A 57,671-nucleotide genomic window follows, 5' to 3' on the forward strand; every position below is an offset into this window, starting at 1 on the left:
TTTTAAATGAGTAAGATCCCTCAGAGACGATGAGGTTGATAGGTCCGAGGTGGAAGCGTGGTGACACGTGCAGCTGACGGATACTAATCGATCGAGGACTTAACTTAAAACAAAAAGTGAAGGCGACCGGTCAACAGCGTATGGATAGATCAGCCAGATTGTAGTACGCCGCTTTAAGCGTACGAAAAGCTGGATGAACTATCCATACGCTGTTAGGAGCCGTAACTGGATTAAAGCACCATCACGTGTGAAGTTCGTTGATGTCTTCCTTCTTATCTAGTTTTGAAGGTGTAAGTGATTTTTTGAAATTTACCCTTGATTTTTTGTGAAAAACAGCTATAATAGTTGTTGTCACAAAAAAAGTACACTTGGATGTACGCCAAAATGAGTCTGGTGGCAATAGCGGAGAGGTCACACCTGTTCCCATGCCGAACACAGCAGTTAAGCTCTCCAGCGCCCATGGTAGTTGGGGCTTTGCCCCTGCGAGAGTAGGACGCCGCCAGGCATATCCGTTCCACCGTAGCTCAGTGGTAGAGCAATCGGCTGTTAACCGATCGGTCGTAGGTTCGAATCCTACCGGTGGAGCCATGGAGAGCTGTCCGAGTGGCCGAAGGAGCACGATTGGAAATCGTGTAGACCGCTACCGCGGTCTCGAGGGTTCGAATCCCTCGCTCTCCGCCATTTCTTAAATGGCCCGTTGGTCAAGTGGTTAAGACACCGCCCTTTCACGGCGGTAACACGGGTTCGAATCCCGTACGGGTCACCACTTAATTGGAGGATTAGCTCAGCTGGGAGAGCACCTGCCTTACAAGCAGGGGGTCGCAGGTTCGAGCCCTGCATCCTCCACCATTAGAGAATTTGATAGGAATAATCTCCTACATTATCGCGGGATGGAGCAGTCTGGTAGCTCGTCGGGCTCATAACCCGAAGGTCGCAGGTTCAAATCCTGCTCCCGCAACCAAATTATTTTCTTGCAACGTCGATTATCCTTCTTCGTTAGAAAATGATAATAGTGCTTGAAAGAGTGCAACCAATTCATTTCACTTACTACGCTGAGTTATCCCTTGGCTAGTGAGAGATACAGGTGCCCGACAGGGTACAATCCAATCATTCCTTAATATGGTCCGGTAGTTCAGTTGGTTAGAATGCCTGCCTGTCACGCAGGAGGTCGCGGGTTCGAGTCCCGTCCGGACCGCCACTTACATAGTTTCATATCATTTATTGGCTCGGTAGCTCAGTCGGTAGAGCAACGGACTGAAAATCCGTGTGTCGGCGGTTCGATTCCGTCCCGAGCCACCTTTTATTTTGGAGGGATAGCGAAGTTGGCCAAACGCGGCGGACTGTAAATCCGCTCCCATCGGGTTCGTAGGTTCGAGTCCTACTCCCTCCACCATTACATAGGGGTATAGTTTAACGGTAGAACAGAGGTCTCCAAAACCTCCGGTGTGGGTTCGATTCCTACTACCCCTGCCATTATTAATATGTTGGCGGTCGTGGCGAAGTGGTTAACGCACCGGATTGTGGCTCCGGCACTCGTGGGTTCGATTCCCACCGGTCGCCCCATTTTCCAGTGTGTGGTATAGTTGGGCTATAGCCAAGCGGTAAGGCATCGGGTTTTGATCCCGTGATTCGCTGGTTCGAATCCAGCTAGCCCAGCCAAAAATGCGGAAGTAGTTCAGTGGTAGAACACCACCTTGCCAAGGTGGGGGTCGCGGGTTCGAATCCCGTCTTCCGCTCCATTTTAAGGCGGCATAGCCAAGTGGTAAGGCAGAGGTCTGCAAAACCTTTATCACCGGTTCAAATCCGGTTGCCGCCTCCATATGAATAACGTGCCGGTGTGGCGGAATTGGCAGACGCGCACGACTCAAAATCGTGTTCCTTCGGGAGTGTCGGTTCGACCCCGACCACCGGTATCCTAAAAAGACTCCAACTTTAAAGTTGGAGTCTTTTTTTACGTTGAATCAAATTGGTTAAATGATAAAAGACATATGGTCTAACCACAAAGAATAGTGTATAGTATATTATATAAACATAATGTATGACGTACAGTATTAGAAAAGAGGACAAAAAATGGAGTTATCGATTCACTCATTCCTGACAGAGTTAAAAAGAGGGAACTTAACGCTGGCGGTTTTAAGCCAGTTGAGAACGCCTCAGTACGGGTACTCACTTGTTCAGCTGCTTGAGAACCTGGGGATAGGCATTGAACAAAGCACGCTATACCCCTTGCTAAGGAGGCTGGAAAAACAAGAGCTTCTTAACAGCTTTTGGGATACTTCTGAAAAAAGGCCTCGAAAATATTATGAATTGAGTGAGTATGGGGAAAAGGTTTTTCAGCAATTGAGGGAGGAATGGATGAAAAATACCAAAAGGCTGTTTGATGTCCTTAACGAGGAGGATAAGGAAAATGAATCTAATTGAGGTGTACGTTCAAGAAGTGACCCGATGGTTGCCAAAGAAGAAAAAGGAGGATATCGCTTTAGAGTTAGAATCGACCATCCATGACATGTTGCCCGATGATTATGATGAAAAGGATGTGTACCTGGCTCTTGAGGAGTTGGGAGATCCTAAAGTTTTGGCGAATAAGTACAGCGAAAAACAAACCCATTTAATCGGCCCCAAATATTACGATTTGCACCTTTCCATTCTAAAATGGATCATTCCTTTTGCGGTTATTTATTCACTTTTCACCCTACTGGGGGTAAAGCTTTTAAATCTGATCAATCTAGGAGAGAGATTCGACGTATCGATTTCCAATATTGAAGAGGTGCTGATAAATGCAATCACCTGGTCGATTACGGCATATGTTTTTGTGACAGTGATTTTTGCCATTATGGAACAAGTGGATGGAAAAAATGAAGATCTGCCTAAATGGATGGGGTTTACTTCGTGGGATCCAAAAAAATTATGGAAAGAATATAGTGTTCCAAAGAAAAAATCGATTCCATTATCTGAGATTAACGCAGGCTTAATATGGACAGTGGTTTGGGGAGTAGGTTATTTTTATGCCGACCGTTTCCTTGGAATATATGAAAGTGGGCAGGATGGGCTTAGAATGGTAACTCCGGCGTTTAATCAGGAAGTACTATTATCATTCTGGCCGATAGTCCTTTTGCTACTTGGAGCAGAAATTGCCTTAGCTATCTACAAATTAATCAAAAGGAAATGGTCAAGAAACATGGCTGCGTTTTTTATGATTTATAAAATAGTCTCGGTTGCTTCATTTGTGGTTATTTTAATGCAATCGAAGCTTTTCGCCGCAGAGTTCCTCATGACGTTAAGTGCCTGGTTTGACGCTGCTCCTGCTATTATGAAGGATTACATGGTGTGGGGAACGTTAACGTTAATGGTGGTTTTTGGAGCTATCGCAATTTACGAGGCTTTTAAGAAAGCTAATATGAATAACAAATCCGTGCTGTGAGAGAGCAGTTAGAAATGGCTGCGTTTTTCGGCTCATGCAGTAACAGGTATAGTAGAATCCCCAGATGCGCATGAATCTTCATCTTGTTTTTTCCGTGTTATACCCCATAGGTTAGTTTTTCTCGTATCTTAAAGCAATATCAGCTACTGTCCCAATAATTCCTCTAGTGGCGGATTTACCAATCCGCCACCTTTTGCCAACTAAAGATGCCAGGATCAGTCCATTAATTCATTCAAGAAATCCGGGTTTGCAGTGATATCGACGACTGCCTCGCTGGAAAGATCTACTGCATATCGTCCATTGGTAGAAGAATGCCCTGACACTAAGGTGGAATATCTTACGATAATGTATCCCTTTATCTCCCCATCATATAGAAGAAAGTCGTTTTCACTTTCTGTCCATTTATTTCTGTCCCGCAAAAAGTTGGTGACGAAAGAAATCGCCTTTTCTTGATCTTTTTCATCGGTGTCTGTTTGAATTTGGTTGTTGTCGGTCTCGTTTTGAGTGTCAGTGTCTTCTACTTCCATTTGTGCATCTCTTTCATCCAACTCGGTTTCTTTCCCTGAGTTTTCTTTTTCCCCCTCATTTTGCACACCACTTTGCTCGGAACTATTACTCTCGTTTTGGGTGTTTTCTGAAGAAGTATCTTCTGCATCTTCCTGAGTGGATGGCTTTGCATCATCGTTAGAGTCTTTACCAGAAACGGATTGATCATCTGATGTGTTTGTATCTACTTCTTTACTTTTATCCTCTGCACAGCCAACGAGCAAAAGAACGAGCGAAAGCAAGGCAACATTGTAAGAAAGTAGCTTGATTGGTTTCTTCATTTTATTCTCCCCTTCTTAATCCAACTCTATATATGATTTAAAAAACCCGCAATAACTTTATCATAATCCAAGTTATTCCCCTATAAAAGGTCGAAAATGGAAAACACAGAGTTTTGTTGTCGGTTTGAATGCGCTTATTAAATAGTATATCCAGGTCGCATCTTTTTCGTTTTATGTATTGATTATCTCAGCTGTAGCTCAACAATAAGCCTGTGACTTGAAGAAACAAAAATAAACATCAGCAATGGCCTATTCAGTCAATGGTAACACAAAATTACCTAAAATAACTTAAATAGTATGACACAATAAAATAAAAATGATATACTAATTTTAAATCTAAGCTGGAGGAGATGTAGATGGCAGAGAAGCGGTACATTCGCTGGTTCAATGAAATCCGTAAAGGAGATATTCCGCTGGTGGGCGGGAAAGGGGCTAACTTAGGTGAACTCACCAATGGAGGAATCAGGGTGCCTCCTGGTTTTTGTGTAACCGCGGAAGCATATAGCGATTTTGTTAAGGAACGTAACCTGGATAAACAAATACTCGAAGAGATAAAACAGCTGGATATGGAGAATAACGCCCAGCTTCAGAGTGCAAGTGCTCTGATCCGGGAATTGATTCTTCAAACCGATATCTTGAAAGCGATTGAAGAAGAAATTCGTGAAGCGTACGCAACCTTTCAGTCAAGCCTTCAAGTGGATGACTTGTTTGTAGCGGTTAGAAGTTCCGCAACAGCGGAGGACTTGCCTGAAGCATCCTTTGCAGGACAACAGGATACGTACTTAGAAATTAAAGGGATTTCGGAAGTGATCCGGCACGTTAAAAAGTGTTGGGCATCCCTTTGGACGGCACGTGCCATTTATTATCGCGAGAAACAGCATTTCGACCACTTCGATGTGTCTCTTTGCGCTGTGGTCCAGAAAATGGTGAACAGTAAAAAAGCCGGTGTGCTGTTTACATCCAATCCTGTGACAGAAAACCATAACCAGATGATGATCAATGCCAGCTGGGGGCTGGGTGAATCCGTCGTTTCCGGGATGGTCTCTCCTGACGAATATATCGTTGATAAAAAGAATAATAGGGTTGTGGAAAAGCATATTGCCACGAAAAACTTCCTTGTCGTCAAAAACGAGAAAGCAGTCGGAACGTCAAAAGTCGCCGTCAAAGAATTCTTGGGGGAAGACCTGGTAACGCAACAATGCCTGACAGCAACAGAAATCAGTCGACTCTCTGCTGATGCACTGCGAATCGAAAAAATGTATCACTCTCCACAGGATATCGAGTGGGCGATCGATGGTGACACCAATGAATTATATATTTTACAGGCTCGGCCGATTACCACGTTAAAAAAGGAGGAAACGGGTGTGAAGGAACAAGTGGAAATAAAACGAGTGGCGCTTTTGCGGGGGCTCGCTGCATCTCCAGGAAGGGGAAGTGGGAAGGTAAGGAAAATCAAAGATATCACCGAAATTTCGAAGGTGGAAGAAGGGGATATCCTGGTAACCATCATGACCAATCCGGACATGATGCCGGCCATGAAAAAAGCTGCAGCCGTTGTGACCAACGAAGGTGGCCGGACTTGTCACGCTGCCATTGTTTCCAGAGAGTTCGGCATTCCCTGCATTGTCGGGTCCAACAATGCAACCGAAGTATTGAAAGAAGGAATGGAAGTCACTGTGGATGCCACACGAGGTGTCGTTTATCAAGGCATATTAGAGGAAACGGAGGAAAAGGATAAAGAAAGAAACCAGACACCATCCGTTATCGACCAAATGAATCTTCATCAGCTGGCTCCGATTACCGGGACGAAGGTTTACATGAATCTTGGTGAGCCGGATTTGATCGGAAAATACAAAGACCTGCCGTTCGATGGAATAGGACTGATGCGTACAGAATTCATTTTCACCCACCTTGTCGGCGCCCATCCTATGTATCTATTGCGAAATGGGGAAGAAAAGCAATTTATCGATAAAATGGCTGAGGGCATCACAAAGGTGGCGCAAGACGTTTACCCTAAGCCTGTCGTCGTAAGGTTGAGCGACTTCCGTTCCAACGAATTCAGAGGATTAAAAGGCGGGGAAGAAGTAGAACCGATTGAAGCCAATCCGATGATCGGGTGGAGAGGGGTTTCCCGTTATATATCTCCGGAATACGAGGAAGGTTTCCGGCTGGAATGCCGCGCCATAAAAAAAGTAAGGGAAGACTATGGACTGATAAATGTGTGGACCATGCTTCCTTTCGTCAGGACTACTTGGGAAGTAAAGAGAGTCAAAGAAATCATGGCAGAGGAAGGTCTCATACAAGATCAACAATTCAAAATTTGGATTATGGCCGAAGTGCCATCCGTCATATTCGAAGCGGAAGAATTCGCGAAAATGGTTGACGGGTTTAGTATCGGGAGTAATGATCTGACCCAGTTGGTACTTGGCTCCGATCGGGATTCGGGAATTCTGAACACCATGGGTTACTTTGATGAACGCAATCCTGCTGTGAAGAAGGCAATCAAAATGTTGATACAAGGGGCACATAAGCATCATAAGAGCGTTTCTATCTGTGGGCAGGGACCCTCCTTGTATCCCGAATTTACAGAATTCCTTATCCAGGAAGGAATCGACAGTGTGAGCGTGAACCCGGATACGGTAGCCGGCACAAGGAGATTGGTTGCATCCGTCGAGCAGCGGATGATTATGAACAAAATTAGAGAATTATAAATCTCTTTAGCATAGTAACCAATGAGGTGCTTCATCCGAGCTTCATTGGTTTTTTATGGATTTCATTTAACGGTGATGTGTTACCTAGTATGGCATCTCGCGACACTTCACGCATTTAAAAAAGTGACTCAAATAAATAAACATCAGTCCCTTTTGTGACGCGGGAAATGGGAAACACATTCTATGTGACTGTCGTTTCTTGAATGAATAGAAGGTTATGCGATCAGTGGTAAGTGGTTTGTTGAATCCGAAAGAGCTTTTCCTGTATTTACACTTATATCCTAGTCTTGAAAAAAGAGCTATGTTATACTTAATGAAAATCACATATGTTTACACTGGGGGTGCCGTATAAGGCTGAGACAGATAGTATTTCTGGACCCTTTGAACCTGATCTGGGAAATACCAGCGTAGGGAAGTGGGATTGAAACTTTTATATTATGTCTGTTTATAATATATTGACTAAAAGGCCACCCCTATATCCGGGTGGCCTTTTTGCGTCCCGCGAATCGATGGAAAATATGACGAAGGAGTTGCAGTTCATTAAAGACAGTGCTAGCCAAGGGGGAAAGGGTTATGGGGAATGGAGAACTGCATATCGTTTCTACCGGAAATCAACGACCAGAAAAATTAGCCAAAATCGCAGGGGACATACATCCATACATAACCGCTATTCATATCCGTGAGAAGCATAAAACGGCTATGGAAATCTATCAACTGATTAAATTGTTACTAGACAGTCAAGTTCCCATTTCTAAAATCATCGTAAATGACCGGTTAGACGTTGCCCATGTGATGAAGGTCTGCGGTGTTCATTTAGCGTATCATTCTTTACCGATCGGCCCAGTGAAGGGAAATTTCCCTGAATTCCGCGTTGGTTGTTCGGTTCACTCCCTTGAAGAAGCAACGTTGGCTCAAAAGCAAGGTGCTGATTATGCATTCTTTGGCCATGTTTTTCCCACACAGTCCAAACCAGGATCAGCACCACGAGGAGTGGAACAATTACGGTTAGTTTCATCGTCTGTCTCTATGCCGGTGATGGCGATAGGAGGAATCAAACCTGGCAATGTAAACGAGGTGATGGAAGCTGGTGCGAAAGGGGTAGCTGTGATGTCGGGTGTTTTGGAGGCGAACCAGCCTCTTGGGAAAGTGAAAGAATATGTTTCCCGACTTTCTATCTCAAACAAGTTTAGATAGGAAGTGCTAAGCGGAAAGGAGGACTTTTAATGCCTGATAAGTACGATTGTATTGTGATTGGCGGAGGGGTCAATGGGGGTTCTGTCGCGTATAACCTGGCCAAAAGAGGGAAAAAAGTTCTTTTGCTGGAAAAGGACCGCCTGGCAAGTAAAGCTTCTGGAGCGGCTGCGGGGATGCTGGCGGCACAGGCTGAACTGGAGGAAGATGGTCCCTTGTTCCACTTGGCAAAGAAAAGCAGGTCGATGTTTCCTATGCTTGCAAAGGAAATAAAAGAATTAACCGGAATGGATATCGAATTAGTAAACAAAGGAATGTACAAAGTGGCTTTGACAGATGAGGAAGAAAACCGTTTTAAGCATGTTATTGAACTCCAAAACCGGACAGGTGAACAAGCAAAATGGATAAGTCGGGAAGAAGTACGAAGGAGAGAGCCTGCCCTATCCTCAGCCATCCGGGGCGCGATGTATATTGAAAAAGATGGGCAGGTAGCAGCGCCGCAAATAACGCTTGGTTTTTTGAAAGCAGCTGCAGTGCTGGGGGTGGAAATAAGGGAGTTTACGGAAGTTTTCGCTTTTCTTTTTGACAACGGAAAAATAGCAGGAGTAAGGACAAGTGGAGGGAGCTTCGAGAGTGACAAGGTGATTTTGACGGGAGGGGCATGGAGTGAATCCCTGTTGCCTGATTCGGAAATTCCCTTCAACACTTATCCCGTAAAAGGAGAGTGCTTTTCCGTGGTCGCCCATCGACCATTACTGACTGGAACGATTTTTTCTCATAGCTGTTATCTGGTACCCAAAAAAGGCGGTCGCCTTCTGGTAGGGGCCACGGTCCGACCAAATACCTTTGATCAAACCGTGACAGTGGGTGGGATTTCTTATCTGATGGAGCAGGCGAAAAAACTAGTTCCTGAAATCATACATGCAGAATGGGAAAAAGCCTGGGCTGGTATTCGGCCGCAAACTTCAGATGGTCTTCCTTATTTAGGGGAGCATCCAGCATACGAAGGGTTGTTTGTGGCAACAGGGCATTTCCGGAACGGCATTTTGCTTTCTCCTATTACTGGCGAACTGATCGCTGGATTAGTAGATCGAGAACTGCTGTCAGCGGACTTACGTGCCTTCCGGATAGATCGCCACCTTGAGAAAACGCTTTAACGAGGAGGAATATGGATGGAGTTAGTTATCAACGGCGATATGGTAGAAGTTCCGGATACCATTGCCACTGTTTCATCATTATTAGAGTACTTCGGAATTGGGGATAAGGTTGTGATTGTGGAACTGAATCAGAACATATTAGAAAAGCATGCACATGCAGATACGAGGCTCTCTGACCGGGACAAAATCGAAATTGTAAACTTTGTAGGAGGCGGATGATGATGCTCAAAATAGGTGATTACGAATTTTCTTCAAGACTTTTGCTAGGGACAGGTAAATACCCGGATTTTGATGTGCAAAAGAAAGCAATAGAAGTTTCAGACACAGATATCCTGACTTTTTCCGTCCGCAGAATGAATATTTTTGATGCTGGTCAGCCCGATTTTCTTGAAAAAATCGATGTGGAAAATTATACGCTGCTCCCGAATACCGCAGGGGCCAAGACAGCGGAGGAGGCCGTCCGTACGGCGAAACTGGCAAAGGTTTCTGGATTATGTGACATGATTAAAGTAGAAGTGATCGGTGATCAAAAAACACTCCTGCCGGATCCGATAGAAACGCTAAAAGCAGCGGAAATGTTGTTGGAAGAAGGTTTTGTTGTCCTTCCGTATACGTCGGATGATGTTCTGTTAGCGAAACGGTTAGAGGATTTAGGCTGTCATGCCATTATGCCCGGAGCATCCCCGATCGGGTCCGGGCAAGGTATTGTGAATCCATTGAATCTTCGGTTTATCATCGAACAATCCAATGTACCTGTCATCGTCGATGCTGGCATTGGGACACCTTCAGACGCAGCGATCGCAATGGAAATGGGGGCGGATGGAGTACTGTTGAATACTGCTGTTTCTGGTGCCGGAGATCCTGTGAAAATGGCAGAGGCAATGAAAATGGCGATTGAAGCCGGGAGATTGGGATATGAAGCAGGACGTATTCCGAAAAAACGATATGCAACAGCAAGCAGTCCAATGGAAGGATTGAGTGTACTTGAATGAGCGTTATTCTCGCCAGGAATTGTTCGGGCCCATCGGGAAAGAAGGACAGGATAACATTAGCAGCAAACATGTGTTGATAATTGGTGCAGGAGCCCTGGGTACTGGAGCCGCCGAAGCCCTTGTCCGAGCAGGAGTGGGAAAGCTGACGATTGCTGACCGGGATTACGTGGAATGGAGCAATCTCCAGAGACAGCAGTTGTATGCAGAAGAAGATGCTCAAAAACGCTTGCCAAAAGCCGTGGCAGCAGAAAAGCGTCTTCAATCGATTAACTCTTCGGTGACAATTGAAGCCATGGTGCTGGATGTGTCAGTCGAGGAAGTAGAGCAAATGATTGATAAGGTGGATTTAATCATCGATGCCACTGATAATTTTGATATTCGCCTGATTATAAACGACATAGCTCAAAAATATCGTATTCCGTGGATATATGGAGCATGTGTAGGAAGCTATGGAATTAGCTATACGATTTTGCCGGGAGAGACTCCTTGTTTGCATTGTCTGCTTGAAACTGTGCCGATGGGAGGGATAACCTGCGATACGGAAGGAATCATCAGTCCGGCTGTCCAAATGGTGGTCGCGTATCAAACGGCAGAAGCGTTAAAGATATTAGTTGAAGACAAGAAATCGTTGCGGAAAAAACTTGTGTCCTTTGATTTATGGAAAAATCAGCATACGGCCATTCAAGTCGATAAGCTGAGGAAGGAAGATTGTCCATCTTGCGGTCAAGCCCCTTCCTATCCTTTTCTGTCGTATTACAACCAGGCAAAAACAGCAGTTTTGTGCGGGCGGGATACAGTGCAAATTCGTCCCGCAAAGCAGAGGAGCAGAAACTTGCAAGAGCTGGCGGAGCGATTATCAAAACATGGCGGCAAGGTTTCGCAAAATCCTTATTTGCTTTCTTTTTCAATTGGAGATTTCCGCCTTGTCATTTTTCAGGATGGACGGGTGCTAGTCCATGGTACAAAGGATATATCAGAAGCAAAGACGTTGTATCACCGATACGTGGGATAGGATCATTTAGGAGCTCTATTTCTATAAAAATTTGTAATCGAAACAATAATCTCGCTATTTCTATTATAATAAAGGAAAAATAATATAGGATGGTGATACCTGATGAAGTTTATATTAATTTTGTTTATGGTGTTACCTTTCATGATGATAGTAGGATGCCAAGAGGGGAAGAATGATGCTAACAGGAATCTAAGAGAGCATATTGATAAGGAAAAATGATTTACAAAGCTGACTGATGGAAAGTGCCTGGCACTCTTGTATGTCGAATGTGACATATGCAAGGAGTGGCAGGCGCTTTTTTAATGGTTGGCTTATTTTTTTATATCCATTAATAGTTCTTCAAACCATTTAACATTCACGATATGATGGGAACGTGAATTCTCCAGTAACTTCTTGAAATGGTTCTTTTCATCAAAAGTGGTTAGCGATTGCTCTATCAAGGAGATTTTCTTTTTCGTTTGCTCGATTTGTATTTCAATAAGTTTTGCCAGTTCGTTGCTATCATACTCATCTGCAAACAACATGGCGGCATAAAATGATAAATTTATATAATCTGTCTTTGATCCATACTTGACCATCAATCTATCAAATTCTTTATCCCCTAGTTCCGTGATGATGTAATTGCGTTTCTCTCGCGTGTTGTCTAATTGATCGACTTTTTCAATATAATGTTTTTCTTCCAGCTGTTGAAGATTATAGTAGAAGGAACCCTTCGTGAAATTCACAACATATTGATAGTGTCTCTCTTTCATCAAGGCAAGCAATTCGTATCCGTATGAACCGGGATTTTGTTTCAATAAACCTAAAATCAGTAACGGTATCAAAAAAATACCTCCTTTAAATTCCTCAAGACAATCACCATGGAATCAACGATTGTTGATTTGCGCTAAGGAGGACTCGAATTCCTCATAGGATATTTTTCCTTGTGCCAAATCCATACTTTTTATATAGATCTTTTCCGTTTTTGTGTAGGCTCCAGGCATACGATTGATTAATCCGTTCTCATTATTTAATGGCTTTAAGACATGTTGTTTATTGCTAAAGGCTTCAAAATAACGCAGACCAAATTTTCTTTGTGAAGCTGCATCAAGATGAATACCATCGGGATTGGAAGTTAAACCGGAAGCTGTGACAAAGTAACAATTAGCTTGTTCAAAAGCAAATCGTTGCAGCTCTTCGTTGACGAGGTGATACTCCGTACAGTGCTTTCCGAATCCTTTTTTGCCTAAGAAATCTCCTAAGCCACCAATGATAAGGGGAATTTCCGGAGCATCCAGCTCTTTTCTAAGCGTCTCGACAATCAAAAGCAATTTATCGTAGTAGACCTTATAGTTGCCGTTTATACTATCACTTTCTCCTTGATGCCATAGAATGCCGGTTAATTCACTAGTCTCCATGGCAAATTTTGCTTCGCTTAGTGCGTGTCTGAAAAGAGTTTTATCCACAGCCCATTCATCCAGTGAGCTTCCTCCTTCAGCACAAGGTATTAAGCCGATGGCATCTTCTGGATTTTGCCGGCACCAGGCTTCTGCAAATGAACCAGCCAGACTTATGCCGGATACAGGCCGGTCATAATTTATTGGTTCGGTCATCATCTGCCACCTTCCATTACGCAGCATACTTATTCTTTCATTATAAATGGGAGTTGTATCATGAATGAATCCCCGACCAGCCATATTGGACTGGCCTAGCATTAAAAATGATTTCATTGTTTTCAACCTTTCTTAGGGTAATTAAGATGAAATGGTTTCACTTTTCGCTAACTGTCTACTTTTTAGCCCTTACATGCATGGATGTGGCAAAGAAAAAATTTGTGCGATATAAAGAGTCTAATTAGACTATTATTACTTCTTCATTATAGTCTAATTAGACTCTTTGTCAAATAGATCCGTTAAAAGGATACATTAGCTCCTTTGTAATCAAGAGTCGGTCTGTGGCTCTTTTATGCTGACTCGAGTTGTTCAAGGAGTGCTTTTTGTGTACAAAATGCCCCTTCTGAACTACTCCCGGAACATTCGCTCCTATTGACCACTCCGTTCCTCAACACATCCAAACATAATATACGACCAAACGTTCATACTACCAATAGTGACTTTGCAGGAGGAATGGCATGTGAACATTGCAAACATTTTTACGGTCATCGGATTTATCGCGTGTACGTTGTTTATTATTGTGCTTCTGGTACTTGGAATCTTTTTATACAGAGTGGATAAGAGGCAAAAACAACATCCTATTCTTCGTAACTATCCGTTAATCGGGAGAGTCCGATATTTTTTGGAAAGCATTGGCCCCGAGCTGCGGCAATATTTATTCAACAATAACCGGGAGGGGAAGCCATTTTCGCGAAACGATTATCAGAATATCGTGAAAAAGGCGAAGTACAAGCGGGATGTCATTGGATTTGGCTCGCAGCGCGATTTTGATGAGCCTGGATATTATATCAGGAATTCGATGTTCCCTCACTTAACGGAAGAATTAAAGATGGATAGGGAGACGAAAGTCACGACCGATCGCTATCTATTGATTAATGAACCTTTGTTTGCTCAGAGGGAAGAACGGTTGGAAAAGGACGAATCACCTGTTTATTTGCTGGAAGACGAAGATGCAATCGTGATCGGGGAAAACACGAGGCATCCATTCAAGGTGAAAGGCCAGATTGGTATGTCGGCGATGAGTTATGGTTCTTTAGGCGAGCGGGCCATTACCGCCCTGTCGGAAGGATTGGGAATCGCGAAAGGAACCTGGATGAACACAGGAGAAGGCGGAATCTCCGATTACCATTTGAAAGGCGGCGTGGATATCATCATGCAAATTGGTCCCGGACTATTCGGAGTCAGGGATAAGGAAGGGAACTTCAGCTGGGATGCATTGCTGGAAAAAAGCGAAATTCCGGAAGTGAAGGCGTTTGAGATGAAACTGGCTCAAGGCGCAAAAACAAGAGGCGGACACATTGACGGGGAGAAAGTGACAGAAGAAATTGCCAGGATAAGAATGGTAGAACCTTTCAAGTCGATCGACAGTCCGAATCGATTTCGGGAATTCAGTGATTTTCCTTCCTTGTTTGCATTTATGGAAAAGGTTCGCGAACATACCGGAAAGCCTATCGGCATGAAAGTCGTAATCGGCAGCCGGGAGGAGGCTGATGACCTTGCCAAAGCAATCAAGGAAACTGGTATGGGGCCGGACTTCATTACAGTGGATGGCGGGGAAGGCGGTACAGGAGCATCGTACCAGGAATTAGCGGACAGTGTGGGGTTGCCGATCCGATCGGCGCTGCCGTTGGTCGATCATGCGCTTCGAAAATACGGGGTCCGGGGCAAGGTGAAAATCATTGCATCGGGAAAAATGTTTTCGCCTGACAGAGTGGCCATCGCACTTGCAATGGGGGCGGATCTTGTCAATATTGCCAGAGCTTTCATGATCACTGTGGGATGTATTCAGGCGCTGCAATGTCAATCCAATTCCTGTCCGGTCGGGGTGGCGACGACGGATCCGGATTTGCAGCAAGGGCTCGTAATCGAAGAGAAAAAGTGGCGGACGGCAAACTATGTCATCACCATGCGCAAAGGTCTTTTCCGGGTGGCAGCGGCAGCTGGCTTGGATTCACCGACAAAGTTCATGAGAGAGCACATTGTATATCGGGATGAACAAGGCAGCACATGGTCGTTGGAGGACATTTATCAATCGGCGGTGCAACCGAAAAAGACGAATGATATTTCTTAGCGGAAGAAGGGGCGGTAAATGAAAGCTGCGGAACTTTTGATAAGGTGTTTGGAAAATGAAGGTGTCGAATATATTTTCGGTGTACCTGGAGAAGAAAACATCGATGTTATGGATGCACTCCATGATTCAACGATTCAATTTATCCTGACAAGGCATGAAACGAGTGCGGCTTTTATGGCAGGGGCCTACGGACGGCTTACAGGGAAACCGGGCGTATGTTTGGCAACACTTGGACCAGGGGCAACCAATTTGTTGACGGGTGTCGCCAATGCCAACATGGATTTATGCCCCATCGTGGCCATCACCGGGCAGGCAGGGCTTAGCCGCCAGCACAAGGTTTCCCACCAATACTACGACATGGTTTCGGTATATGAGAAAGTAACGAAATGGAATGCACAGATAAAAACACCTGAGATTGTTCCGGAGGTTGTGCGGAAGGCCTTTCACGTTGCTACAGAGGAAAAGACGGGTGCGACGCATATCGAACTTCCAGAGGATATTGCGGGAATGGAAGTGGACAGTTCCCCGCTGCATGTGGTTCCGCATCACCTAGCAGAAGCGGATGGCCCGGTGATCAACCAGGCGGCCGAAATGTTGGAAAAAGCGAAGCATCCACTGATTTTAGCCGGAAACGGGGTGACACGGGGAAATGCAGCTGAAGCGTTGAGAGATCTTGTAACAATCGCAAATCTGCCGGTCGTACATACATTCATGGGGAAGGGTGCAGTGCCATGGACCGATGAACACAGCTTGCTGACCGCTGGAATCGGCGGGGATGACTATATCACCTGTGGATTGGATGAAGCAGATTTGATTATGGCTGTCGGCTTTGACATGGCGGAGTATTCGCCAAAAAGCTGGAATCCCGAGGGACAGACCCCTGTCCTGCACATTGACACCCGGGAAGCAGAAATCGATGCCTGCTATCCCGTTCGATTACAGGTAGTCGGCAATTTGCAAGAAAACATCACCAATATTAAGGAAGCACTTTCGGAAAAAGCAGGAGATCGAACGTGGATCTCCCATGTTCGAAGCAAAGCATTCAGCGAACTGGAATCATACCAAAACGACGAAGCGTTTCCCGTCAAACCCCAAAAAATAATTGCTGATTTACGCTCGGTTTTAGCTGAAGACAGTATTGTCATCTCGGATGTAGGTGCGCACAAAATGTGGATGGCCAGGATGTATCATAGCTATCAACCGAATACGTGTTTGATTTCGAATGGCCTGGCATCGATGGGGGTAGCGGTTCCCAGTGCCATTGCTGCGAAGCTTGTTCACCCGGAACGTCAGGTGGTTGCTGTCTGCGGCGATGGTTCGTTTCAAATGACCAGTGCAGAGTTGGAGACTGCCAAACGCTTGAACGTCCCGATTGTGATCCTTTTATGGCGGGATGAAGGATACGGTTTGATTGAATGGCACCAAATGAAAGCTTTTAACCGTTCTTCACATATTAAATTCGGCAATCCGGATTTCGAGCAGCTTGCCGAGTCATATGGCTTCGAGGCTTTGAAGATAGAAAAGACAAAAGAACTGAAGCCAATCATAGAAAAAGCGCTAGCGATGAATAAGCCCGTACTGATTGATTGCCCGGTTGATTATCGGGAAAATATGAAGCTTACAGAAAAACTGGGAAATATCATTTGCTGAACGGAGGACTCCTTTAAGATGAAAATTGGATCGATTATCAATGGGCGAGAAAGAATAGAAGATAACCGGCAGACAATGACGGTGTACAATCCTTTTGACAATGAAAAAGTTGCGGAGTTAAAGCTTGCCGCGAATAAAGACCTTGATGACGCGGTAACCAGCAGCTTCGAAACGTTTCATTCTATGATGAAGGCTATGCCGGCGCATGAACGTGCGGATATCTTACGGAAAACGGCCGATTTGTTAGAGGGAAAAACGGAGGAATTTGCAACCACGATCAGCAAGGAGGCAGGTAAGCCGATTAAGTATAGCCGCGGGGAAGTTGCGCGTTCTATCCAGGTTCTCCGTTTTGCTTCTGAATTGGCCAAAAATATTACGGGAGAAGTGTTGCCGATGGACGCCGCAATCGGCGGCCGGCATCGAATCGGGCTGGTAAAGCGAGAGCCGTTGGGAGTGGTGGGTGCTATCACACCGTTTAACTTTCCCTTGAATCTTTCGCTTCATAAACTGGCTCCGGCTCTGGCTGCAGGCAACACCGTTGTTTTCAAACCGGCGGAAAAAACGCCGGTTTCAGCCTACAAGCTTGTAAAGCTGTTTCAGGAAGCGGGACTGCCTGATGGAGTAATCAACTTGGTCATCGGCACTGGTGAGGAAGTCGGTGCGCCACTGGTAACACATGACCACGTCCATAAAATCAGCTTTACAGGCAGTCTGGCAGTAGGCAAGAACATCAGGGAAACAGCCGGGTTCAAAAAGGTCACGTTAGAGCTGGGTTCCAATTCCCCGAACATCCTGTTTGAGGACGCCGACATCGAAGACGCTGCCACAGAGCTGGTAAAAGGAGCTTTCTCCTTTTCCGGCCAGGTGTGCATTTCCGCCCAGCGGATTTACGTGCATCAAGACATTTATGATGCTTTCCTTGGATCGTACATCCAAAAAATTAATGCATTGCGCATTGGCGATCCGCTCGAGGAACATACGGACATCGGTCCGATGATCAATGAAGAAGAGGCGAAACGGGCAAAGCAGTGGATTGACGACGCGGTAGAAAAAGGAGCGAAAATCGAGGTCGGAGGTGAACGAAACGGTGCTGTTTTGACCCCTACGCTCATGACCAACGTGGATGAAAACATGAAAATCATCGCCCAGGAAGTATTTGCTCCGATAGTTTCAGTCATCCCGTTCAAAACGGAAGAGGAAGTAATCGGCTATTCCAATGATTCCATTTATGGACTGCAAGCCGGCGTTTTTACAAACGATATCAACCGGGCAATGCGGGTTGCCGACCGTTTGGAAATGGGCGGTGTCTGGATTAATGAAATTTCCACATACAGGCAGGATAATCATCCGTATGGCGGAGTGAAGCAAAGCGGTGTGGGAAGAGAAGGTGTGAAATATGCCATCGAAGACATGACCGAAATGAAATTCATCGGGATAAAGATCGATCAAAACAAGCAGTAAACGAACAGTACCAGCTGTGTCGTTACCCCATTCTCCCTTATCAACTTGGGGAGGAGGGGCTTTTCGTTATACGGAAAAACAGGCAGATTAAAAGCCTCTCCCTTTTTATATCTGTTACAATTTCACTAACTAATGGGGGTGGAGGATAATGACAAACCAATTGGCAGGAAAAACCTATCGTTACCGGAGCCAGCAGCAGTATCGGAACGGCGATTGCAAGTTTATTGTGAGACGAAGTCCGCCGTGCGAGCGATTTCCACCGGGCTGGAGAAAGAACTCGAAAGAACAGGTGTACGTGTGACCAACATTTCCCCTGGCATGGTGGAAACCCCGCTGAGTTCCGAGAGTCCATTTGAAAGCGACCGCAAAAAACTCGAAACAACCGATATTGCAAAGGCGGTCGTTTATGCTGTGACCCAGCCGGATTACGTAAATGTCAATGAAATTACGGTAAGGCCGGTTTAAAAGCTTTTATAAATCAATATTAATTGGAGATACGGATTACGAGGTTGAAAGCTTATATTTTTGATTGGACTATGCCTATCTATAAAATCGTGTGTAAAAGGGTGCTATAACAAATACATCAAATAAATTTGATTTAAAAGGTTGCAATTTGAAATAATGAATAATACAATAACATTAAATCAAATAAAATTGATATAAGGAAGTGAACTTACATGGGTTTACAAAATATAAGTGATATTAATCAACAAGAAATGTTTAATACATACGAATCGAAATTTAAAGCCTTGTCTGATCAACTCCGCCTGAAGATCATGTATGAGTTAAACCAAAAAGGACAGATATGTGTCTGTGACTTAACCGAGATTATTGGTTTATCGCAATCAAAATTATCTTATCATCTAAAGATTTTGCTTGATGTCAATCTAATTGAAAGAGAAAAGATCGGCACTTGGAATTATTATCGTTTGAATGAAGAGGAAGTAAGAGGTCTGCTGTCAGAAGAGTTATGCTGTATTTTTTATCCTGAGAAAAAATAAAAATTTTAAGTTAAACATCAAAAAAATTTGATTAATAAATCAACTTTTTTTGATGTGAAACGAAGGGATGGAAGGAAAAGATGGATGCTTTTTTGCAGTTTTTAATAACATTGTTGACGCTTTTTGTGGAGTTAACATTGCTATTTATTTTAATTAGCTTTTTGGTGAGCTGGTTACAGCGAAAGGTTACTGAAGAGAGGATTAAAAGAGTTCTCGATCGTCCGAACAAATGGAGTGGTTATCTTTATGGAACAGGGCTAGGTGCTTTGACCCCGTTTTGTTCATGTTCCACCATACCAATCTTAGCGGGCTTATTATCTTCCAAGGCACCATTTGGTCCATCAATGTCATTCTTGATTGCTTCCCCTCTCTTGAATCCAGTAATTGTTATATTGCTTTGGACATTACTTGGATGGAAGCTGACACTTTATTACGTCATGATTGTTGGGATATTTTCCATGCTTATCGGAGTTGTCTGGACTACTTTAGGTCTGAAAGAATCAGTAAAGGAAGTTAAAGTCAGAAAAAGCAAGAGTGAAGGTGACAGTATTACTGCTCCTAAGTGGGAATTAGCTCTTCAAGATGCATGGTCATTCTTTTATCCATTATTGCCTTTCTTGCTGATTGGTGTTTTTATCGGAGCATTTATTCATGGTTTCATACCGCAAGATTTTATCGTTAAATATGCAGGTGGTGACAAGCTATGGACGATTCCGATAGCTTCCGTTATTGGTATTCCGATGTACATTCGTGGAGAAGCGATTTTGCCTATTGCAGATGCTTTGGTGGGGAAAGGCATGGGGATTGGAGCGGTTATCGCCCTATTAATCGGTGGAGCCGGAGCAAGTATCCCGGAGGTGATTTTATTAAGCAAGCTGTTTAAAAAGAAATTAGTTGTTGCCTTTGTGGTATCAATATTATTTGTTGCCATTAGTACAGGATTTATCGTTCAAGTAATCCTATGAAGGGGGTGATAATCATGGGAGAAAAAAAGTCCGGTCTTAAAAAGTTGTTCTCTAGATCTAATAAAGATTGCTGCAGTATTGAAATTGAAGAAGTAAAAGCAGAAGAAAGTAACTGTTGTAAAACTGGAGAACAGAAAAGTGATAAACAAGAGAAAGAAGCTTGACAAATTAACCAGCCAGCAATTTCCTGCCGACAAAACAAAGGACTTTTTCAGAGAGTCCTTTGTTTGTTTTCAACTAATCCACCTTCCTTACGGTAAGGTTAAAAATAAACGGTAAGACCGGGAAAAGAGGTAAACAATGGTCGTCAATCATGGAGGATCTTTAACGCAAAATTACTTTAAATCTTATATAAAATTAATTTTGAATGCAAACGAATGTTCATTAAAAGAAGCTAAGGAGATAGTTTTTAACCATTTTTTTGAAAGGAAAGAAAGCCGTTTTGGGGAAGAAACATATAAGAATTTTTTATTTGCTTATAAAGAATTGGAAAATGATATATACGATTAATTCTGCTTGCCATCGTCTTGGTTAAATAGTACAGAGACTCTGTAGAGGCGTCCGGGATATGTGTATGGAAATAATGAATTACCTTTCTTTCCTATTGAATAAACTCCTCCTTTAAGAGGCAAAGTAAGCGTGACTATACCTGAGGAGGTCTCATTATGGAAGAAAATAAAGATAAGAAAACGCCGCAGGGGAAAGACGTTGAACGCGATACGCTAACGACACGGCAGGGCCGTCCTGTGGTTGATAATCAAAATATCCGTACAATCGGCAACCGCGGTCCCGCCACGCTTGAAAATTACCATTTCATCGAGAAGATTTCCCACTTTGACAGGGAAGAAGTACCAGAGCGGATTGTCCACGCAAGAGGATCAGGTGCATTCGGTTATTTCGAAACCTATGGAAAAGTAGGGGATGAGCCGGTGGAGAAGTATACACGGGCGAAAGTGTTCTCGGGAGCGGGCAAGAAAACCCCGTTGATGGTCCGCTTCTCCACGGTGGCAGGGGCGAAAGATGCTCCGGAAACCGATCGCGACCCCCGTGGTTTTGCGGTGAAGATGTACACGGAAGATGGCAACTGGGATTTGGTAGGAAACAATTTAAAAATCTTTTTCATCCGCGACGCCATGAAATTTCCGGATATGATTCACGCGTTTAAAGCAGACCCGGCATCCAATATAAAAAGTCCTGAACGGATGTTTGACTTCGTTTCCCGTACTCCGGAAGCAACCCATATGATTACTTTCCTTTTCTCCCCTTGGGGTATTCCTGCTACATACCGCCATATGCAGGGGTCCGGGGTCAACACGTATAAATGGGTGAACGATAAAGGAGAAGCGGTGCTGGTAAAGTACCACTGGGAACCAAAACAAGGAATAAGAAATTTGACACAAGAAGAAGCGAATGAGATTCAGTCGAGGAACGTCGGGCATGCGACCCAGGATTTATATGAAGCGATTGAGCGTGGAGAATATCCGGAATGGGAGCTGTTTGTCCAAATCATGGAAGACGGGTACCACCCTGAGCTCGACTTCGATCCGCTTGACGATACGAAGCTTTGGCCGGAGGATAAATTTCCGTGGCTGCCGGTGGGGCGGATGGTGCTTGACCGCAATCCAGAGGATTTCCACGCGGAGATTGAACAAGCAGCCTTCGGTACAGGTGTACTAGTCGATGGGATGGATTTTTCCGATGATAAAATGCTTCAGGGACGCACTTTCTCCTACTCTGATACCCAGCGCTATCGCGTAGGGGCAAACTATTTGAAGCTGCCTGTCAATGCTCCTAAGACTGGGATCCGGACGAACCAGCAGCGCGGCCAAATGGATACCCGTGATCCGCGGGAGTCGGGGGACAACCCGCATATTAACTATGAGCCTTCCATGGTAGGTGGCTTCCAGGAAGCGGACGGGTCAAAAACCCCGCCACATGAACCAGAGTATCATGATGCGGCAATGAGCGCACCGATCGACCGCACCAATAACTACGGCCAGGCCGGCCATACCTATCGCAGCTTTGAGGATTGGGAGCGGGATGAATTGATAAAAAATCTCTCAGACGCCCTTGCGATTTGCGACAAACGAATTCAGGATGCCATGATCGAACACTTTACGCAAGCCGATGAAGACTATGGACGCCGGGTAAAAGAAGGCATTGAAGCAAAAATGACAGAGATGAAGAAAATGGAGAAAATGCAGGGAGAAAGCATGGTTCCAGGCCGTGAATCAGGAGAATCCAAGTATGGCCGGGGGTCTATCGCCCAGCATGAAGCAACGGAAGATGCCGTGAAGAAAAGCCACGAAGCAGACCCTTACTAACTCCTTTAAAAGAACGCAAAAGGCTGTACAGAACAGGTGAAACGGTTCTGGCAGTCTTTTTATTTGACTAAATATACTATACGGGGGTATAGTATACACAACAAATAAAAGGAAGTGATTTTTGTGGAAGAGAAATTCTTGCATGATCACCCAAGTACTCCGAGAACGAAAGAGGAAATGGATAAAACGATCAATCGTTTAAAACGGATAGAAGGACAGGTACGTGGTGTCCAGAAAATGGTGGAAGAGGATCGCTATTGCATGGATATTCTTGTGCAAATCAGTGCGATTCAGTCTGCATTGAAGAATGTCGGTTTTTCGGTGACAGAACGGCATATCAACCACTGTGTCAGCGATGCCATTAAGAAAGGGGAAGGACAGGAATCAATTGAAGAGCTGATGAGTGTCCTGAAGCAATTTTCCAAGTAGAGGAGGGTGGAAGATGAGTGAGGAAAAGCATGCCACAATTGGCGTCACAGGGATGACGTGTGCAGCCTGTTCGAATCGGATCGAGAAAGTGTTGAACAAAATGGACGGGGTAGAAGCAAAAGTCAATTTGACGACGGAAAAAGCGACGCTGGATTATGATCCCGAGAAAACGACAATGGAAGACATTACCGAAAAGATAGAAACGATCGGTTACGGGGTCCGGATGGAAAAAGCGGATTTGGATGTTTTCGGAATGACCTGTGCAGCGTGTTCCAACCGAATTGAAAAAGTGCTGAATAAGCAGGATGGGGTTTCACAGGCCGCTGTCAATTTGACAACAGAAAGCGCAACGGTCGAATATAATCCTGTGTTGACAGATCCACAAGCCTTGATCGAAAAAATACGCAAAATCGGATACGACGCAAAACCGAAGGCAGAATCCGAGGAAAAACAAACATATAAAGAAAAGGAACTGCATCAGAAAAAGACCAAGTTGATCATTTCTGCAATCTTGGCGGCTCCGTTATTGGTGACGATGCTCGTTCATTTGTTGAATATGAACATCCCGGCTATCCTGATGAATCCATGGTTTCAATTCGCATTGGCGACGCCTGTACAGTTTGTCATTGGCTGGCAGTTTTATGTGGGTGCCTACAAAAACCTGAAAAACGGCGGGGCTAACATGGATGTGTTAGTCGCACTGGGAACGAGTGCCGCTTATTTTTACAGCTTGTTCGAAGCAGTCAGGACGATCGGCAATCCTGCGTATATGCCGCATCTATATTTTGAAACGAGCGCCATTTTAATCACCCTGATTTTGTTCGGGAAGTACCTGGAAACAAGAGCCAAAAGCCAGACAACGAATGCTATTTCCGAATTGCTCAACTTACAGGCAAAAGAAGCCCGTGTCATTCGCGATGGCAGCGAGACGATGATACCAGTGGAAGAAGTGGTTACGGGCGATCGTTTGGTTGTCAAACCGGGGGAAAAGATACCCGTAGACGGTATGGTTGTGAAAGGAAGGACTTCCGTCGATGAGTCGATGCTTACCGGTGAATCGATTCCGATCGAGAAGGGTTCAGGAGCAAAAGTGATTGGCTCGACCATCAATAAAAATGGCTCTATCGAGATGGAAGCAACGAAAGTCGGGAAGGACACGGCGCTTGCATCGATTATTAAAGTAGTGGAAGAAGCACAAGGTTCGAAAGCGCCGATACAACGGCTGGCCGATGTTATTTCCGGCTATTTTGTGCCGATTGTAGTCGGGATTGCACTGGTTACCTTTGTGATCTGGATTGCATTTGTAACACCCGGCCAATTGGAACCGGCCTTGGTGGCAGCAATTGCTGTCCTGGTCATCGCTTGCCCGTGTGCCCTCGGTTTGGCGACTCCGACTTCGATCATGGTCGGAACAGGAAAAGCGGCTGAAAGCGGGATATTGTTCAAGGGCGGCGAACATCTGGAAGGAACTCACCAGTTACAAGCAATCGTCCTGGACAAAACCGGAACCATCACCAAAGGAAAACCGGAGGTGACCGATTTTTCCGGCGACAGAGAAACATTGCAGCTGCTGGCAAGTGCAGAGAAAGGATCAGAACACCCGCTGGCGGAAGCAATCTTGTCCTATGTAGCAGAAAGAGAAGTGGAGTTTGTCGAGGCGGAAGAATTCACGGCCATACCGGGCCATGGTATCGAGGCGACCATTTCCGGGAAAAGCGTCGTGGTGGGGAACCGCAAGCTGATGGAACAACACGGAATTGTCACAGAAGGTGCTGAAAACACCTTGGTTGAATACGAGAATAGCGGGAAAACAGCCATGCTAATCGCCATCGATGGCCAGTATCGAGGGAGCGTCGCGGTCGCTGACACGATGAAAGAAACAGCTCCTGCAGCGATCGAGCAGTTAAAAGCGTTGGGAATTGACGTCATCATGTTGACAGGGGATAACGAAAGGACCGCCCAGGCAATTGCGAAACAGGCAGGAATCGAGCAGGTGATCGCCCAAGTATTGCCGGAAGAGAAAGCAGATAAAGTAAAAGAGATTCAGCTGCAAGGCAAAAAGGTCGCGATGGTCGGTGATGGAGTCAATGACGCACCCGCACTCGTCACGGCCGACATCGGCATCGCGATTGGAACCGGTGCGGAGGTGGCGATTGAAGCCGCAGACGTGACCATTCTCGGCGGGGAGCTGCTGCTGCTGCCGAAAGCAATCAACATCAGCCATGCGACGATTCGCAATATCCGGCAAAACCTTTTCTGGGCGTTCGGTTACAATACAGCGGGAATTCCGATTGCAGCAATCGGACTGCTTGCCCCATGGGTTGCCGGCGCGGCAATGGCGTTGAGTTCGGTAAGTGTTGTTTCGAATTCCCTCCGTTTAAAACGGACGAAACTATAGAACGTAAAGTTTTCCTTTAAAGGAGGTGAGAATCATGGAAAAAACATTGAACGTTCAAGGCATGTCTTGCGGCCATTGCAAAATGGCAGTAGAAGGTGCCCTGAAGAACCTGGATGGTGTTTCAACAGCCGAAGTGGATTTAGAAGCAGGCAAAGTCGATGTAACCTATGATGATGCCAAAGTTTCTTATGAAGCGATGAAAGAAGCCGTAGAAGAACAAGGCTATGATGTCGAGGCTTAATGAGGCATATCCTACTATAATAGAAAAAGCAGGCAGAAATGTTATAGCATTTCTGCCTGCCTTTTTTCTATTAAAAGGTGTATGATTCTCCGTCTTCTGGAATCAGAAGATGAGAGGAGAACCCCTTTTCTTTAGCAAAGCTTCTTAATTCTTTTCTTGACAATGTCCAATGATTGACTGCTTCCATATGGCTCGCGATAATGCTTGCGTGAGGAGCAGCCTTGTAGACTTCATAGACATCTTCTTTCCCCATTACCAAAGAACCGCCTTGATTGAATTGGTTGTCTCCGGCATTCACAACAATTACTTCGGGTTTATTTGTTTCGATTACTTCTTGAACCGCATCGTACCAAACCGTATCACCGGCAACATACAAAGTTTTTTCCGATGAGTGTTTGAAGACGATACCACATACCAGACCGGTAACTTTGAGGATTTCCCCTCTTCCATGCTCTCCTTTAGTTTTGACCAACTGAATTCCTTCGAATACCGTGTCTTCTTTTAAAACTTCTACATTTTGAAAGCCCACTTTTTGGATTTCCGCCACATCATCTTCATTTTGGGAAAAGAGACGGATTTCTTTTGGCAAGGCATTCTTGGCAGCGTCATCCCAATGGTCAAGATGCAGATGCGTGACGATCACCGCATCGATATCCTTTATAATCTCGTCGATGGATATCGGCAGGTTTCCCAAGGGGTTAAAATGGTCTTGTCTTGGCGCGTCAGGGAAAGGAGGATAAGAACCTTTCTCAGCTAAAAATGGATCTATTAAGAATTTCTTGCCCGCATATTCAACAACCAGCGTTGCGTTGCGAATTTGTTTTACATTCATGGGATAACTCCTTTGCTTTTTATTTATCTCCATTTTATATTATTATCTAATGAGAAATACATGGCTTAATTCAAGTCTTTTGGCTATTTGACTTAATTAATGAAAGGATTTTAACGATGTTGGATAAAACGGACATGCGGATATTAGAGGAGTTAACGAACAACAGCCGTATCACCATGAAAGAATTGGGTGAAAAGGTTCACTTAACAGGACAAGCTGCTTCAGAAAGAGTTGTCAAGCTAGAGAATAGTGGAGTAATTGAGGGTTATACCATAGATCTGAATCAAACCAAACTAGGGTATGCTATCTATGCTTTTATCACCATTTTCACCCAGAGTGCCAATCATCAACCATATTTATCATTCATTAAGTCGCAAGAACCATACATCATCCATAACTATAAAATCAGTGGGGAAGGTTGTTACCTTTTGGAATGCAGATTTCCTTCCAATGAAGCGTTGAATGACTTTTTGATAGCCTTGAATGAGCATGCAAACTATAAGTTATCGATCGTGATTGATAAATAAGTTCCGGTAAGGAAAAGGATTTTTCACCATAGTGCTTCAGTAGAACAAACATGTAGTTTCATAATAGAAGAGGGGAGTGATATTTAAAATAAAAGGGAAAAACCGGATGAGAATTGAAACCGGAGCAGAGTTCAACTATCGAAAACTTTCCTCTGAACATATCTCCTTGTCCGGTACAACTCTTACTTAAAAAGCCCGCCATTAATAAGCTTATTGATGATCCCGGCCATTTCTTTGGGCGACTTATCCATGTCATTGTTCAGCCAGCTTTTTATCACATGAATGCTTCCGCTGATGATGAAGGTGCTTAAATATTCCGAAGCGTCTTCTTCAAAATTTTTGCTGGTTGTCCAATGGTTCATAAACACGCCATGCGCGAACACCATCACTTTCTTCTGGAAGGTTGTATCGACTTTTTCGTTGAAAAGCGTTTTACATACATCCTGTTTGGATGCGAAGTATTCAATCAGCTTTTCGATCATCGGAAGGGATTCCTCTTCTTTTTCAAAATTATACTGGCTTAAATACCCCTTCATGTCTTCAATAATTTCATCTTCTATTTTATCCAGCAGGTCATATTGATCAAAGTAATGGGAGTAAAAGGTGGAGCGGTTGATGTCGGCAAGTCCGCAAAGCTCTTTCACGGTAATCGCCGAAATTTGTTTCTGCTTTAACAGCTGCATCAGGCTGTCTTTTAAGACCATCCGCGTGTATTTTTTTCTTCTATCCATTTTTGAAGCAGTCATGATTGATCCCCTCTCTTTTTCTTGCCATCTGACTCCCCAAGATATCCGGTGTAAGATTTTTTTGCTGATATCCAACATATTCATTGATAGTGTTGCCAAAGTAACAAATGATAATAAACTGTTTGTTGAATAGCCAACACGGTGTCCATATAATGATAAAGTGTGCGTTGGAAAATGGCAAGAGAGGGTGAAATAGAATAAATATTGCAGCAAAAATAATCAAACATAAAAAAGTCGTTGCCATGACATTCATGGTTCTTACCATCCTCTGTATCCTGGCGCAGTTCACCGTATCGGTGAACTACGACATGAAGGATTACTTGCCGGAGGATGCACCATCGACAACGGCAATGGATATCATGGATGAAGAATTTGATGGAAATGTTCCGACAAACAGGGTCATGATGCGGGACATGACCATACAGGAAGCCCTTGCTTTCAAAGAAGAACTGGAAGCAATCGATGGCGTCTCAGAGGTCACCTGGCTGGATGATGCCGTCGATATCAAACAGCCGCTCGAAATGGCCGATCAGGAGACGGTTGATTCTTACTATAAAGATGGAAAGGCGCTTTTCTCCTTCAGTATACATGAGGGGGAAGAAGTGGCCACGACCGATGCCATTTATGAGTTGATCGGCGAAGACAATGCGTTGGCCGGGGAAGACTTGAATACAGCGACCCAGCAAAAGATGGCCGGAAAAGAATCCATGTATGCAGGTGCCTTGTTGGTACCGATCATCATTCTTATTTTGGTGCTGGCCACGAGTTCCTGGGTCGAACCGCTATTGTTCTTGACAGCGATCGGCGTTTCGGTACTTATCAACATGGGGACCAATATTTTTCTAGGTGAGGTTTCCTTTGTTACACAGTCCGTCGCACCGATTTTACAGCTGGCCGTATCGTTGGATTACGCAATTTTTCTCCTGCACAGTTTTTCCGATTACCGGAGGAAAACTGCTGATCCGCAGGAAGCGATGCAGCTTGCGATGAAGAAATCCTTTTCCGCGATTGCGGCAAGTGCCTCGACGACCTTCTTCGGGTTTATCGCCTTGACGTACATGGATTTTGAAATCGGGGCAGATTTAGGCATCAATTTGGTGAAAGGGATTGTCTTGAGCTTTATCAGTGTGATGGTATTTTTACCTGCACTTACCCTGTTGTGTTATAAATGGATTGATAAAACCCAGCATAAACCGTTCCTGCCTAGCATCAGGAACAAAGGAAATTTCGTGTTGAAAATGAGGATTCCGGTTTTGATTCTTGTGTTTGTTTTGATCGTGCCGGCGTTTCTCGCGCAAAGTCAAACCAGTTTTATTTATGGAATCGGCGACCAGCCGGAGAATACCAGGGCCGGAAGCGATCCAGCGACAATCAAAGATGAATTTGGCGAAAGCACTCCGATGGTCGTGCTTGTCCCGCGGGGAGACACGGCCAAAGAGGAAGCACTGGTCGAAGACTTAGAGAAGGTTGACAAGGTGTCCAGTGTGCTTGCTTATGTGAACACCGTGAGCGCAGCGGTGCCTCCGGAATATGTAGGTACCGAAGTGACGGAACAATTCTACTCGGATAACTACAGTCGGATCATTTTGCAAACCGATACGAAAACCGAAGGGGACGAGGCGTTCCATTTAATCGAACAAGTGCAGGAAACAGCGGAAGATCATTATGATGAGGACGTGTATATGGCTGGCGAAAGCGTCACCTTGTACGATATTAAAAATGTCGTCCAAAAGGATAATAAACTGGTCAATATGCTGACCATCGCCACGGTCGCTTTTGTTCTGCTGGTGACCTTTAAGTCGATCTCGATTCCGATAGTCCTGCTGTTTACCATTCAGTCGGCAGTATGGATGAATTTATCTGTTCCATACTTTACGGACTCTTCGTTGGTCTATGTCGGTTACTTGCTGATCAGCATTATCCAGCTTGCTGCCACGGTAGACTATGCAATCCTTCTGATGGATGCCTATAAAGAGGACAGGAAGGAAATGTCCGCCCGTGAGGCAATAAAGAAAACGATGGACGAAAAAATCTTTGCAATCGGCATATCGGCTTCGATTCTGTCCAGTGTCGGGTTTATCTTATGGATTACTTCGTCCAACCCGATCGTGTCCTCCATCGGGATGCTGCTGGGCCGCGGCGCATTGCTATCCTTTATCATGGTCGTATTCTTCCTGCCTGCAATGCTGCTGGTATTTGATAAATGGATTGCCAAAACAACCTGGAAAGCAAACTTTAAAAAGGAGAAATGACGATGAGGAGAATAAAGAAGCTTCTGCTTGTCTTTACGATCATCCTGTTGGCGATGCCGTCACTGCTTGTTTCGGCTGCAAGTGACAGCAAGTCAGGGGAAGATACAACCCGTGAAAAAGGGGAAGTCTCCTCCAAGGATGAAGTTGTCTATGGCAAGCTGAATGCTGCTGGGGAAAGACAAGAGCTTTACGTGGTCAACACGTTGGATGTTGAAAAAGCGGGAAAAGTCGTGGACCACGGAACGTACACTGACCTGAAAAACCTGACAGATTTATCGCCGCTGGAACAGAAGGACGGGGAAGTGACCGTCGATGCTCCAGAAGGAAAGTTTTATTACCAGGGGAACATGGAGGGTCAGTCCCTCCCATGGGATGTTTCGATCACCTATCTGTTGGATGGGAAAGAAATCGAGCCGGCAGAGCTGGCCGGGAAAGACGGTCATGTCGAAATAAAAATAGCTACATCGGCCAATGAAAAAGTCGATCCTGTATTTTTTGAAAACTATTTATTGCAAATCTCTCTTTCTCTCAATCTGGATAACTACCGGAACATCGAAGCTCCGGATGGAACACTGGCCAATGCGGGAAAAAACAAACAGGTGAGCTTTACTGTGATGCCTGAAAAAGAGGAAGAACTTGTTGTGGAAGCGGATGTGTCAGACTTTGAGCTGGATGGCATCGACATCTCTGCCGTTCCATCCTCTATGCCGATCGAATCTCCGGATGTAGAGGAGATGACCGGGGAGATGGACACGCTGACGGACGCTATCGCGGAAGTGAATGGCGGAGTCGCGGACCTGGAAGACGGAATCGCGCAATTAAATGATGGCGCCGGGGAACTACGTGACGGTTCCATGCAATACAAAGATGGAATTTCTGCCTTGGATGCTTCTTCTGCGGAACTGGTGAACGGTTCTGGCAGCCTGAAGCAGGCACTGGAACAAATGAGCGCTTCCCTGGAAAGTGGCTCAGAAGATATGGGCCTCGGCGATTTGAAACAGCTGGAAGACGGACTTTACCAAATGGCCGATGGAATCAATCAGTCGGCAGATGGGCTGGTTACGTTAAAAGACAATTATGCCAAAGCCTACAGCACGTTGGATGAAAAAATGGCAGCCATTCCGGACTACGAACTTTCAGAAGAGGAGTTCAAGCAGCTTTATAAAAGCGGCGCCGATCCGGAAGTTCTTGATAAATTAAAAGAAACATACACCGCTGCGCGTACGGCCAAAGGCACGTATTCTGATGTCAAAGAGGGATTTGATGCGGTCGGCGGAACGTTGGAGCAAGTCAGTGGTTCGCTTACTGACATGGCGGATAATCTGGAAGAGATGGCCGACCAGCTTGCCTCTTCCCGGGAAAACATGGACAGTGCCGATTCCTTTGCGCAGTTGCAGGATGGAATCAGTGAAATAGCCTCCCAGTATGCTTCCTTCCATTCTGGATTGGTGGAATATACGGACGGAGTGAACCAGTTATCCAGCTCCTACGGGGAATTGCACAATGGAATTACCGGACTGGCAGAAGGACTGGGAGAAACTGAAACCGGCGTCGGCTCGCTGCATGATGGAACAGCAGAATTGCAGGATGCTACGAGTGACCTGCCTGACGAGATGAAAAAAGAGGTCAATGAAATGATGGATGAGTATGATAAATCAGATTTTGAACCGGTATCTTTCGTTTCAGCGGAAAATGAAAAGGTCAATTCCGTTCAATTCGTCTTGAAAACCGCAAGCATCAAGCAAGAAGAACAAGAAGAGACAGAAGAACCTGTGGAAGAAGAAAAGGGGTTCTGGGCCCGGCTGATGGATTTGTTTAAGTAATTATCGTGACCAACACAAAAACCGAACGGTTCCAATTCGTTCGGTTTTTGCTTTGTTGGTTATGCTTTTGACTTAGTCCCGGCATTGTGAACGAAGTGGAATCAGTACAACGTAAGCCGTCTATCTTACCAAACTATTCCTGATTAAAAATTCACCATCAAATTGAATCGGAATTCCGACTCCATCTTTTTCGGCGTGGATATGTAAGTGAGGCTCACTGGTGTTTCCGGAGTTCCCGACCAGACCGAGAGGCTCCAACTCTTTGACCCTGTCTCCTTTTACCACTTTAATACTGTCTTGTTGCATATGTGCTATATAAACGATGGAATCTTCGCCATCACAAGATAGAGCAACATAATTTCCTTCAGGGTGTTCGGTATCTGACTCGGGAGGGATCAAGTCGGATAGATGGCTCCTGACCTCTAGCACTTTTCCGTCGCATGGACTATGCAGGGTGTCTCCGTATATGGCATATTGATCCAATTCTTTCGGGTAGAAACCTGTGGCTCTAATGCCGAGTTTATTAAGCTTTACAATATCCAGGGCAAATTGTTGAGACTCATAAGCATGATGGTAATTCAGTTGTGTGTCGCCTCCGCCTTGACCAACATAGTAAGTCCCATTCTTTAATGGGAAAGCCAGTTCCATTGCTTGTTGTTGTGTAGAATAACCAGTAAAAGCACTGACATTGTAGAAACCAAAAACGAAAACAAGCAAAGTGTGGATGCCCAGGGTTATTTTTTGTGTTCGAGTAAGCTTGGAACGAAGGGGTAATGGTTTGGTTCTTTTCCAAGAAAAGAAAAGGCTGATCAACAACAGGAGAATGAATAGGTATCGTATGTAATAACTCACCCAATCCCATCGCCCCGTCAGAAATACCCAAAGAACAATCATTACAGTGGCTAACATTTTAGCTATCCATTCTAATTTACTTCTATCCTTTTCCATCCATAGCATGAGGATAAAAATAAGCGGGAGAAGCATTTGGATCACAACAATTTGTAGCAGAGCAGAAAGCAATAATCATCTCTCCTTTTCGCAATAGGTGGCTTATGAACGCAGAACATCGTTGTTCATAAATTCAAATTGTTTATTCTTTTTCATTTTATCAGATAAGTCCCCTTCACCGGATGCCAACTTTACAATATTGAAACCTTAAGCTGATGACAGCCTTCCTATGTTATAGTAAGCGTAAAATAAAAACGAAGCTAGGAGTACGAATATGGAAAAAATCATGATGGTGGAAGACGACTTGAAAATAGCTGATTATTTGTCTTCTTACATTGAGAAATATGGTTATGAAGTTATTATTGCCAGGGATTTTGAGAAGATATTGGACACTTTTCGTGATGTGCAGCCTGAACTTTTGTTGCTGGATATCAATCTGCCGAGTTATGACGGCTTTTATTGGTGCAGGCAGATTAGAAAAGAATCGATTTGTCCTGTGATTTTTATTTCCGCCCGGACAGGGGAAATGGATCAAGTCATGGCTTTAGAAAATGGCGGTGATGATTTTATTACGAAGCCATTTCACCCGGATATTGTCATGGCGAAAATCAGAAGTCAATTACGCCGTGCTTATGGGGAATATGCAGCAAGGCTGGAGGAAAGGGTACTTGGCCATGAGGGATTGCGTTTATATCCGGAACGTTTAGAGCTTTGCTTTAAGAATCAAACCGCACAATTGACAAAAAAGGAAACGGATATTATCGAAAGTCTCCTGGAACGTTATCCGCGTGTTGCCGGACGGCAGGATTTGCTGGAGAAAATATGGGATGATCACCTGTTTGTCGATGAAAATACGTTAAATGTCAACATGGCCCGGGTACGGAAAAAATTCGAAGAGTTAGGAATCCATGATGCCGTGGAGACGGTTAGGGGTGCGGGTTACCGGTTCCGCATTACCTGGAAAGAGGCAGAAGCATGAAATTGTTTCTTCGTGATCATCTGCTGCTTATCGTGGTGCAAATCTTTCAATCTGTCATGATTTCGGGGTTGTTTTTCTTGGATGGTTACCGAGGGATTGGTGTAAGTATCTATGCAATCTTTCTATCCTTTGTGTTATTGACCGGATTTCTTCTTTATCGATATTTGAGCCGGAAAAATTTTTACCAAAGGCTTGAGCATCCAATGGCAACACTGGATGGTTCTCTGGAGACTACAGGACAAGCAGCTATTTCAGAAGCGCTCGATCAGCTGCTTGTCAGACAGTACCGTTTATATCAAGAAGCATTGCATAAAGCGGAAGAGAGGCAGGATGAACACTTGTTATTTATGGATCGCTGGGTTCATCAAATGAAGACACCTCTTTCTGTGATTGAGTTAACGGCACAATCAATGGACGAGCCGGAATCCTCCAGCACCCGGGAGGAGACAGAACGGATGCGGAATGGGCTGAACATGATACTTTATATGGCCAGACTCCGCACCATTGAAGAGGACTTTCAGATAAAACCAGTCGTCCTTTCCGAACTCATACAGGAAGTAAATCACGAAAACAAACGCTTTTACATCCGTAATGAGGTGTATCCGCAATTAAAAGAAGAAAAGCCGGGGATAACAGTGGAGACAGATGAAAAATGGCTTCTGTTTTTATTGTCGCAGCTTGTCCAAAATGCTGTTAAGTATTCTGCTGGCCGGGCAAAGTATATTGTCCTGTCTCTTTATGAAGAATCGGCAGAAGCGGTACTGGAAGTGAAGGACTTTGGGATAGGAATTCCTGTATCGGATCAAAAGCGTGTGTTCAACAAATTTTATACCGGAGAAAATGGACGGAAATTCCGGGAGTCGACAGGTATGGGACTTTATTTGGTGAAAGAGGTTGCAGAAAGACTGGAGCACCGTCTTGAATTGGAATCTGTGGAAGGAGAAGGGACATCCATCCGGATCATATTTTCTAAAACACAAAACCTTACATCCGTGTAAGATTCGTGAAAGCATAATCGATAGTTTATAGATAAGGGGATAGTCTATACTTTTTTTAGAAGTATTGAAGGGAGTATCATTATGCTTAAACTTAGGAATGTAAGTAAGGTGTACGAGGGGAAAGTAGCTTACCGTGCTCTTACTGATATTAATTTAGAGGTGGACAAAGGTGAGTTTGTATCGATCATGGGTCCTTCCGGTAGTGGCAAGACTACGTTGTTGAATATTATTTCCACAAACGATGCACCGACTACCGGAACAGTCGAAATCGACGGGGAGAATCCACATAAACTGAAGAAAAATGAATTGGCCAAATTCCGGAGAAATCAGTTAGGTTTTATATTCCAGGATTTTAACCTTTTGCATACGTTGACTGTCGAAGAAAATATCGTATTGCCTCTCACGTTAGATGGTAGCAGGGTAAAAGAAATGAAGGAAAAAGCTTATGAGATTGCTGGGAATCTGGGAATTGAATCGATCATGCATAAGCGGATATCCGAAATATCCGGGGGACAGACACAACGGGCGGCAATTGCCAGGGCGCTCATTCATGAACCTATGTTGCTGTTGGCCGACGAGCCGACGGGAAATTTGGATTCAAAAGCCTCTAAAGATGTGATGAAAATGCTTGTTTCAATCAACGAACGGGAAAAAGCAAGCTTGTTAATGGTCACGCACGACCCCCAAGCGGCTAGTTATTCCGACCGGGTTGTCTTTATCCGTGATGGGAAGCTTCATTCTGAAATACATGCTGGGGAGAACAGACAGGCATTTTTTCAAAAAATAATCGACATGCTTTCCTTGATGGGGGGAGAGGGCAATGACTTTTCGTCAGTTCGCGTTTAATAATGTATTGCGCAACAAACGGATGTATATTGCCTACTTCCTCAGCAGCATGTTCACCGTGATGGTATTTTTCACTTTTGCCATCTTTGCTTTCCATCCAGCTTTTTCAGGCGGTTCGATCAACAAAAATGTGCTGGTCGGCATGGCGGTGGCGGGTGGAATCATTTATGTATTTTCTTTCTTTTTTGTCTTGTACTCGATGAGTTCTTTCCTACAATCAAGGAAGAAAGAGTTTGGTCTGTTGATCATGTTGGGGGCTTCCAATCGCCAAATTCGCCTGATGGTATTCCTGGAGAATATTCTAATCGGATTTTTTGCGACAGTAAGCGGTATTCTGTCCGGATTAATATTTGCGAAAGTAATTCTCTTGATTGCAGAAAATGTATTGATCATTAGTGAATCACTTGATTTTTATTTTCCTGCACTTGCGATTGCTGTGACGTTCGTTAGCTTCATCTTTCTATTTTTCTGTATTTCCGTTTTTGTATCCTTTGTACTCCGCACCAATAAACTGATTCATTTAATCAAAGGGGATATACAGTCCAAAGGAGAGCCGAAAGCTTCCGTGATGCTCTCTATCTTCTCAGCATTGTTGCTTACTGCCGGCTATGGAACTGCTCTCCTTGTGAAAGGTGTATTTGTAGTATATGCGATGATTCCAGTAGTTTTAGTAGTCATCCTTGGAACATATCTCTTGTTTACACAATTGAGTGTTTATATGATCCGCCTGTTAAAGAGAAATAAACGGATCTTCTGGCGGAAAACAAATATGCTTCTGTTCTCTGACCTCTCGTTTCGGATGAAGGATAACGCCAGGACATTTTTTATGGTAGCGATCATATCGACCGTGGCTTTTAGTGCGATAGGCTCTTTATATGGATTTCACTCTTACCTTACAAAAGGAGTAAAGGAGATGAATCCCTACACATTTACGTATAGTCCGTTCCTGGATGACAGTGAAGCGACCATCGAGGAAGATATTAGCAGAATCAATGCTATCTTACAGGACGAAACAATCGATGCCGGGATGGAAACAATGGAGTTGAACTATTACGATGTGTCGGAGCAAAATGATCATGCGTTAATTGTCAGAGCTTCCGACTACAACCGTTTTGCGAATTTGATTAAAGAAAAGGAACTTCATCCAGCGGAAAATGAGGCAATTATAGTGGAACAGAGTGGCGCATTTATAACGCAAGGGGAAAAAGCCGGTGTAAGGCTGATGCAATCCAGTATCCAATTGCGAGATGGAGAAGAAATCCAGCCTGTCAGAGTGGTGGAAACAGAAATCTTAACAGAAATGAATGGCTATTATGTCGTGCAAGATAGCGCTTATGAACGCCTTGGATCGCCAGTGAGCAGTGACTTTAGTGCGGTATGGAAAGCGAAAGACGGGCAAACGGAACAAGTGATTGAGGCGGGAAGAAGAATCAATGATTCAAATGATGAATTGCAGCACAAAGCCTTTTCCGCTGATTATTCATTGTTCGAAATCAATAGAGCATATGGAACGATATTATTTATTGGGTTATTTATTGGCATAGTGTTTTTTGTTTCTGCAGGAAGCTTTCTTTATTTCCGTTTATTTACCGATTTGGAGGAAGAGAAGCGGAAGTTCAGTTCCATTGCTAAAATAGGGCTGAAAGAATCGGAATTGAAGAAAATAGTCAACAGGCAAATTGCAATTTTGTTCTTCTCGCCGATTGTCGTGGCTCTGGTGCATGGTGCAGTGGCCCTTACGGCTTTATCCCATTTGTTTGATTATGATTTAACAGTAGAATCTTCGCTTGTATTAGGAAGCTTTGCTGTCATCCAAGTCATTTATTTCTTCATCGTACGGTATTTCTATGTGAAACAAGTGAAAAGAATGATTTTTTAAGCCTTGATGAATAGTCTATAGGAATGTGAATGGGTGGGTGTTAGATCTCCCCTGTTAAGGAAAAAGACTTTAATCTATCTATTGAAATCTTTTACTGTCTTTTTGCCTGTTTTCCCTCTTTTGTTGTATATCCAGGTTTATTCTACTATGTTAGAATGGACGCAATTCTTATTACGATTAATGACCCTAAAATCAATTAGGATAGATGGGAAGTAAGATAATGACAACAAGGAAAACATTCATTTCAGCAGGGATACTATTGGTTCTATTCATTGTTTCTATAGTAATAAATGGAGCAAGTGAAGAGAAGGAAAATGAAACATATGAACATGCTGCTTCAGAGGTTATCGTTAAAGAAAAATACAACAGGGATGGTGAACACTTTATTGAGTTTTACAATCCTAACGCTACGGACAAAGAAAAGTTTACTGCTGAGGTGCCACAAGAAGTATTTGTTTTGCTGGAAACCGACAAGGAATACCTGGGGACATACACAATAATGCCGGACAAGGGAGTTCGGATGGATGACATACGGTTGCTCAACAAATAAACCGCTACTACAGTATTCTTGGAAATACAGAGATCAAACAAAAAGACAGTGGCCGGGACAAAAGCATGGCCACCAAATCAAAAACCGAACGAATTATAAAATTATAACTACCAACCAAATTCTTTCGATTTTTAGTTGCGTATTCTTGTTATATCCTGTTGTTTGATGAGTGCTTCGAACCGCTACAGCAAGATACTACGCGTTCCACGGGCACGGCTTCCACTTCCTCAGAAAGCACCAAACGCTTTCTTGCGGGATTTTCAGCTCGTGCTGTTCCCGTAGGAGTCTCGGTATCTTGCCTTCGCTACGTTTTCGTGGCCTGATTTCAACTTTATCAAGACAAGATGAACAAAACTATATTCTTCTATTGGCTGATAGGTATCTAAACAGAGAAGAGGAAAAAAATAAGCACGGAGTTTCCTTTATTCTTTGGAAATTGGACAATAGCATAATAAGGATAAAGAAGTACTCCTGGTCTCCATGCGGTTTCGCTTTCTATCCGTAACGGCATGAGGCAAAACAGAAAACACACCAGAAGAAGGAATCTCCATCCAACGGAGGCAAGGTACATAGACTCCTGCGGGAGGAGCGCGAGCTGAAGATCCACTTGGCAAAGGGCTTTTCTTTGCCAAGTTAGCTGAAGCCGTGCCCGCGGAAAGCGAAGTACCTTGCCGGAGTGGAAAGTTGCACTTTTCATAGCATCGAACGTTTTGATTGCTCATCAAAAAAACCGAACGAATGATGGTTCGTTCGGTTTTCATTTTGGTCACGATGCTTTTGTCTCAGGCTCTGTCTTGATCAATGGTAAGAATCAGTCTTCCAATCCCATCGATTGTTTATATCCTTTTAGATACGGTATTTCTGATGGACTGCCCTTTTCCAGGGAATTCATGGCGCGGTGCCAGTTCGGATAGAGAGGTGCCGGACGTGCGACCGATTCGATGCGGTCATGCTCCTCCTGTGTCAGCTGAATGTCAAAGGAAGCGATGTCTTCCTTCAGCTGCTGTTCATTGCGAGCAGCTATGACAATCGGGCCGACGTTCGGACGGTCTTTGACCCAGGTGTAGGCGATTTGCGGTACGCTGGCATCGTGATTGGCTGCGACTTCTTCCAGTGCGTCGATCACTTGATAAAGACGTTCTTGATCCTGCACCCAGGGTTCTGGCCAGCCTCCTCCCTGTCGGGTGTCTTCAGGAGCGGTTTTGTTGCGGCCGATTTTTCCATTGAGAAGTCCTTCGCCGAGCGGACTCCAAATCATCGAGCCGATGCCAAGCTCTTTTCCTGCCGGCAGCAGTTCGTATTCCGCTTCCCGTGCCTCAGGTGTATAGTAAATCTGTTGGGTGATTGGCGGAATGTAGCCAGGCTTCTCAGCAATGGAGAAAGTTCGTGCAAGCGCCCAGCCGCTGTAGTTGGAAACACCCCAGTAGCGGATTTTTCCGGATTTGACGAGATTGGTCATCGTTTCTACCGTTTCTTCAATCGGCGTTTGCCCGTCCCATAGATGAACGAAATACACGTCAAGGTAATCTGTGCCCAGCCGCTCCAGTGAACGGTCGATAGAAGTTTCGATATTGATGCGAGAAGCTCCGCCATCGTTCGGTTTTTCGCCCAACTGGAATCCGGTTTTCGACGTAAGCAGCACTTCGTCCCGTCGACCTTTGATGGCGGCTCCGAGTACGCGTTCCGCATCTCCTTTCGAATACAGGTTCGCGGTATCGAACATGTTGATTCCGGCATCCAAGGCAATATCGACCATTTTGCGTGCTTCGTCTTCTTTAATATTGCCGGTCGCTTCAAAACCATTTGTTCCACTGAACGGGATGGTTCCGAGTATATATTTAGGAACCCGCAGACCGGAATTCCCCAGGTTGATGTATTCCATTATATCCCTCCAATGAATGACGTTATTTTATTTTGATACCCGGAACATCGGATTGGTTAAACAGTTTTAAGAAATCTCGTCCTTTTATCCGCCTGATAAGTGACAAATCTCACATAGTCACGAAAACGCCCCTGCTATAATGAGACCATATCAGCAGGGAAGGGTGTTGAATGACGATGAATAAACGATATATGAAAGTGTTGGGACTATACACATTATCTACTTTGATACCAGCGGTGATTTTTTCTGAAGAAGAGAGCGCCGCGAACTGGGCTGCAAAGACGGCGGCTGGATATGGGATATTTGCTTATGGGTTAAAGGTGATGACCAAAAGAAAAAACGCTTAATATTCACAGGGCTGGATGGAGAAAATCGTTTCATGTTTTTTCACCATCACAGCCTTTTGTTTTAGAACTTACACATAAATACATAAATAAATCCTCCATGGAAAATATAAGCACGAATCCATAAAGCAGGAGGTCATCGTATGGCGAAAAATCAAAATCAAATGCAAGGCGGTACGCAAATGCCGCAAAACATGGCAAACCAGGCCATGAACCATGGCGCACACGAAATGTTGGACTCTCATGAATTGATCGGCTGTTTGATCGGTGTGCTCGAGCAATACAAATTGTACGACCAACATATCCAGGATCAGGAGCTGAAGGGAATCCTGCAGCGTCAATCTGCCTTCTTGACGCAAACCTATAACACAGTCGTAGATAGCTTTCAAACGGGACAGGATCCGAACGTGCCGACGCAGCAGTATAAAATGGAGCAAAGCAACGAAATTACTTATGGGTTGAATGCAGGGCAGCCGAAGAAACCGAAACAGTCTGTGGGGGAGCTTACGGACGAATGTTATTCTTCCTTTATGCTGAGCCAGACCAAAGCAGCAGCCTCTACGTTTACCATGGCCGCGGCGGAAATGAACAATCCCGTTCTGCGCCGTATCGTGGCAGACAGTGTGCCGAACCTGATCGAGATGGGCTATGAGCTATTCCTTTATCAAAACAAGCATGGTTACTATCAGGTTCCCCAGTTGAAAGAACAGGATATGACTACGATGTTGCAAGCTTATACAAAAACCCCGCCACAAGGCATGCATTAAACAATGAATGCAGGAAAAGAGTTCTCCTCTTATTCCTGCATTTTTACTTGCCACTATAAAAAGGGAGACCTGATAAGGTAAAATGAATTCATAGATAGCAAAATGGATGGCAGGTGTGGCTAGGTGGTAACAAAACAAGACATACGAGAGGAAAAATGGAACTATTTAATGGAACAAAAATTGGGCAGGTTCCCCTTTCCTTTGCAAAACCGCATTCCCAATTTCAAAGGAGCCGAGCAGGCGGCTGAATTTGTTACAACGATACCTGCATACAAAGACGCGAAGGTTGTGAAAGTAAATCCGGATGCTCCACAATTGCCGATCCGGGCGCAAGTATTACGAGACAAAAAGGTGTTGCTTGTGCCCACTCCCAGACTTCGGGCTGGTTTCATCAAGGTGAAGCCGGAGTGGGTGCCGGAAGGTGAAGAAAGAAGGGCAGCGAGCCTGTCCCATATAAAATCCTATGGAAAAGAAATTCCGCTTGATGAGATTCCGGTTATTGATTTGTTTTTCGTCGGTTCCGTAGCGTTGCATCGGGACGGCAGAAGAGTGGGCAAAGGTGCAGGCTATGCGGACAGGGAATATGCCATCATCCGGGAGCTTGGCAACCCTGATGTGCCAATCATCGGTACGGTTCACAGTGTACAGTTGACTGGGGAAGACATCCCCCGAGATCCGTTCGATTTGACAGTTGACTGGATTGCAACGGAAAAAGAGCTGATCAAGACAAATTCCGGTTATGAGAAGCCGAGCGGAATACAGTGGGAGCTTGTGACGGAGGAAGAATTGGAAGAAATGCCAGTGCTGAAGGAACTGCATGAACAAAAAAAGTAAAGGGATGTTCTCAAGAATAGGTGAGTGCAGTTTACATAAAGGGTAATATAGCTGTTACTGCTGCTTATAAAGCTATTTTGAAACATAGACACTATACGGACGAGGACAGACTGGAGTGAAAAAATGTTACTCAGATTCGGCTACGTCTCAACTGCACTTTCTTTATGGGAAGCTTCTCCTTCCCGGGCCTTAACGTTCACCAATTGGAAAAAACAAGACACAGATGGCAGGAAAGAAAAGCTTCACCATCTTACCGAGGAGAATTTAATCAATACGCTTCGAGCCCTTCATTACAATATTGCCCATGGAATCGACATTTACCGTATGTCGTCTTCCCTTGTGCCGCTTGCCACCCACCCGGAGGTGAAATGGGATTTTGTCACCCCTTTCCGGCCTCTTTTCGAAGAGATTGGAGCGCTGGTTAAAAAGCATGCGTTGCGCGTCAGTTTTCATCCGAACCAATTCACCTTGTTCACCAGCCCGCAGGACCATGTGACGGACAACGCGATCATTGATATGAGCTATCATTATCAGATGCTGGAAGCGATGGGATTACATAAGGAAGCCACGATGAATATCCATGTTGGCGGTGCATATGGCAATAAACAGGGAGCCATCGAACGCTTTGACCAAAATTTCATCAAGCTTCAGCAACCTATCCGCCGACAAACGACGCTCGAAAACGATGATAAGACGTACACCACAGAAGAGACCTTGCAAATTTGTGAAAAGCACGGAGTTCCTTTTGTGTTCGATTATCACCATCATTGGGCGAACCCGGGAGAGGAAGATTTCCGGGAGCTTCTGCCCAGAATTTTCGCTACATGGGATGGAACGGGTAAGTCTCCCAAATTCCACTTATCCTCCCCGAAATCGGAAAAACTGTACCGGGCACATGCTGATTACGTGGAGAAAGATTTTGCGATGGATTTCATCAAGGCTTTAAAGGATTACGGAAAATCTGCAGATATCATGATCGAAGCAAAAGCGAAAGACAAAGCAGCTTTGAATCTGGTGGAAGAATTAGCAAAAGTACGTGGGTTTAAGCGGGTGAAAGGAGCAGCGATAGAGATATAAACCATGTAATAAATTCCATACAGAGTGCGATCATTGGGTTACGCAATCGTTTCCGGGGAAAGTTTTTTAAAGAAAGGCCCCCTTAGTGAAATAGGATAACTATCCGGTCAATTTTCATCACTCGTTCAAGTCAATCGTTAACGAGTTTGTATCTTCTTCGGGTGTAATGTTGAGTGTTTTCAGTAGCGTTGTTGCGCTCTTTTCAGATCCGCTTAACCTATTCAAGGCCGGTTCATCTGTGTCATTGAACTCGGTCCCGAATACGTTAATTGTATATTTGGTTAGGGTATGTAGAACTTCTTTTTCTTCATCTTTCTCGTCCATCACGAAGGATTTATCTTGTGGAAACACAGCGAGATTCCCATGTTGGCTCCCGTCAGTTACAATATGGATTAAATAATGCTGCCCTTCCTTCCCACCCTCGATTTTTAGTGATACTACCACTCCTTTGTGTACAACGGTTTGTTTGTGATGACTTTCTGGAGCAGAACTGCTTAGCAAAATGGCTGTCAAGCACCAACAAATAAACAAGCTGACAAACAGTTTGATGAGGTCCACTTCCCTTTCCTTTTTCTAGCTAGTAAACAATTACTAGACAAAGCGTGCATTTTCCTCTATCCAAAGGGAAAAGTAGTATTCTTTTGTTCTGGTTCTGAACTGGGCGTATTGACTTCGCTTCGATTTCCGTGAATGATAAGGGGAGAAATGGACGAGGTGAAGAAAATGAATGATTCAACCAACATATTGGTCATAGAAGATGATGAAGATATCAATCGTCTGCTTTGTGGTATTATCCGGAAAAGTGGATATACAGCGAAATCTGCTTATTCCGGAACGGAAGCGGTCATTTATTTGGATAATCAAAAATGGGACTTGGTCCTGCTGGACTTGATGCTGCCCGGCAAGTCTGGGGAAGAAATACTGGATAAAGTAGCGCAAGAAAGTAATGTTCCGGTCATCATCATTTCCGCAAAACTGGAGAAGCAGGTGAAAATCGATGCGCTGCGAACAGGAGCAGACGATTACATAGCGAAGCCGTTCGATAATGAGGAGGTCTCCGCCCGGATCGATTCGTGTCTGAGAAGGTATCGGCGGATGGTGGATAAACCTATTGTCCAAGAGCTCCGCCATAAAGACCTTGTACTCGATACGGAGGCAAAAACAGCGTCCGTGAGCGGACACGCTTTAAAGCTGACCGCAAGGGAGTATCAGATATTGTACCTTTTGCTATCCTCTCCGAACAAAGTGTATACCAAGGCGAATTTATTTAAGAGCGTATGGAATGAGGAATATTATGGTGATGATAATACCATCAACGTCCATATGAGCAATATAAGAAGCAAGCTGTCCCAGGTGAATCCGGCTGAAGAATATATCGAAACCATTTGGGGGATGGGGTATCGGCTGAAAACTTAAGGTTTTCTTAAGATTTTCCTTAAGCCTTTCTTATGTTTTCCTCCTTATAGTAAAAGCGTAAACATGAACAGGAAAAGATAGGGAGGAAAACCGGATGAGTGACTATATATTGAAAACCAATCATTTATCAAAAAAATACCACGGCAAAATGGCACTCGACAAAGTGGATATGGCGATTGCCAAAGGATCGATTTATGGATTTATCGGGCAAAATGGAGCAGGGAAATCAACGTTTATTCGCCTGATAACAGGGCTGGCCAGTCCTACTGCGGGATCGTTCGAGTTGTTTGGCGAAAATAGTGAACAAGAGCTGATCCAAGCGAGGAAACGGATCGGCACCATCATTGAGGGACCTGCTTTGTATCCGCATATGACAGCAGCCGAAAACCTTGAAGCACACAGACTGTTGAAAGGCATCCCTGGTAAGGAATGCATCGACCAAAGCCTCAAGTTGGTAGGCTTGCAGGATACCGGCAGAAAGAAAGCCAAAAACTTTTCGTTAGGGATGAAGCAGCGTCTCGGACTGGCCATTGCTTTATTGGGCGATCCCGAGTTTTTGATCCTCGACGAACCGATTAACGGACTCGACCCAATGGGCGTCATCGAAATCAGGGAACTGTTGAAAAAACTCAACCAGGAACAGGAAATCACCATGCTGATTTCCAGCCATATTTTGAGCGAACTTCATTTATTGGCAACCCATTATGGCATTATCCACGAGGGGAAATTACTGGAGCAGTTATCGGCAAAAGAATTGAATGAAAAATGCCAACAATACCTGCACATAAAGGTCGACCAACCGGACAAAGCGGCAACCGTGCTGGAGAGCGAGCTGGGAACAAGTGAATTTGAAGTGGTTGCAGACGGATCCATCAAGCTGTTTGCTTACACGGAGATGCCAGGAAAAGTATCCAAAACACTGACAGACGAAGGACTGATTTTGGAACAGTTCATGCCAATGGGAGAAGAATTGGAAGAATACTTTACCCATCGCATCGGGGGTGTGCAGCATGGATAACTTGATGAAGACCGAGTGGTTCAAGTTGAGGAATGACCGTTCCTTATGGGTGCTTACCGGGATAATCTTTGCGTATGCTGTTCTCCAGACAATGATGGACCGCTTGGATGGAGGAGAACTAACTCCTCTGAATGATTATTATCAATATTATGCACTAAGCTTCAATGAGCAAATCGTTTCCTACATCCCTTGTATTCTAGCCGGATTTTTTATCACGAGCGAGTACTCGAGGGGAACGATGAAGTCCCTCGCATCTTCGGGAAATAACCGGATCAGGATTTACTTTGCCAAGCTGGTCATGTTCGCGGCCGGAGCGATTATCATCTCGCTCACCATGCCGGTGTTTATGACTGTCATCAGTGCCATCGTCGGTTTTCCCGGCAGTTTAGACTGGCCTTATTATCTCCAGACAATAGGACTCACGATCCTTTATGCGGCAGCTTTTGCCTCGATTATGGCGTTGTTTTCCATCATGTTTACCGACAGCGGAAAGACCGTTGGATTTCTACTGCTGTTTTTCATGCTGGCAGATACCATGTTGGGGATGATCAGTTCCAAGCTGACGTTCTTGAAGCCTGTCCATGACAATTCTGTTTTTCAATTGTCAAAAAAAATCATAGAGATCAACCAAGTAGGTGGTACGGAAATGATCAAGATGATCGTGATTCCCATCGGGACATTCCTGGTATTCGGGATTGTGGGTAGCCTTATTTTTAAACATAAAGAAATCAAGTAAGAAAGGTGGCGGGTGAGTATATGTTGTATGGTGCGATCATCCTGATGGGATTGTTTGTTGTGTGCCTGCTCGCCCGTCAGTACATGTTAAAAAAGGAAATCAAACGGATAGCCGGCCAGCTGCGTAAAGTCAATGAACGGGTTACGGAAAAGAAAGTGGACATCCGTTTTTTTAACAACGATGTAGAAATCCTTGCAAAGGAAATCAACCAGCAAATCGACCGGACAAAACAGGCCAATGCGGATAAGCGAAAGACGGAAAATGAGTTGAAGCAGGCTGTATCCTATATTTCGCATGACATCCGCACCCCGATGACGACGATATCGGGATATCTTCAGTTTTTGGAATCCGAACAATTAAGCGCCGAGGAAAGAAAGGAATACATCGAGACCCTCAAGAAAGGTGTAAAAAGATTGAAGGTCCTGCTGGAAGACTTTTTCGAGCTTTCTGTCATCGAACAAGCGGATTATCCGATAAAACTGGAAAGAGTAAAATTGAATCCGCTTCTTACCGAAGTATTGGTAGGTTTTTATGAAGAATTTAGTAAAAGAAAGATAGAGCCGAAAATGGAAAGGACGGGAGAAGAAGTTATGGTAATGGCAGATCCGTCTGCTATTACACGGGTGCTGGAAAACTTGGTGATCAATGCGATCAGGCATTCGAGCGGGGAGGTGGCTGTCCAACTTGAACAGACCCCTTCATCCGTCCGTTTGACTGTCAGCAATTCGGTCGACGGTTTAAGCGAAGCGGATTTGGCCCATTTATTCGACCGTTTTTATAAAGCGGACCAGACAAGAACGGGAAAAGGTACAGGGCTGGGACTGCCGATTGCCAAGAGCCTGATGGAAAAGATGAATGGCAGCCTGACTGCTGAATTAGTTGGAAAACAATTATTGATGACGTGTGAATGGGAAAGGTTGAATTGAATACATCATAAGTTTTTTTGGTATTGAAAAATCCCCTCCGAATAAAAAGGAAGGGATTTTTTGCATGTCTGTAATCATGTTTAGCTTTCTGCCATTTCTGCCTCCGGCGCTTGTTTGACACGCTTTATCCAAAAGGACAGGACAAGGCTGATCACCCCGAAGAGAAGCATAACGAAGTAGGCGTCACTGATTCCCTGGATAGAAGCTTCCATGGTCATGTGTGCCTGTGTTTCGCCGTTAGCCGCACCTTGGGCCGCAATATCCTGTAGATGGGTTTTCGTTCTGCTCGTCATAATCGTGACGATCAAGGAAGTACCGATCGCACCGGCCACTTGCCGTGCCGTATTGGAGATAGCCGTTCCGTGTGCATTCAGCCTTGACGGCAGCTGGTTCAATCCAGCCGTTTGCAGCGGCATTAAAAATAATGCCATCCCGATCCGGCGTCCTGTGTACATCAAAATGAGGAATGTATAGCTTGTTGAGTCACTCAGATTGGCGAAGCTGTAGGTGGTTGCGAGAATGATCGCTATCCCGATGATGGCCAGCCATTTCACCCCGTAGCGGTCGAAAAGCTTCCCGACAGCAGGGCTCAACAATCCCATCAAAAGCGCGCCTGGAAACATGAGCGCGCCTGCTTCCAAAGCGGTGAAGCCCCGGGCGTTTTGCAAATAAAGCGGTAGCAAAATCATATCGGCATACATCACGACCGTGATGACGCAGTTAATGATTGTCGTCAGAGAAAACATATTGTAACGGAACGCTTTTAAATCAAGGAAAGGTTTCTCTGAAATCAACTGCCGCCACGTGAATAATCCGATCGTAAGCGCGCCGACAGTAATCGAAATGATTACTTCTATATTGGACCAGCCTTCGTTTCCCGCCTCACTGAAGCCATACAATAGAGCGCCGAATCCGATGGTGGAAAGAATCAGACTCACCAAGTCAATCTTGCCCTTTTTGGTTTCCGAGACGTTTTTCAAAAAGATGAAGCCGCAAATGATGATTATCACCACAAATGGCACCATGCCGTAAAACAAGACCTGCCATGGAAAAGCATCGAGTATATAACCGGTAAGCGTCGGCCCGATGGCAGGGGCGAAAATAATCGCAAGCCCGACTGTACCCATTGCGGCTCCCCGTCTTTCCGGAGGGAAAAGCGACAGAACGACGTTCATCAACAAAGGCATCATAATTCCGGTGGATGCTGCCTGGATGAGCCGCCCGGTGAGCAGGACAGGGAAGTTCATGGCCATGGCGGAGACAAGCGTCCCGGTCAGGAAAATGATCATCGCGGTCTGGAACAGCTGGCGGGTCGAAAAACGCAGCATCAAAAATCCCGTGACTGGAATCAAGACGCCATTCACCAACATATATCCTGTCGTCAGCCATTGTCCGGTTGCTGCTTCAATGTTGAATTCTTCCATCAATGTCGGAAGTGCCACCGTCATGGTCGTTTGGTTGAAAATAGCAAAGAAAGCGCCCAAAATCATGATCGCCAAGACCGGACCCTTTCTGATTGGAATGCTGTCTGTTGTGTCGTTGGAAGTCAATGATTGTCATCCTTTCCTAGGTGTTTCAGTAATTTTATAAATTGTAGTATAATTTACAACATATAAATTAAATTATAGATAGGAAAATAGGCGGGTTCAACATACAATTTTTCTTGATGTGTCTATTAATTTACAAGTATTGATGTATTGTAGCTTAAAGCTGGGGAAACTCAGCAGATTTTGAAAAATTGTTGTATAGAAAGAAAGGGGAAAGGGAGATGGAGGAAAAGAAAAAAACGGATCCACGGATCGTTCGGACACGTCGGTTGTTGAAGGATGCGTTTGTCGAACTGATTCAGGAAATCGATATCGAAAAACTGTCGGTAAACCGTCTGGCAGAACGGGCGACGATTAACCGGGTCACCTTTTACCTGCATTACCGCGATATACCGGATATGCTGGAAAAGATGGCTGATGAAATGATGAGTAATCTCATTGAAGTATGGAAGGAAGCGAAAGCAGAGCGAAACTCGGCTGAAGAAACCGAAAAGTGGCACGTAATGGAGAGCGTGCTGCATCATATAGCCGACAATGCAGCGTTTTACAAAATCGTTTTCACCTCTAAGCGGATTCCGATTTTCAGAGACAGGCTGTTGGCATTTTTGACAGAGCGGATCATATCCAGGGTGGAACGGAAAGGAGAAGAGTCCACTGTACATAAAGACATTGTGATTTGGTATGATTCCGCAGCCTACATGGGTACGATCGTGGCCTGGCTGCAAAATGATATGCCGTACACGCCGTCTTATATGGCGAAACAGATTTATCAGCTTCGCCACAGAGAGTTGGAGGAGAGATAGACGGATTAGATGTTTTTGGTAAAAAAGACGATTCCCTTTATTTGAGAATCGTCTTTTTAGTGGCTTGATCAAGTTATCTATTCGAAAAACCTATCGGCTCTTCTGCCGGCTCTTTCATTTTTCTGAACTGCGAAGGCGTGCACTTTTTATAACGTTTAAACGTACGGATGAAATAACTCTGGTTGTCGAACCCGACGTCCAACGCGATGGTCAAGATTTTTCGGTTAGTTTCCCGCAGTAATTTCGCTGCATGATTGATACGGATGGTATTGGTATATTCAATCGGGGTCATCCGGACAATGGATTTAAAGAATCGATTGAAATGCCCCTCACTCATTTGCACAAGGCAGGCTAAGTCTTTGATCTTTATTTTTTCGTGGAAATGGTCCTCTATATATAAGAGGACTTTTTTAATTTGGTCCGTTTTTTCGTTATGAACCGTTTTTTCAGGTATAGGATAGTTCCCCAACCATTCTGCCATCACCTCGAACAATAGCCCTTTGATCGCCAATTCATAGGCTGGCGGCCTGTTTTGGGCATAGTGGATGATACGGGAAAGGGAGTGTAAAATTGATTGCTCCCAGTCAGTATTCGGTTTGATGATGAGAGGCTGGGACGTTTCCAGCTGTTCCAACCGGTCCACATAATGGGACTCTATTTGGTCATACGCAAAGCTGCGGAGGAAATTAAGATGAAAGACAATAGCGGTAATCTGAAAAGCGTTTTGTTGCAAAGGATAGGATGCATGAAGCTGGCCGCTCGGAATCAGGACAGCTTCACCAGGCTCTAGGATGACACTGGAGGAACCAATTTGAAAAATGGCCGGTCCTTTTTCCAGGAGGGTAAATTCCATTTCATAGTGCCAATGCAACCCGAAAATGACACCATTGGAATCAAGCTTGTTTTCTGTGTACGTTCTTAAAGGAAACATCGGATCGCCATGATTTCTGTCTTCCATCAAACGGTTTTTATCCACTTGTGATTCCCCCCTTATCTTCTAATATATCAGAATTGTGTTATAAATTGCGAGAATTAATAAAGAAAACGCTTTCTATTATCACTATTATTTTAATTAAGCATTTGATTCTCCCTTATTAGGCAGCTCGACAAATCAAACGCGTTCAAACCGCCAATGGACAGGGGTCTTATTTTTTTATCAAATAGTGAAAGCGATTAACTAAGTCTTGCTGCATGAGCAAAATGGGAGAGTGCTGATCTTACAAGAAAAGAAGGGGTGTTGTTGTTGAAGAAAGGATGGGTGTTGTCTTTTACTAGTTTGCTGCTTCTCTTCATGCTGAGCGCTTGCGGAGGTGGTTCCAGTATCACAGAAGAATCCGGGACGGACACGGAAACCGCGGATGGAAAACAGGAAATTCTTTTGTGGCACTATTATACCGGATCGGAGGAGTACCTGACGGAACTGTTGGACAACTTCAATCAGTCACAGGATGAAATACACGTGAAGAGTGAATACGTGCCGTTCAGCGATATTAAAAAGCAATTATCCATCGGCTCTGCCGGAGGCAATCTTCCTGACATTATTATATCGGATACTGTCGATAACGCTTCTTTGGCATCGATGGGCGTGCTGGCCGACATTACCGACAAAGTGGAGAACTGGGAGGAGACGGAAAACTTTTTAGAATCTCCTTTGCAGTCGACAGTCTATGAAGGAAAAAACTACGGCATGCCTCTGACAAGTAACGCGTTGGGTCTGTTTTACAACAAAGGCATGTTCGAGGAGGCAGGAATGGAGCCGCCTGAAACATGGGGCGAGCTGAAGGAAACTGCTGCAGAATTGACGACCGATGACCAGAAAGGACTTGGTGTCTCCGCTGTCAAATCAGAAGAAGCCACTTTTCAATTTTACCCGTTCCTTTATTCGGCGGGAGGAGATTACCAACATTTAGATTCGGCAGAAGCAAATAAAGCATTATTGCTTATCAAAGACATGCTGGACGCTGGATCGATGAGCGAGGATATACTTAGTTCGACCCAGGATGATCTAGCAACGAAATTTTCCTCTGAGCAATTGGCGATGATGGTCAACGGCCCCTGGATGATCGAACGCCTGCAGGAAGCCAACCCGGACATGGACTTTGGCATCGTGCCGATTCCGAAAGACAAACAAGTTTCCTCCGTACTTGGCGGCGACAATATCGAAATTACCAAGGAGGCCAATGTGGATGCGGCCTGGGAGTTTCTGAAGTGGCTGCTGGCTCCTGAGCAAATCGAAGGCTTTACCAAGAACACAGGGTATTTTCCGCCAAGACAGGATGTTTTGAATGAGTCGGACTACTGGAAAAACGATGACTATTTACAGGCTTTCATCCCGATTATGGAAGTGGCAGAAGCGCGCGGACCATCACCGGATTGGCCGGAAATTTCCGAAGCGATTCAAATCGCCATCCAGGAATCACTGACCGATTCAAAATCAGTGGACGAAGCATTGTCCGATGCGGCCGCTAAGGTAGAGGAAGTAGAATAACCGATTACTGCTGAGTTGGAGGGTGCAGGAGATATGAACGATGTTTTCAGTAAACAAGGCAGCTGCCTGATAAGAGAATACGATAGTGAAAAACTTTGGATAGAACCGTGGGGAGAAAACAGCTTGCGTGTCCGCTCGACATTTCATGCTGAAATGGAGCCGCAGGATTGGGCCCTGCTTGAACCGGAAGAGGGAACAGCCGAAATTACGATCGGCGAGGAAAAAGCCGTCATTCAAAATGGCAAGATCCGGGCCGAGCTGACAAGTGCCGGCAAGCTTACTTTCTATAACCAAAAGAACGAGATACTACTGGAAGAGTATGTCCGAAACCGCAAGAACATCAAAGCGTTTTGCAGTGCGTTGAAAATCGATGCGCGTGAGTTTCAGCCCCACTTGGGCGGAGATTATCAACTGACGTTAAGATTTGAATCCAACCCGGAGGAAAAGCTTTACGGGATGGGGCAATACCAGCAGCCGATATTGGATTTGAAAAACTGCACACTCGAACTTGCCCAGCGAAATTCACAGGCCACCGTGCCATTCGCACTATCCAGTCTCGGCTATGGATTTCTCTGGAACAATCCAGCTGTGGGGCAAGTGACGTTCGGAAAAAACATCACCGAATGGAAAGCAGAGTCGACCAAGCAACTGGACTATTGGATAACGGCCGGTGACACTCCGGCAGAAATCGAAGAAGCCTATGCCAAAGCGACCGGGACGGTGCCGATGATGCCGGATTATGGAATGGGTTTTTGGCAGTGCAAGCTGCGCTACCAGACACAGGAGGAATTGCTGGAGGTCGCAAGGGAATATAAACGTCGCGAACTCCCGATTTCGGTGATTGTCATCGATTATTTCCATTGGCCGAAACAAGGGGATTGGCGGTTTGATAAAGATTACTGGCCAGATCCGGAAGCGATGGTCACGGAACTGAAAGACATGGGAATCGAGCTGATGGTGTCGATTTGGCCGACTGTCGATAAGCAAAGCGAAAACTATGAAGAAATGTTGCGAAAAGGCTACTTGACGAGAACGGATCGCGGCATCCGTATAAATCACGACTTTCTGGGCAACACGCTTTATTTTGACGCCACCCATCCAGGGGCTAGAGAGTATGTCTGGAACAAAGCAAAACACAACTATTATGACTATGAGATCAAAACCTTTTGGCTTGATGAGGCAGAGCCGGAGTACAACGTCTACGATTTTGACAATTTCCGCTACCATATCGGGCCGAATCTCCAGGTCGGAAATATTTATCCAGCCATGTATTCAAAAGCATTTTACGATGGCATGACCGCCGAAGGACAGGAGAACGTGGTCAATCTTGTCCGCTGTGCCTGGGCCGGCAGCCAGCGATATGGCGCGCTCGTATGGTCGGGAGATATCGACTCCAGTTTTGCTTCACTGCGCAATCAGTTTGCCATTGGCTTGAACATGGGACTTGCCGGCATACCATGGTGGACAACGGATATCGGCGGTTTTCATGGCGGCAATCCGGATGACCCGGCGTTCCGAGAATGCATGGTCCGCTGGTTCCAATATGGTGCGTTTTGTCCCGTTTTTCGTCTTCATGGCGATCGGGAACCACACCAGGAACCGTTGGGAACAAGCGGTGGCGGTTTATGCCCAAGCGGCGCGGACAATGAGGTGTGGAGCTACGGAGAGGAAGCTTATAAGATTTTTAAAAAATATATGGGAATACGTGAACGGCTTCGTCCGTATATAACCGAATTGATGGAAGCGGCGCACGCAAAAGGGACTCCGCCGATGCGCCCATTGTTCTACGACTTCCCGCAAGACCAGGAAGCCTGGAATGTAGAGGATGCTTATATGTTCGGACCGGACCTGCTAGTGGCACCAATATTGTATGAAGGTACGGCACGCCGTACGGTCTACCTGCCTCAAGGGGAGACTTGGAAGGATGCAAACAACGGCAACGTCTACGAAGGCGGACAGCGGATTACCTGCGAAACACCGCTTGATACCATGCCGCTGTTTGTAAGAGGAGACGCGGAACTGCCTTTATAGGGTCTGTCTATTTATCTTTTATCCGTGTAAAGTTGATGATGTTCTAACAAAAAATTGTGTTTATTTTAGGAGGACAAAAAGTGAAAAGGATTAGTGGTTTAGTATTGGCAGTCATTTCATTGGTACTCGTGTTATCTGCATGCAGTGGCGGAACTTCCATCACCGATGACGAGCAATCTGGTGGTGAGGGAGAAGCAGCGGAAGCTTCCAAGGATGTTACCATCTGGTTCCATTACACCGGAAAACAGCAGGAAGAGTTTTTAAGTCTGATAGATGAGTATAACGAGTCGCAGGATCAGTATGAGGTGGAAGGAGAATACGTTCCGTTTGCCGATGTAAAAAAGCAGCTTTCTGTCGGTGTGGCCGGCGGTACGCTGCCTGACATGGCACTGATGGATGTAGTCGACAATGCAGCCTTTGCTGAGCAGGGGGTTTTGGAAGATATCACTTCGAAGGTTGAAGAGTGGGGAGAAATCGATAACTTTTACGAAGGGCCCGTGGAATCGGCCACATATGATGGCAAGTACTACGGTTTGCCTGTCGGCAGTAATGCGCTTGGACTGTTTTATAACGAAGATTTATTGAAGGAAGCTGGCATTGAAGAGCCGCCAACTACCTGGGACGAATTGAAGGAAGACGCAAAGGCGCTGACAAGCGATGATGCAAAAGGTTTTGCCGTTTCTGCCGTCAAATCAGAAGAAGGCGCTTTCCAGTTCTATCCTTTCCTTCGTTCTGCAGGGGCTGACTATGATTCGCTCGCTTCGGAAGGCGCGGTGGAAGCGATGACGCTCTTGACCGACATGATAGACGAGGGATCGATGGGCAGCGATGTGGTCAATGCTACCCAGGATGACCTGGCAAGACAATTTGCCGCAGGAAAACTGGCCATGATGGTCAATGGGCCATGGAATATCGAGCGATTAAAGGAAGAAAGTCCGGATATGAACTTTTCCATCGGTCAGATTCCTAAAAGTGAACAGTTCGCTTCCGTTTTAGGCGGAGAGAACTTGACCATCATTAAAGACGGAAATGTCGATGGCGCATTTGATTTCTTGACCTGGTTCCTGGAGCCGGATCGTCACGAAACGTTTACGTACGAAACGGGTGTCTTCCCGGCAAGAAAAGATGTGTTGGAAAATTCGGACCACTGGACGGAGGATCCGTATTTGAGCGGTTTTGTGCCGATCATGGATGGAGCCGTACCGAGAGGACCTTCTCCGCAATGGCCGGAAATTTCCGAGTCGATCCAAATTGCGATACAGGAATCGTTGACCGGAACAAAATCACCAGAAGAAGCATTGAACAAGGCAGCAGAGTCCGTCAGCGAAACGGTTGACCAGTAATGAACAAAGCCCCTTGGCATGAGGGGCTTTGCCTTTAAACCGCAATCAAGAATACAGGGAAAAAGGAGACAAATCGGTATGAAAAAAGGCAGATGGGGAGAATATTTGTTTATTTACCCGGCAGTGATTTTCATGCTGCTGTTAATTGGATATCCCCTGATTTACAACATCATTTTAAGTTTCCAAGACGTAGACCTTAACAGCCTGGCCACCGGTGAAAAGCATTTTGTCTGGTTCGATAATTATAAAGCGCTGGCCAATCAGGACGGATTCGGGATTTCGGTCTGGAACACGATTGTGTACACGCTCGGAAGTGTCGTGTTCCAGGTTGTGATCGGCTTTTTACTTGCTTTGTTTTTCAGCATGAAATTCAAGCTTGCTTCTTTCCTGCGAGGTGTCGTGATGATCAGCTGGCTGATTCCGCTCACCATTACCGCCCTGCTTTATAAATTTATGATGGGCTCCGGAGAAGGGATCTTCAACCAGATGTTAATGGGAATCGGCTTTATCGATGATCCGATTCAATGGCTTTCCAATCCGGACATTGCCTTGTGGAGTGTCATCATCGCCAATATCTGGGTCGGAATCCCGTTCAACATGCTGCTATTGTCGACCGGATTGAGCAACCTGCCGGAGGATGTCTACGAAAGTGCCAGTCTGGATGGCGCAAATTGGTTCCAGAAACTGTTCAAAATAACGATTCCGTTATTGCATCCGGTACTTCTCGTTGTGTTGATGCTTGGATTTATTTATACATTCAAAGTGTTCGACTTGGTGTTTGTCATGACAGGAGGCGGACCGATCAATTCGACCGAAGTGTTGTCCACCATTGCTTACCGGCTTTCCTTCAATGAGTTCCAATTCAGCCTGGGGGCCGCGGCAGCAAACATTTTGTTTATCATTTTACTGGTTGTCAGTGTCATCTACCTGTTCATGATTAACAAGGATGAGGAGGCGTAAGCATGCAAAAGCGAAAAGAATGGATGTTGAATAGTTTAGGGATCCTTTTCGTCTTGATTTTTTTATTTCCCGTTTATTGGATGATCATCACGGCTTTTAAGAGTCAATCCGAAATCTTTCAATCTACGCCGACGTTTTGGCCGAAAGACTTTCAGTTCACCAGTTTCATCGATATTTTCAAGGACAATGTCGGTCAGTATTTCCTTAACAGCTTCATGATCGCCGGTTTGGCCACGATTCTGGTATTGGTGCTGGCGGTACCTTCGGCTTATGGATTGGCTCGTTTTAAAGTGAAAGGGAAAAATCCCATGATTCTGTTGTTCCTTGTCACGCAAATGCTGCCGGCGACCGTCATTTTGACACCGTTGTTCATCGTTTTTAACAACCTGAGTCTTCTGAACACGTATTGGGGACCGGTGCTTACATGTGCCACCTTAGGTGTGCCGTTTTCTGTCTTGATTTTGCGGACTTTTTTCCTGGGTATTCCCAAAGAACTGGAGGAAGCGGCAAGCATCGATGGCTGCGGTCGGTTCAGAACCTTTATACGTGTAATTGTGCCGATATCGTATCCAAGCATCGTAGTATGTGCTGCCATTTCCTTCTTCTTTTCCTGGGGGGATTTGATCTTCAGCATGACGTTCAACCGGAACCAGGACTTATGGCCGCTGACGGCAGGGATATACAACGCAATCGGGCGTTATGGAATCGAGTGGAATGACTTGATGGCTTTTGCTACCGTATCGGTACTGCCGGTCATCGTGATTTTTGTCATCTTGCAGAAACAACTTGTGAAAGGCTTGGTCAGCGGCTCGATCAAATAGAGCAATCAATGCAGTAAGGAGTGTAGTAACAGATGAAGTTTACCAATGGATTTTGGCTTACCAGAGAAGGGTACGACATCAACTTTCCCAGAATGGTACGTGACGTAAAAATCGAGGATGAAAGAGTGACTCTTTTTGCACCTTGCAAGGATATCAACCACCGTGGGGATACATTGAATATTCCTTCGCTGACAATCGAGTTGACCGCGCCAGTCGAAAACGTCATCCGTGTAAAAGCGTGGCATCATAAAGGAGAAGTGCATCGGGGACCCGATTTTGACGTACCCCCTGAAGAAGTATCTTTGAATACAGAATCGACCCAGGAGGAACTCCTTGTTTCCAACGGTTCCCTGCAAGTAAGGATCCAGCGCAACCCATTCCGCGTCCAATTTTTGCACGGTGATACGATGCTGACGCATATGGAATCGAAGGGGCTTGCCTGGATCCAAGGGCCGGAAAAGGAAAGCTATATGCGCGCCCAGTTAAATCTTGGTGTCGGGGAAAGTTTGTATGGGCTGGGTGAACGGTTCACGCCATTTGTGAAAAACGGGCAGGTTGTTGAAACCTGGAACAAGGATGGGGGAACCAGTTCGGAGCAGTCGTATAAAAACGTTCCATTTTACCTAAGCAGCCGCGGTTATGGCGTGTTTGTCAATCATCCGGAAAATGTCAGCTTTGAACTAGGTTCCGAAGCGGTGTCCAAAACCCAATTTAGTGTGGAAGGAGAGCTGATGGATTACTACGTGATCGACGGCCCGACACCAAAAGAAGCCCTTGGCCGTTATACTGAACTGA

53 protein-coding genes, 14 tRNA genes, 2 rRNA genes, 1 pseudogene and 1 riboswitch (1 of these 71 running past the window's edge) are annotated in these 57,671 nt (G+C 45.0%); of the genes and pseudogenes, 59 read left to right on the forward strand and 11 right to left on the reverse strand.

What is annotated here, in order from left to right:
* The 18 genes from F6X55_RS19225 to F6X55_RS19310 all read left to right on the forward strand — a co-directional run.
* Positions 1-107, forward strand: a 23S ribosomal RNA gene (locus F6X55_RS19225); the annotation flags it as partial.
* Between the two features lie 282 nt (positions 108-389).
* A 5S ribosomal RNA gene (gene rrf, locus F6X55_RS19230) occupies positions 390-505 on the forward strand.
* Positions 506-513: 8 nt separating this feature from the next.
* Positions 514-588: transfer RNA gene (locus F6X55_RS19235), tRNA-Asn, on the forward strand.
* Position 589: 1 nt separating this feature from the next.
* A tRNA-Ser gene (locus F6X55_RS19240) sits at positions 590-681 on the forward strand.
* Positions 682-691: 10 nt separating this feature from the next.
* Positions 692-766: transfer RNA gene (locus F6X55_RS19245), tRNA-Glu, on the forward strand.
* A gap of 7 nt (positions 767-773) precedes the next feature.
* Positions 774-849 (forward strand) — tRNA-Val (locus F6X55_RS19250).
* A 35-nt stretch (positions 850-884) separates the two neighbouring features.
* Positions 885-961, forward strand: a tRNA-Met gene (locus tag F6X55_RS19255).
* Between the two features lie 160 nt (positions 962-1,121).
* Positions 1,122-1,198 (forward strand) — tRNA-Asp (locus F6X55_RS19260).
* 25 nt (positions 1,199-1,223) lie between these two features.
* Positions 1,224-1,296 (forward strand) — tRNA-Phe (locus tag F6X55_RS19265).
* An 11-nt stretch (positions 1,297-1,307) separates the two neighbouring features.
* A tRNA-Tyr gene (locus F6X55_RS19270) sits at positions 1,308-1,393 on the forward strand.
* A 6-nt stretch (positions 1,394-1,399) separates the two neighbouring features.
* Positions 1,400-1,473: transfer RNA gene (locus F6X55_RS19275), tRNA-Trp, on the forward strand.
* 14 nt (positions 1,474-1,487) lie between these two features.
* A tRNA-His gene (locus F6X55_RS19280) sits at positions 1,488-1,563 on the forward strand.
* A 21-nt stretch (positions 1,564-1,584) separates the two neighbouring features.
* Positions 1,585-1,659, forward strand: a tRNA-Gln gene (locus F6X55_RS19285).
* 5 nt (positions 1,660-1,664) lie between these two features.
* A tRNA-Gly gene (locus tag F6X55_RS19290) sits at positions 1,665-1,739 on the forward strand.
* A 6-nt stretch (positions 1,740-1,745) separates the two neighbouring features.
* A tRNA-Cys gene (locus F6X55_RS19295) sits at positions 1,746-1,819 on the forward strand.
* Between the two features lie 12 nt (positions 1,820-1,831).
* A tRNA-Leu gene (locus F6X55_RS19300) sits at positions 1,832-1,913 on the forward strand.
* A gap of 157 nt (positions 1,914-2,070) precedes the next feature.
* Positions 2,071-2,421 (forward strand): PadR family transcriptional regulator, encoded by a 351-nt coding sequence (locus tag F6X55_RS19305; protein ID WP_153465368.1) that lies wholly within the window; start codon positions 2,071-2,073, stop codon positions 2,419-2,421.
* The gene (locus F6X55_RS19310) at positions 2,408-3,421 is read left to right on the forward strand and encodes an HAAS signaling domain-containing protein (protein ID WP_153465371.1); all 1,014 of its coding nucleotides are present in this window, start codon (positions 2,408-2,410) and stop codon (positions 3,419-3,421) included. The genes F6X55_RS19305 and F6X55_RS19310 overlap by 14 nt, the downstream gene beginning before the upstream one ends.
* Before the next feature lie 215 nt (positions 3,422-3,636).
* On the opposite strand, the gene F6X55_RS19315 is transcribed toward F6X55_RS19310, so the two are convergent.
* Complete coding sequence (locus F6X55_RS19315) at positions 3,637-4,248, reverse strand: hypothetical protein (RefSeq protein WP_153465373.1); 612 nt, start codon at positions 4,246-4,248, stop codon at positions 3,637-3,639.
* Positions 4,249-4,604: 356 nt separating this feature from the next.
* Here F6X55_RS19315 and ppsA point away from each other — a divergent pair, with 356 nt between their 5' ends.
* From ppsA to F6X55_RS19345, 6 genes are all read left to right on the forward strand, one after another.
* Positions 4,605-6,959 (forward strand): phosphoenolpyruvate synthase, encoded by a 2,355-nt coding sequence (ppsA, locus tag F6X55_RS19320; protein ID WP_153465375.1) that lies wholly within the window; start codon positions 4,605-4,607, stop codon positions 6,957-6,959.
* Between the two features lie 327 nt (positions 6,960-7,286).
* Positions 7,287-7,390, forward strand: a riboswitch (TPP riboswitch).
* A 142-nt stretch (positions 7,391-7,532) separates the two neighbouring features.
* On the forward strand, positions 7,533-8,153 hold the full coding sequence (gene tenI, locus F6X55_RS19325) for a thiazole tautomerase TenI (RefSeq protein ID WP_153465377.1): 621 nt from the start codon (positions 7,533-7,535) through the stop codon (positions 8,151-8,153).
* 29 nt (positions 8,154-8,182) lie between these two features.
* A complete protein-coding gene (thiO, locus tag F6X55_RS19330) occupies positions 8,183-9,307 on the forward strand; it encodes a glycine oxidase ThiO (RefSeq protein ID WP_153465380.1) in 1,125 nt (374 codons plus the stop codon).
* Between the two features lie 15 nt (positions 9,308-9,322).
* A complete protein-coding gene (thiS, locus tag F6X55_RS19335; RefSeq protein ID WP_026569392.1) occupies positions 9,323-9,526 on the forward strand; it encodes a sulfur carrier protein ThiS in 204 nt (67 codons plus the stop codon).
* A gap of 2 nt (positions 9,527-9,528) precedes the next feature.
* Positions 9,529-10,299, forward strand: a complete 771-nt coding sequence (locus F6X55_RS19340) for a thiazole synthase (RefSeq protein WP_153465555.1) — start codon at positions 9,529-9,531, stop codon at positions 10,297-10,299.
* Positions 10,292-11,311, forward strand: coding sequence for a thiazole biosynthesis adenylyltransferase ThiF (locus F6X55_RS19345; protein WP_153465382.1), 1,020 nt, complete (start codon positions 10,292-10,294; stop codon positions 11,309-11,311). The genes F6X55_RS19340 and F6X55_RS19345 overlap by 8 nt, the downstream gene beginning before the upstream one ends.
* Positions 11,312-11,622: 311 nt before the next feature.
* Here the strand turns inward: F6X55_RS19345 and F6X55_RS19350 are convergent, their stop codons facing one another.
* Together F6X55_RS19350 and F6X55_RS19355 are read right to left on the reverse strand one after the other, a co-directional pair.
* Positions 11,623-12,135: a PadR family transcriptional regulator gene (locus F6X55_RS19350; protein ID WP_026569396.1), complete on the reverse strand. Its 513-nt coding sequence runs from the start codon at positions 12,133-12,135 to the stop codon at positions 11,623-11,625.
* A gap of 42 nt (positions 12,136-12,177) precedes the next feature.
* Positions 12,178-13,020 carry a sialate O-acetylesterase gene (locus F6X55_RS19355; protein ID WP_153465385.1) on the reverse strand — a complete coding sequence of 281 codons (843 nt, stop codon included), beginning with the start codon at positions 13,018-13,020 and terminating at the stop codon, positions 12,178-12,180.
* Positions 13,021-13,423: 403 nt separating this feature from the next.
* Between F6X55_RS19355 and F6X55_RS19360 the strand changes: the two genes are divergently transcribed.
* From F6X55_RS19360 to copZ, 12 genes and pseudogenes are all read left to right on the forward strand, one after another.
* On the forward strand, positions 13,424-15,034 hold the full coding sequence (locus F6X55_RS19360; RefSeq protein ID WP_153465387.1) for an FMN-binding glutamate synthase family protein: 1,611 nt from the start codon (positions 13,424-13,426) through the stop codon (positions 15,032-15,034).
* Positions 15,035-15,052: 18 nt separating this feature from the next.
* Positions 15,053-16,684, forward strand: a complete 1,632-nt coding sequence (locus tag F6X55_RS19365) for an acetolactate synthase large subunit (protein ID WP_153465389.1) — start codon at positions 15,053-15,055, stop codon at positions 16,682-16,684.
* Between the two features lie 18 nt (positions 16,685-16,702).
* Complete coding sequence (locus tag F6X55_RS19370; RefSeq protein WP_153465391.1) at positions 16,703-18,145, forward strand: aldehyde dehydrogenase family protein; 1,443 nt, start codon at positions 16,703-16,705, stop codon at positions 18,143-18,145.
* A gap of 219 nt (positions 18,146-18,364) precedes the next feature.
* A pseudogene (locus F6X55_RS19375) lies at positions 18,365-18,610 on the forward strand (SDR family oxidoreductase); the annotation flags it as partial.
* Between the two features lie 251 nt (positions 18,611-18,861).
* Positions 18,862-19,146 carry an ArsR/SmtB family transcription factor gene (locus tag F6X55_RS19380; RefSeq protein WP_153465558.1) on the forward strand — a complete coding sequence of 95 codons (285 nt, stop codon included), beginning with the start codon at positions 18,862-18,864 and terminating at the stop codon, positions 19,144-19,146.
* An 80-nt stretch (positions 19,147-19,226) separates the two neighbouring features.
* On the forward strand, positions 19,227-20,111 hold the full coding sequence (locus tag F6X55_RS19385) for a permease (RefSeq protein ID WP_153465396.1): 885 nt from the start codon (positions 19,227-19,229) through the stop codon (positions 20,109-20,111).
* A 14-nt stretch (positions 20,112-20,125) separates the two neighbouring features.
* A complete protein-coding gene (locus F6X55_RS20130; RefSeq protein WP_202616150.1) occupies positions 20,126-20,275 on the forward strand; it encodes a hypothetical protein in 150 nt (49 codons plus the stop codon).
* Between the two features lie 136 nt (positions 20,276-20,411).
* Positions 20,412-20,621 carry a hypothetical protein gene (locus F6X55_RS19390; RefSeq protein ID WP_153465398.1) on the forward strand — a complete coding sequence of 70 codons (210 nt, stop codon included), beginning with the start codon at positions 20,412-20,414 and terminating at the stop codon, positions 20,619-20,621.
* Positions 20,622-20,776: 155 nt separating this feature from the next.
* Positions 20,777-22,435, forward strand: coding sequence for a catalase (locus tag F6X55_RS19395; protein ID WP_026569402.1), 1,659 nt, complete (start codon positions 20,777-20,779; stop codon positions 22,433-22,435).
* A gap of 177 nt (positions 22,436-22,612) precedes the next feature.
* Complete coding sequence (locus F6X55_RS19400) at positions 22,613-22,864, forward strand: metal-sensing transcriptional repressor (RefSeq protein ID WP_051382257.1); 252 nt, start codon at positions 22,613-22,615, stop codon at positions 22,862-22,864.
* 13 nt (positions 22,865-22,877) lie between these two features.
* Positions 22,878-25,262, forward strand: a complete 2,385-nt coding sequence (locus F6X55_RS19405) for a heavy metal translocating P-type ATPase (protein WP_153465400.1) — start codon at positions 22,878-22,880, stop codon at positions 25,260-25,262.
* A gap of 34 nt (positions 25,263-25,296) precedes the next feature.
* Positions 25,297-25,503 (forward strand): copper chaperone CopZ, encoded by a 207-nt coding sequence (gene copZ, locus F6X55_RS19410; RefSeq protein ID WP_202616151.1) that lies wholly within the window; start codon positions 25,297-25,299, stop codon positions 25,501-25,503.
* Between the two features lie 70 nt (positions 25,504-25,573).
* Here copZ and F6X55_RS19415 read toward each other — a convergent pair whose 3' ends face one another.
* Positions 25,574-26,335 (reverse strand): MBL fold metallo-hydrolase, encoded by a 762-nt coding sequence (locus F6X55_RS19415; protein ID WP_153465403.1) that lies wholly within the window; start codon positions 26,333-26,335, stop codon positions 25,574-25,576.
* Positions 26,336-26,451: 116 nt separating this feature from the next.
* Between F6X55_RS19415 and F6X55_RS19420 the strand changes: the two genes are divergently transcribed.
* Positions 26,452-26,862 (forward strand): Lrp/AsnC family transcriptional regulator, encoded by a 411-nt coding sequence (locus tag F6X55_RS19420; protein ID WP_153465405.1) that lies wholly within the window; start codon positions 26,452-26,454, stop codon positions 26,860-26,862.
* A gap of 182 nt (positions 26,863-27,044) precedes the next feature.
* Here F6X55_RS19420 and F6X55_RS19425 read toward each other — a convergent pair whose 3' ends face one another.
* Positions 27,045-27,608, reverse strand: a complete 564-nt coding sequence (locus F6X55_RS19425; protein ID WP_051390379.1) for a TetR/AcrR family transcriptional regulator — start codon at positions 27,606-27,608, stop codon at positions 27,045-27,047.
* Entirely contained in the window at positions 27,586-27,861 is a 276-nt protein-coding gene (locus tag F6X55_RS20000) for a hypothetical protein (protein ID WP_161993118.1), read from the reverse strand. Before F6X55_RS20000 ends, F6X55_RS19425 begins: the two co-directional genes overlap by 23 nt.
* Between F6X55_RS20000 and F6X55_RS19430 the strand changes: the two genes are divergently transcribed.
* Positions 27,860-29,860, forward strand: a complete 2,001-nt coding sequence (locus F6X55_RS19430) for an efflux RND transporter permease subunit (RefSeq protein WP_237648727.1) — start codon at positions 27,860-27,862, stop codon at positions 29,858-29,860. The genes F6X55_RS20000 and F6X55_RS19430 overlap by 2 nt on opposite strands.
* 2 nt (positions 29,861-29,862) lie before the next feature.
* Complete coding sequence (locus F6X55_RS19435) at positions 29,863-31,683, forward strand: coiled-coil domain-containing protein (protein WP_153465409.1); 1,821 nt, start codon at positions 29,863-29,865, stop codon at positions 31,681-31,683.
* A 120-nt stretch (positions 31,684-31,803) separates the two neighbouring features.
* Here F6X55_RS19435 and F6X55_RS19440 read toward each other — a convergent pair whose 3' ends face one another.
* A complete protein-coding gene (locus tag F6X55_RS19440; protein WP_237648721.1) occupies positions 31,804-32,703 on the reverse strand; it encodes a M23 family metallopeptidase in 900 nt (299 codons plus the stop codon).
* 202 nt (positions 32,704-32,905) lie between these two features.
* Between F6X55_RS19440 and F6X55_RS19445 the strand changes: the two genes are divergently transcribed.
* The 5 genes from F6X55_RS19445 (at position 32,906) to F6X55_RS19465 (ending at position 37,883) form a co-directional block, all read left to right on the forward strand.
* Complete coding sequence (locus F6X55_RS19445) at positions 32,906-33,610, forward strand: response regulator transcription factor (protein WP_026569417.1); 705 nt, start codon at positions 32,906-32,908, stop codon at positions 33,608-33,610.
* Positions 33,607-34,608, forward strand: a complete 1,002-nt coding sequence (locus tag F6X55_RS19450; RefSeq protein ID WP_153465411.1) for a sensor histidine kinase — start codon at positions 33,607-33,609, stop codon at positions 34,606-34,608. Before F6X55_RS19445 ends, F6X55_RS19450 begins: the two co-directional genes overlap by 4 nt.
* Before the next feature lie 81 nt (positions 34,609-34,689).
* Positions 34,690-35,454, forward strand: a complete 765-nt coding sequence (locus tag F6X55_RS19455) for an ABC transporter ATP-binding protein (RefSeq protein ID WP_026569419.1) — start codon at positions 34,690-34,692, stop codon at positions 35,452-35,454.
* The gene (locus F6X55_RS19460; RefSeq protein WP_153465413.1) at positions 35,429-37,333 is read left to right on the forward strand and encodes an FtsX-like permease family protein; all 1,905 of its coding nucleotides are present in this window, start codon (positions 35,429-35,431) and stop codon (positions 37,331-37,333) included. Before F6X55_RS19455 ends, F6X55_RS19460 begins: the two co-directional genes overlap by 26 nt.
* A gap of 220 nt (positions 37,334-37,553) precedes the next feature.
* Entirely contained in the window at positions 37,554-37,883 is a 330-nt protein-coding gene (locus F6X55_RS19465; RefSeq protein ID WP_153465415.1) for a hypothetical protein, read from the forward strand.
* Between the two features lie 811 nt (positions 37,884-38,694).
* Here the strand turns inward: F6X55_RS19465 and F6X55_RS19470 are convergent.
* The gene (locus F6X55_RS19470) at positions 38,695-39,765 is read right to left on the reverse strand and encodes an aldo/keto reductase (protein WP_153465417.1); all 1,071 of its coding nucleotides are present in this window, start codon (positions 39,763-39,765) and stop codon (positions 38,695-38,697) included.
* A 176-nt stretch (positions 39,766-39,941) separates the two neighbouring features.
* On the opposite strand from F6X55_RS19470, the gene F6X55_RS20135 reads away from it, so the two are divergent.
* From F6X55_RS20135 to uvsE, 4 genes are all read left to right on the forward strand, one after another.
* Positions 39,942-40,112 (forward strand): hypothetical protein, encoded by a 171-nt coding sequence (locus F6X55_RS20135; protein ID WP_026569422.1) that lies wholly within the window; start codon positions 39,942-39,944, stop codon positions 40,110-40,112.
* A gap of 140 nt (positions 40,113-40,252) precedes the next feature.
* Positions 40,253-40,876 (forward strand): spore coat protein, encoded by a 624-nt coding sequence (locus F6X55_RS19475; RefSeq protein ID WP_026569423.1) that lies wholly within the window; start codon positions 40,253-40,255, stop codon positions 40,874-40,876.
* A 123-nt stretch (positions 40,877-40,999) separates the two neighbouring features.
* Positions 41,000-41,710 (forward strand): 5-formyltetrahydrofolate cyclo-ligase, encoded by a 711-nt coding sequence (locus F6X55_RS19480; protein ID WP_153465419.1) that lies wholly within the window; start codon positions 41,000-41,002, stop codon positions 41,708-41,710.
* Between the two features lie 123 nt (positions 41,711-41,833).
* A complete protein-coding gene (uvsE, locus tag F6X55_RS19485; protein WP_153465421.1) occupies positions 41,834-42,787 on the forward strand; it encodes a UV DNA damage repair endonuclease UvsE in 954 nt (317 codons plus the stop codon).
* Between the two features lie 117 nt (positions 42,788-42,904).
* Here uvsE and F6X55_RS19490 read toward each other — a convergent pair whose 3' ends face one another.
* Positions 42,905-43,345 carry a hypothetical protein gene (locus F6X55_RS19490; protein ID WP_153465423.1) on the reverse strand — a complete coding sequence of 147 codons (441 nt, stop codon included), beginning with the start codon at positions 43,343-43,345 and terminating at the stop codon, positions 42,905-42,907.
* A gap of 165 nt (positions 43,346-43,510) precedes the next feature.
* Between F6X55_RS19490 and F6X55_RS19495 the strand changes: the two genes are divergently transcribed.
* The 4 genes from F6X55_RS19495 to F6X55_RS19510 all read left to right on the forward strand — a co-directional run bounded on the left by F6X55_RS19495 (position 43,511) and on the right by F6X55_RS19510 (position 46,883).
* Entirely contained in the window at positions 43,511-44,203 is a 693-nt protein-coding gene (locus F6X55_RS19495) for a response regulator transcription factor (protein ID WP_153465565.1), read from the forward strand.
* Positions 44,204-44,297: 94 nt separating this feature from the next.
* Positions 44,298-45,221 (forward strand): ATP-binding cassette domain-containing protein, encoded by a 924-nt coding sequence (locus F6X55_RS19500; RefSeq protein ID WP_153465425.1) that lies wholly within the window; start codon positions 44,298-44,300, stop codon positions 45,219-45,221.
* A complete protein-coding gene (locus tag F6X55_RS19505; RefSeq protein WP_153465427.1) occupies positions 45,214-45,957 on the forward strand; it encodes an ABC transporter permease in 744 nt (247 codons plus the stop codon). The genes F6X55_RS19500 and F6X55_RS19505 overlap by 8 nt, the downstream gene beginning before the upstream one ends.
* Before the next feature lie 20 nt (positions 45,958-45,977).
* Positions 45,978-46,883 carry a sensor histidine kinase gene (locus tag F6X55_RS19510; RefSeq protein ID WP_153465429.1) on the forward strand — a complete coding sequence of 302 codons (906 nt, stop codon included), beginning with the start codon at positions 45,978-45,980 and terminating at the stop codon, positions 46,881-46,883.
* Between the two features lie 80 nt (positions 46,884-46,963).
* Here F6X55_RS19510 and F6X55_RS19515 read toward each other — a convergent pair whose 3' ends face one another.
* Positions 46,964-48,373 carry a DHA2 family efflux MFS transporter permease subunit gene (locus tag F6X55_RS19515; protein WP_051382254.1) on the reverse strand — a complete coding sequence of 470 codons (1,410 nt, stop codon included), beginning with the start codon at positions 48,371-48,373 and terminating at the stop codon, positions 46,964-46,966.
* A 278-nt stretch (positions 48,374-48,651) separates the two neighbouring features.
* Between F6X55_RS19515 and F6X55_RS19520 the strand changes: the two genes are divergently transcribed.
* Positions 48,652-49,233, forward strand: a complete 582-nt coding sequence (locus F6X55_RS19520; protein WP_153465431.1) for a TetR/AcrR family transcriptional regulator — start codon at positions 48,652-48,654, stop codon at positions 49,231-49,233.
* Positions 49,234-49,306: 73 nt separating this feature from the next.
* Here the strand turns inward: F6X55_RS19520 and F6X55_RS19525 are convergent, their stop codons facing one another.
* Positions 49,307-50,209, reverse strand: a complete 903-nt coding sequence (locus F6X55_RS19525; protein ID WP_153465433.1) for a helix-turn-helix transcriptional regulator — start codon at positions 50,207-50,209, stop codon at positions 49,307-49,309.
* Between the two features lie 267 nt (positions 50,210-50,476).
* On the opposite strand from F6X55_RS19525, the gene F6X55_RS19530 reads away from it, so the two are divergent.
* The 6 genes from F6X55_RS19530 to yicI all read left to right on the forward strand — a co-directional run.
* Positions 50,477-51,721 carry an ABC transporter substrate-binding protein gene (locus F6X55_RS19530; protein ID WP_237648722.1) on the forward strand — a complete coding sequence of 415 codons (1,245 nt, stop codon included), beginning with the start codon at positions 50,477-50,479 and terminating at the stop codon, positions 51,719-51,721.
* Positions 51,722-51,754: 33 nt separating this feature from the next.
* On the forward strand, positions 51,755-53,752 hold the full coding sequence (locus tag F6X55_RS19535; protein ID WP_153465435.1) for a glycoside hydrolase family 31 protein: 1,998 nt from the start codon (positions 51,755-51,757) through the stop codon (positions 53,750-53,752).
* Positions 53,753-53,832: 80 nt separating this feature from the next.
* The gene (locus F6X55_RS19540) at positions 53,833-55,095 is read left to right on the forward strand and encodes an ABC transporter substrate-binding protein (RefSeq protein WP_237648723.1); all 1,263 of its coding nucleotides are present in this window, start codon (positions 53,833-53,835) and stop codon (positions 55,093-55,095) included.
* 78 nt (positions 55,096-55,173) lie between these two features.
* Positions 55,174-56,055, forward strand: a complete 882-nt coding sequence (locus F6X55_RS19545) for a carbohydrate ABC transporter permease (RefSeq protein ID WP_153465437.1) — start codon at positions 55,174-55,176, stop codon at positions 56,053-56,055.
* 2 nt (positions 56,056-56,057) lie between these two features.
* Positions 56,058-56,876, forward strand: coding sequence for a carbohydrate ABC transporter permease (locus tag F6X55_RS19550; protein WP_153465439.1), 819 nt, complete (start codon positions 56,058-56,060; stop codon positions 56,874-56,876).
* A 32-nt stretch (positions 56,877-56,908) separates the two neighbouring features.
* A protein-coding gene (gene yicI, locus F6X55_RS19555) for an alpha-xylosidase (RefSeq protein ID WP_153465441.1) crosses the window boundary here: on the forward strand, positions 56,909-57,671 show its 5' portion. The gene runs 1,550 nt beyond the window's last position; only the first 763 of its 2,313 coding nucleotides appear in the window; its start codon is at positions 56,909-56,911; the stop codon falls past the right edge of the window.

The organism is Sediminibacillus terrae, assembly GCF_009602435.1.
GTDB classification, from domain to species: Bacteria; Bacillota; Bacilli; order Bacillales; family Amphibacillaceae; genus Sediminibacillus; species Sediminibacillus terrae.

Coding starts and splice junctions, on each gene's coding strand:
- F6X55_RS19355 (WP_153465385.1), bottom strand. CDS start 13,020: ATGAAATCATTTTTAATGCTAGGCCAGTCCAATATGGCTGGTCGGGGA.
- F6X55_RS19400 (WP_051382257.1), top strand. CDS start 22,613: ATGGATAAAACGATCAATCGTTTAAAACGGATAGAAGGACAGGTACGT.
- F6X55_RS19385 (WP_153465396.1), top strand. CDS start 19,227: ATGGATGCTTTTTTGCAGTTTTTAATAACATTGTTGACGCTTTTTGTG.
- F6X55_RS19550 (WP_153465439.1), top strand. CDS start 56,058: ATGCAAAAGCGAAAAGAATGGATGTTGAATAGTTTAGGGATCCTTTTC.
- F6X55_RS19535 (WP_153465435.1), top strand. CDS start 51,755: ATGAACGATGTTTTCAGTAAACAAGGCAGCTGCCTGATAAGAGAATAC.
- F6X55_RS19460 (WP_153465413.1), top strand. CDS start 35,429: ATGACTTTTCGTCAGTTCGCGTTTAATAATGTATTGCGCAACAAACGG.
- F6X55_RS19495 (WP_153465565.1), top strand. CDS start 43,511: ATGAATGATTCAACCAACATATTGGTCATAGAAGATGATGAAGATATC.
- F6X55_RS19430 (WP_237648727.1), top strand. CDS start 27,860: ATGGTTCTTACCATCCTCTGTATCCTGGCGCAGTTCACCGTATCGGTG.
- F6X55_RS19380 (WP_153465558.1), top strand. CDS start 18,862: ATGTTTAATACATACGAATCGAAATTTAAAGCCTTGTCTGATCAACTC.
- F6X55_RS19445 (WP_026569417.1), top strand. CDS start 32,906: ATGGAAAAAATCATGATGGTGGAAGACGACTTGAAAATAGCTGATTAT.
- F6X55_RS19500 (WP_153465425.1), top strand. CDS start 44,298: ATGAGTGACTATATATTGAAAACCAATCATTTATCAAAAAAATACCAC.
- F6X55_RS19390 (WP_153465398.1), top strand. CDS start 20,412: ATGGTCGTCAATCATGGAGGATCTTTAACGCAAAATTACTTTAAATCT.
- F6X55_RS19420 (WP_153465405.1), top strand. CDS start 26,452: ATGTTGGATAAAACGGACATGCGGATATTAGAGGAGTTAACGAACAAC.
- F6X55_RS19450 (WP_153465411.1), top strand. CDS start 33,607: ATGAAATTGTTTCTTCGTGATCATCTGCTGCTTATCGTGGTGCAAATC.
- F6X55_RS19545 (WP_153465437.1), top strand. CDS start 55,174: ATGAAAAAAGGCAGATGGGGAGAATATTTGTTTATTTACCCGGCAGTG.
- F6X55_RS19455 (WP_026569419.1), top strand. CDS start 34,690: ATGCTTAAACTTAGGAATGTAAGTAAGGTGTACGAGGGGAAAGTAGCT.
- F6X55_RS20130 (WP_202616150.1), top strand. CDS start 20,126: ATGGGAGAAAAAAAGTCCGGTCTTAAAAAGTTGTTCTCTAGATCTAAT.
- F6X55_RS20135 (WP_026569422.1), top strand. CDS start 39,942: ATGAATAAACGATATATGAAAGTGTTGGGACTATACACATTATCTACT.
- F6X55_RS19415 (WP_153465403.1), bottom strand. CDS start 26,335: ATGAATGTAAAACAAATTCGCAACGCAACGCTGGTTGTTGAATATGCG.
- F6X55_RS19470 (WP_153465417.1), bottom strand. CDS start 39,765: ATGGAATACATCAACCTGGGGAATTCCGGTCTGCGGGTTCCTAAATAT.
- thiO (WP_153465380.1), top strand. CDS start 8,183: ATGCCTGATAAGTACGATTGTATTGTGATTGGCGGAGGGGTCAATGGG.
- F6X55_RS19310 (WP_153465371.1), top strand. CDS start 2,408: ATGAATCTAATTGAGGTGTACGTTCAAGAAGTGACCCGATGGTTGCCA.
- F6X55_RS19395 (WP_026569402.1), top strand. CDS start 20,777: ATGGAAGAAAATAAAGATAAGAAAACGCCGCAGGGGAAAGACGTTGAA.
- copZ (WP_202616151.1), top strand. CDS start 25,297: ATGGAAAAAACATTGAACGTTCAAGGCATGTCTTGCGGCCATTGCAAA.
- F6X55_RS19475 (WP_026569423.1), top strand. CDS start 40,253: ATGGCGAAAAATCAAAATCAAATGCAAGGCGGTACGCAAATGCCGCAA.
- F6X55_RS19520 (WP_153465431.1), top strand. CDS start 48,652: ATGGAGGAAAAGAAAAAAACGGATCCACGGATCGTTCGGACACGTCGG.
- F6X55_RS20000 (WP_161993118.1), bottom strand. CDS start 27,861: ATGAATGTCATGGCAACGACTTTTTTATGTTTGATTATTTTTGCTGCA.
- F6X55_RS19340 (WP_153465555.1), top strand. CDS start 9,529: ATGCTCAAAATAGGTGATTACGAATTTTCTTCAAGACTTTTGCTAGGG.
- F6X55_RS19405 (WP_153465400.1), top strand. CDS start 22,878: ATGAGTGAGGAAAAGCATGCCACAATTGGCGTCACAGGGATGACGTGT.
- F6X55_RS19505 (WP_153465427.1), top strand. CDS start 45,214: ATGGATAACTTGATGAAGACCGAGTGGTTCAAGTTGAGGAATGACCGT.
- F6X55_RS19435 (WP_153465409.1), top strand. CDS start 29,863: ATGAGGAGAATAAAGAAGCTTCTGCTTGTCTTTACGATCATCCTGTTG.
- thiS (WP_026569392.1), top strand. CDS start 9,323: ATGGAGTTAGTTATCAACGGCGATATGGTAGAAGTTCCGGATACCATT.
- F6X55_RS19370 (WP_153465391.1), top strand. CDS start 16,703: ATGAAAATTGGATCGATTATCAATGGGCGAGAAAGAATAGAAGATAAC.
- F6X55_RS19465 (WP_153465415.1), top strand. CDS start 37,554: ATGACAACAAGGAAAACATTCATTTCAGCAGGGATACTATTGGTTCTA.
- F6X55_RS19510 (WP_153465429.1), top strand. CDS start 45,978: ATGTTGTATGGTGCGATCATCCTGATGGGATTGTTTGTTGTGTGCCTG.
- ppsA (WP_153465375.1), top strand. CDS start 4,605: ATGGCAGAGAAGCGGTACATTCGCTGGTTCAATGAAATCCGTAAAGGA.
- F6X55_RS19365 (WP_153465389.1), top strand. CDS start 15,053: ATGAAAGCTGCGGAACTTTTGATAAGGTGTTTGGAAAATGAAGGTGTC.
- F6X55_RS19425 (WP_051390379.1), bottom strand. CDS start 27,608: ATGACTGCTTCAAAAATGGATAGAAGAAAAAAATACACGCGGATGGTC.
- F6X55_RS19305 (WP_153465368.1), top strand. CDS start 2,071: ATGGAGTTATCGATTCACTCATTCCTGACAGAGTTAAAAAGAGGGAAC.
- F6X55_RS19315 (WP_153465373.1), bottom strand. CDS start 4,248: ATGAAGAAACCAATCAAGCTACTTTCTTACAATGTTGCCTTGCTTTCG.
- F6X55_RS19515 (WP_051382254.1), bottom strand. CDS start 48,373: ATGATTTTGGGCGCTTTCTTTGCTATTTTCAACCAAACGACCATGACG.
- tenI (WP_153465377.1), top strand. CDS start 7,533: ATGGGGAATGGAGAACTGCATATCGTTTCTACCGGAAATCAACGACCA.
- uvsE (WP_153465421.1), top strand. CDS start 41,834: ATGTTACTCAGATTCGGCTACGTCTCAACTGCACTTTCTTTATGGGAA.